Genomic DNA, 57,671 nt, shown 5'->3' on the forward strand with positions numbered 1-57,671 from the left:
GAACGAGACATTGACATCACGAAGGCTATTAAGGAAGACTTGGAAGACATCATGATGTCGTATATGATGCCATCGAAATTCCTCTATCGCGAGAGCCTGCCTTTGACCCCAAATGGCAAGATTGACATTAAGGGCTTAATCAGCGAGGTAAACAACCGATGATGGGCTTTGTCAACCAACTTCCGCATTTGGAACCTTACGGAGATCCGCAGTATTTTGTCTATCTGATTGCTGCGGTCTTGCCTATCTTTATCGGTCTCTTTTTTAAGAAGCGTTTTGCCTGGTATGAAGGGGGGGTCAGTCTAGCCTTTATCGTCTTGATGTTGACAGGGACGAGCCTAGCTCAACTTGTTGCCCTCTTGTTTTATGTTATGTGGCAAACTAGCTGGGTTTTCAGCTACAAATGGTATCGAGCGAAAAAAGATAACAAATGGGTTTTTTATCTTCATACGGCACTCGCTGTTTTTCCACTGTTTATGGTTAAGGTAACTCCAGCGATTTCAGGGCACCAATCGCTCTTTGGTTTCTTGGGAATTTCCTACCTGACCTTCCGATCAGTCGGGATGATCATTGAATTGCGAGATGGGGTATTGACAGAATTTACGCTGTGGCAATTCTTACGCTTTTTGCTCTTTATGCCAACCTTCTCAAGTGGGCCGATTGACCGTTTCAAGCGGTTTGAAGCGGATTATACTGCAATTCCAGACAAGGATGAGTTACTGGACATGCTAGAAGTTGCAGTGCGTTACATCATGCTTGGTTTTTTATACAAATTCATTTTAGCCCACATTTTTGGGTCCATGATTTTGCCACCGCTCAAGCAGTATGCCCTATCCCAAGGTGGCTGGTTTAACCTACCGACCTTAGGGGTCATGTATGCCTTTGGTCTTGACTTATTTTTTGACTTTGCAGGCTACTCTATGTTTGCTATTGCAATGTCTCATCTCATGGGGATTAAAAGTCCGAGAAACTTTGACAAGCCCTTTCTCTCTCGTGACCTCAAGGAATTTTGGAATCGCTGGCATATAAGCTTATCCTTTTGGTTCCGTGATTTTGTCTTTATGCGGTTGGTCATGGTTCTCATGCGCAATAAGGTTTTTAAAAATCGAAATACAACCTCAAGCGTGGCTTACTTGCTCAATATGCTAGTCATGGGCTTCTGGCATGGAGTGACCTGGTATTATATCGCTTATGGCCTTTTTCATGGTCTTGGTCTAGTAGTCAATGATGCTTGGCTTCGAAAGAAAAAAACGCTCAATAAAGAACGCAAAAAAGCAGGGCTTGCCCCTCTCCCAGAAAATCGCTTGCTTCAAGCCTTAGGGATTGTGGTGACCTTTCACGTTGTCATGTTGTCATTTTTAATCTTTTCTGGATTTTTAAATGACCTGTGGTTTAAGAAATAAAAGGAGTTTACAATGGATATTAAAGCAGAAGTCATCGAAATTATTGATGAATTATTTATGGAAGATGTGTCAGATATGATGGATGAGGACTTGTTTGATGCAGGTGTCTTGGATAGTATGGGAACCGTTGAATTGATTGTCGAGATTGAAGCTCGCTTTGATATTCGTGTCCCAGTATCTGAATTTGGCCGTGATGATTGGAATACGGCAAACAAGATTATCGACGGCATTACGGAGTTACGAAATGCTTAAACGCTTATGGCTCATTTTAGGCCCGGTCTTTTGTGCAGCCTTGCTGGTTGTCTTGTTATTGGTTTTTTATCCGACCCATCTTCGTCACAATTTTGAGCTTGAAAAACGCTCGGCAGTCACCCTAACGGCTCGGAGTTTCAAAGGACGGACCCAGAAAGTCCGTGCCTTGACGGATCCTGACCACCGCTTTGTTCCTTTTTTTGGCTCCAGCGAATGGCTGCGTTTTGATAGCATGCATCCGTCTGTTTTAGCTGAAAAATATGACCGTCCTTATCGTCCTTATTTGTTGGGACAACGTGGCGCGGCCTCTTTGAACCAATACTTTGGGATGCAACAAATGTTGCCAGAATTGGAAGGTAAGACGGTTGTCTATGTTATATCTCCTCAGTGGTTTACCAAGAAAGGCTATGACTCTAGTGCCTTTCAGCAGTATTTTAATAGCGACCAGTTGACGAGTTTTTTGAGCCAGCAAGCAGGAGATGAGGCGGCGCAACATGCGGCTGAACGCATCTTGCAGCTCTATCCCAATGTGACGATGGCAGATATTGTCAAAAAAGTAGTACAAAAAGAGACCTTATCGTCTTCAGAAAAACAGTTTATTAGTTTGATGGCACGCTTTCATAAACGTCAAGATTATTTCTTTAGTAGTTTAACTTCTGAAAATACTGGGAATTTTGAGCAAAAAGTGCTACCAGAGCTTAACCAACTGCCAGATCAATTTTCTTATGAAGAGTTGGAAAAGGTTGCCATTCAAGAGGCAAGAGGATGCACCAAGTCTAATGACTTAGGGATTGATGATCGTTTTTATAAACATCGATTAAAAAAAGATATCAAGAAATTAAAAGGATCACAAAAAAAATTATCCTATATCCAATCGCCAGAATACAATGACTTGCAGCTGGTCTTGCAACTCTTTGCTCAATCAAAAATGAAGGTCCTCTTTGTCATTCCGCCGGTCAATGAAAAGTGGATGGCTTACACGGGACTGCGTGAGGAGATGTACCAACAGACGGTTGCAAAAATCAAGTACCAACTGGAGAGTCAGGGGTTTACGAATATTGCTGATTTTTCAACAGATGGAGGAAAAACCTATTTCATGGAAGATACCATTCACATAGGTTGGCTTGGTTGGTTAGAATTTGACAAGGTAGTGGATCCTTTTATTACAAGTTCTGAACCTGCTCCCAGCTATCAGCTGAATCCAGCCTTCTTCAGTAAAGAATGGGCAGATTATGATGGAGATGTGACGAACTTTTCGACAAAATAATTATTCGCAAGAAGAAAAAATAAAAAATCAGTCAAGGTCAAGCAAGGCAGGGCCTTGATTTTTGGTAAGATGATAGGATGAAATTGGAGGAATCAGATGATTAAAGGTTCGTGTCTGTGTGGGAAAGTGAGTTATGAGGCGACAGAATTGACCGCTCCCATCGTGTTTTGCCATTGTTCCTTTTGTAGGAAGGCTTCTTCTACAGCCTTTTCGACTAATGCTTTGGTAGATTTGGCTAGTTTTCAACTGCTATCTGGCCAAGAAGCACTGGTAACCTACGAATCCTCACCAGGGAAGATTCGTTATTATTGCAAGCATTGCCATAGCCAAATCTATCACACAAAAACAGACGTGCCAGGCCAGCTGACCTTGAAGTTGGGAACGATTGATAGGTGTGACCAAGATTTAGATAAGTTGGAGCGCAAGCATATCCATCATGAGCAAAGGTTGCCCTGGTTGGCGGATGATAGCAAGCATACCTAACGGTATCTAATGCTCATAAAAAATTAAGATTTGACGTCGTTCACTCACCTTGCTTCGACAGTCTAGTGGACTGTTGAAGGTTGGGAATAAGGATTATGAATCCTCAGCGTAACCTCCCTTACCCCTGTGGTTTTTAGGACACAAGCTACGCTAGTTTTATCTATCACTTTCCACAATTCTCAATTGCAAGGGGCGAGCTGCACCCTTTCTATTTCCAGCCTTCCACAATTCTCAATTGTGGAAGCTAGTCAGATTTTGATTTTTATAGAGTCTTAGTTGACGAATAGATGTTTAGCTGAATGATGAAAAATAACGAGGTCAAATTCCTGACCTCGTTATTAGTTTAGTCCACATAAGCGGTTGATTGGTTGTTAAGCCAGCTATAAAGCAGTCCGATGACTAGTCCACCACCGACATAGTTTCCAAGACCTGAGAAGAGAAAATTAGAAAGGACAGAGAGAAGATTCATACCTTCCACCGTTCCACCTGTTGAGAAGAAGGCGAGAGAGAAGGTTGAGAAGTTGGCGATAACGTGTTCAAAGCCAAGGAAGGCAAAGATAAAGATAATGAAAATGACGGCAATCGCTTTTCCAGCATCATCCTTCATCTTTAGAAAGACAAAGACGGCGATATTGACCACCATATTGGCGAAAATTCCCTCGACAAATTGAGTGAGCGGTGTTTTGGCAAGCTTGGCAATGGTACCTTGCACTAGATAGCTATCCATAGCCACATGCCCAATGGAATATGGAGCAGTTTGCGCTAGTAAGAAGCAGACGATGACCGCACCAACAAAGTTAAAGAAGATACAGGTTGCTAGAATCTTTAGAGCGGTTTTGGTTGGAATGACCTTGCGATAAATAGCCACCGTCATATACATCATATTCGATGTGCCGAGCTCTGCATTCATATAAAGAATCATGAGGAGCCCCCAGCCAAACATGAGACCATAGCTAAATTTCCCGAGACCTGCTGCCACATGTTCTAGCTTGTCAGCTGTGTAAAGCGCAATGGCAATCCCAAGTGCCAGATAGACACTCGCAAAAATAGAGCGAAGGGCATATGCCCAATAGTTGCTTTCAATCAAGTCAGCTTTCTTCTTGATACTTTTATCAATTGTATACATCAATGTTTGACCTTGTCCTGCCACAATAAGTACCTACTTCTTTTTTATTTGATATATTTATCACAAATTATACTATACCAAAAAATTGGGCAAAATGTAAGGGTTTTTATAAAGAAAATACAGCTTGCAAATCACTCTGTTTTAGGTCTAATAAAAAACAAGTAATAATAGGAGGGATGATATGAAAAAAAGAGAAATTTTTGACCAAGTGGTCAAGATAATGCGGACTGATTCAGCGACTAAAAAGGATATCATTGGGGCAGATCCAGAAATGTATCGTCAGAAGATATCAGACGACATGTCAGAAGAGGAGTTTCTGTATCACATGCATTGTTACCTTGCAAGTTTTGGCATTCTTTCCCATGTGTCCTTCTTCAAGAAGAATCGCAAAGCACTCGCAGTTCGTCTTAAGCGCCAAGGAGATATGCTCTATGTAGTGGAAGCAGATCCTGCGACCAATCTTCAAAAAGGAGATAAGATTATTGCACTTGACGGTTGCGATATTTCAACTCTGTACCAAGAACATCGAGCCTATTTTACGAGTCCTACTGAGGAACGCCAAGCACAGGAATGGAAATATTTTGTCCATAAGGCTGACAGACTCACAGTAATAAGGGCAAATCGGAAAGAGGAGATTCAACTGCAAGAAGTGGAGCAGGCGACGGAAGACAGTTTTGAAGTGAAGCAGTTACAGCCTGATCTTGTCTACCTTAAAATGGAGAATTTTTGGAATGAGGAAAAAATAGGAGCCCTTTACCAAGAAGCAGCTCCCTTACTAGAACAAGCTACCTACCTCATCATTGATGTCCGTGTCAATCATGGAGGCTCAGATTCTCTCTACTTCCCCTTAATCAAATACGCTTTACCAGAAGGGACCAGTCTTGCAGAAATTGATTTATCAGGATCAGGTATGGAAGTTCTCTACACAGAGAGAAATGTTGATTTGCGTTTAGCTCTATTTCAAGAAGATTTGAAAGATGAGCATTTATCAGAAGAAAGTCGCCAGTTCTTGCTGGAGTTTATTGACGAATTACAGACTAATCGTGGCAAGGGTTATGTTGTTCATAAGGAGGATGACTCCGATAGAGAGTATTTTGCTGGGATTGTAGGTACTGCTAAGTCAGAGAAAATTTTTGTATTATCAGATGTAGAGTGTGGTTCCTCTGGAGATAATTTTGTTCAGATAATGAAAGAGTTGCCTAAGGTGATGGTACTTGGTAGACCGACTATGGGTATTTTGGATTACTCTAATTGCTGCTTCGTAGATTTTGATGACTACCAATTCATGTTTCCAACCTCACGTGATCTTGATCTTGATTTGGGAAAAGGCATGACAGATAAGGGGGTAGAACCAGATGTATTCGTTCCCTGGACTCCTGAACACTTAGAGCGTGATGTGGACTTGGAAGAATGTTTGAACTTGTGTGTAACATAATAAAAAGACTAAGAGTCTTGGTACCTTCAAGTTGCCAAGATTCTTAGTCTTTTGTAAATGGATTAAGTCTTGTTCCGATACTCACGCGCTGCCGGTGGTTGATAGCTTGCAATAAAGTGTTCGATTTGTTCTAAATCATCTGAGAAGAGTGTTTTTTCTCGATCTTCTAATGTCAAAAATCCTGCGCTAACCATGTTATCAAAGAATTGTTCCAAGGCCTGATAGTAGCCTGCAATAGTAAAGAGGATGCAGGGTTTGTCGTTTTTTCCAATCCTTGCCCATGAGATAACTTCGCTGATTTCTTCTAAAGTACCAGGGCCACCAGGCAGTGCGATAAACGCGTCCGCCTCTTGTATCAAGGCCAATTTACGTTCAGACATGGTTTCAACTGTCCGTAGTTCTGAGAGATGAGGATGGGCGAGTTCACGATCTTTGAGAAATTCTGGAATGATACCAATGACTTGCCCACCGTGTGCTAGGACCGTATCTGCAATCAAGCCCATGAGTCCAGTATTGCCACCGCCGTAGACCAACGTATGGCCACTTTCTGCAATCCATTTGCCAAGGGCAATCGTTCCTTCTTGATAGCTTGGATTTTCTCCTAAACTTGCTCCACAGTAAACGGTTATATTCATTGTCCTTTAAACCTTTCTTCTAACTTTTCCTTATGGCTTGTCATGATGCCCTCAAGCGAAATCTGGTAGATATCTGCGATAATAAACAGATTATCTAAGACATCGCCTAGTTCCTCACGGATGTGGAGGAGATTTTCTTTCTGGTTGCTAATGGGTTCATCGGGGCGATCCCGTCCAATCTCCATTTTCCGAATCGCCTGTGCTAGCTCTCCTACCTCTTCACAGAGAAAATTAGCCCGAATAAAAGGATTGTAGGCATACCAACCACGCTCTTTGTAAAAACGACTGACCCAATCTTGGTAGTTACGAATGTCCATGTTTGTCTCCTAATGATACTTTTTAGTATTATAGCAGTTTCTCGAAGGTTTGACTAGGATTGATAGTTTTTATAGTTTAAAGAAGCAAATAGAAAATAAGTTGAGAAAGGCTTATAGCAGTCAAAATAATCTGTTCAAAGTAAGAACCTATATTCACAAAAGATGTTAAACTAAAGGTATGACACGAAAAGCATATGGTACTGATTTAACCAATCAAGAATAGGGAAAACTTGAACCTTGTTTCTCAAATCACCGTACCTATAAATGGTCTAAACAAACTCGTGAATGCGACTTTGTACATCACCAAAACGAGCTGTCAATGGCGTATACTCTCCCATGACTTGCCTCCAATCTATGCCATCATTGATTCTCAAAGCGTGAAAACAACAGATGTCGCAAAGGAGCGTGGCATTGATGATGGTAAAAAAGTCAAAGGAAAAAAACGCATATCGTTATTGATACCATGGGGAATTTCCTGGATGTTGTGATTCGTGTAGCCAATCTTCATGGACCGACCTCAGGGATATTATAAAGTGATAGCTCAAGAGTTCCAATGTCCAGTAGATATTTTTGAAGAAATTAACGGAAGCTGGCACATCATTCCCCTACGCTAGGTTATTGGCGGACTTTCTCTTGGTTGAATTACTCTAGACGATTGGCTAAGGATGTTGAAAAATCAGTATCTTCAGAGGTCGCTTTTGTGTAATTATGACACATTAGTCGGATTTTAAGTATCTTATGATGTTGTGAATATAGGTTTTAATAGTCTGCAAGTTTCCGAAAAGGATGATTTTTGTTCATCATTTTGATGTGAGGTATTTTTTATACAATAGATTCAAAATGAAACACAATTTAATAATATATTAAAAATTGTTTTATTTTAAAAAAATCGTTCCAAATAAAAACAATCAAAATATTTAACATCTTAATATTATGATAGTCTCATGCTAATATAGATTTTGTAAAAACGTTTACAAAAAATAAAAACTGTCCTATATACAGGAACAAAAAGGAGAATACTATGACATTACAAATGATTCTTGCTCTCAGTATTTTGGTGTTGATGATTGTCATGATTATGTCTGACAAGTTTGCATTTGGAGCTCCGCCAATTTTTGCCTGCTTGCTATTGGTTGCGACAGGACTATCTACTGTTCAAGAAGCCTTTGCTGGTTTTATAAATCCTAGCGTTGTTATGGTTGCAGGGTTTATGGTAGTAATGGCAGCGTTGATGAAAACAAGTTTCATTGCTAAAGTGCAGACAACGATGACTAGCTTAGTAAATAAGGGTGGATATAAGAGTTATATTCTACTGCTCGTTGTTGTTATGCTTGGAGCGAGTCTAGCTGGTATGGGGTCGACAGGCTACTATGTTTTGATTCTATCTTTAGTATCAACAATTCCTTACAATAAGAATTTACCCACTTCTAAGTTGATGATGCCTCTTGGATTTGCGACTAACCATCCAATCGTGCCAATCAATGTAGCACTAACATATGGTCTGACAGTAGGTGTCCTTGAAACAGCAGGCTTTTTAGAAGGTGTTCCAATGGTGAGATTTGCGATTGTTCATTTTATTCTGTCGCTTGCTTTCCTAGCTTGGAGTATTATTGCTTACAAATTATTACCAGACCACGAGATTACTGACACAGACGAATCTATTAGTGGTCCAGAAATTGCTGTAACAATGATGAACCCAATTCAAGAAAAAATTACAATTGTAATGTTTGTTATCAGCGTTGTTGGTATGATGTTAATGAATCAATTAGGGAATTTGGCATATGTAATCCCTGGTCTTGCTGCTGCTGTTATTTTATTTGTAGGTGCATTGGATTTTCGTTCCGTACGAGATAATATGGGAGCACCTGTTATTCTGATGATGGCTGGAGTTATAGGTGTAGCAGATGCTTTAGGAAACACTGGTTTTACTGCTTTGGTTGGAGATTGGGTAGCGAATGCGATTGGTACAAGTCTCCCTCCGTTTCTTCTTATCTTGTTGTTTGTTTTCTTGACTAGTACAAGTGCTACCTTTACAGGTTCAAACATGGGGTCAGTATTTATCTTTGCTCCTATTGCTATTGCGACCTGTATGAGTCTTGGGCTCAGCCCTCTTGCCGCTGCTGTAGCGGTTACTATTTCAGGTTGGAATGGTGGTTATATGCCAGTTGATGGTATGCCAGCTATGATTCTAGGTATGGGAAATTATAAACTGCCTGAATTTTGGAAGTACTCGGTTCCAATGTATTTAATCCGAATTATTGCCCTTACCGCTGGCTCAGTAATCATGTTTCCACTTTAAAATATAAAAAGTTGTTGTTGCATTGTTCAAAAAATTGGACAGTAAATCATAAAAAGGATTCAGTTCTGTATTATGCAGGACCGAATCCTTTTTATGATTTATGTGCCTTTAAGCTAAGTATCGCTCCGTAAGGTGCGATGCAAATAAACCACCCGCTACGCGGGTGCGCATCAGATGTTATGCAAAAAATCTCTAAAGGCGATACTCATATGGCACTCAGGCACATAGTTTATCACATACAAAGTGGATGTGTTCTATCACATTGTGTTTACTCCTAAATATAGACAAAAAATAATATAGAAGTAGTTTAGAGGAGATATTTCGCTGATTATGCAGTTAAATTATAGAAGAATATCTGCTGCCAGATTATGTTCATATGCTAGTGAGCATTCCACTACGGGTAAGTGTATCAAGTTTCATGGGATATTTAACAGTTAAAAGTGCCTTAATGATGTTTGATAAACACGCCAATTTAAAATATAAATTTGAGAATCGTCATTTTACTAGAAAAATCAGACAAAAAATTAAAATATTTCCAGTTAATACCCAACGCCCTTTGACGGAGTCAGGGCGTTGGGTATACGCGTAAAACGCTCTATTAAAGAGGCAGTGAACTATTCTTCGCTAGCCTTATTTCTAAACTTTCACAATTCTCAATTGTGAAAGCTAGTCAATATGTGGGATATTAACAGTCCAGTAGACTGTTAATACTTGAGCCTAGAAATTAGAAAGCGAAATTAACAAAATTGATTTCTACGAAATCACGATTGAGTCCTACTCCCCATGATTTGCAGAATAAAAAAACGAAGATATTCAGATATATGGTGTAGGATTTCTTACTGATAAAGCGAGGATGTTATTTGCTTAATTATATTTTATATATCTCCATAATGTTGTTCTGCTGATGCCCAGTTGCTTAGCTGTTTTTGTTTGATTTCCCTTATTTTGCTCTAAAGTCGCAAGGATAATATCTCTACTATAGTCAAAAAGTGTCTTTTCTTCAATCAAATGAGGTATGATAGGTATCTCCGATTGAATCATAGTCAATGAATTGATATGACGGCGCTCTTCTTGTAAGAGTTCGGAAACTTGATGCTCAGAAATATAGTATGATTGAGTGCTAAGAACTAATTTTGTAATGACTCGTTCAAGTTGAGAGAGATTTTCAGACCAATGGAAATTTTGTAGACGTTCCAGCGCTTCAGGTTCTAATCCAATTACTTGAGAGTTACATTCAATTTTAATCTTATTTAGAAAAAGAGTTATGATGCTAGTGAATTCATTATGCCGTTCAGCTAGTGATGGTGAGTAAAGACTGGCACAATTAAGTTCACTTACAATGTGTTCAAAAATTCCGAACGGATCTCCTTTGATTTTGGTATTGTAGGTCATCAGAAGATTGTTGTGTCTAAGAAAATTGCTATCTTTAATAAATTGTATCAATTGCTGGCAGATAGGGATATTTAGCTTATCTATATGTGTTAAAAGTAAAGTGTTATCAGCTTCAAGTAATAAACCATTATTATTATTTGATAGATATTTCCAAAGACGTTCATTTAATTGGTGGCAGTCGATACTGATTAGATTCTGCTTATGCTGTTTCATTTGTAAAAAGGCGGAATAGGCTAGGCTGGTTTTTGCGGTTCCGCTTTCTCCAAAAATTAGCATTGTATTATAATGTTTTAGGAGATTCTTCGTCAACTCTCTATTTTTTTCTTGTATGAATGAGGTTGATAGTAATTTTTTTGAAATAGCTTCTTCGGCTTCTTTTTGAGAAATGAAATGAACACCGAATCGTTTCCCTGTGATAGGTGGTGTATTGACTTTGATATCACAGTGCCAATATGAATTATTATCGGTATAGAAACTATGTACTTTAATTTGATAAGTCTGTCCCTTATGTGTATGATAAAACTGGTTTTGTTTTTCTAGATTTTTTTTGCTGAGAAGTAGTTTGATAGATTTTTGCAGGCTTGCTTCTACATTTGAAATAATTACATCACCTTGTTGCGAAAGAATTAAAACTTGTTGCGATTGATTTTGTATAATCTGATGTAGTAGATAATTATCCTTTTTTATTGTATTGAGATATTTTACAAATGTAATTGCTTGTTGATAAGCATTTGTTATACTTTCGACACCAGAAGTAATAAGTAGGGTATTCATTGATTTTTTGAGTGCAGTCTGGTTAGTAATTGCATCACAGAGAACTAAATCAAAATGTTCTCGTTTAAGGTCGTCTAGTACTAAGTCAGCTTGTTCTGGACTTTCCAAGGTTATAATTTTGATATTATATTGCAAAACATCACAAATAAGGTGTGCGGTTTTAGTGATACTTGAGTAAGCAACAATGGCGATATGTTGAGTATAGTTATTTGCTAGTTTGATTGCACTCAAAATGTCATAAATAGAGATGGAAACATCAAAGACTGGGATACTAGCTACCTCTTGAATCATGCTCGCAGTCCCTCCTCTAGAAATAATGGCATCGTAATCCTTATGAGCAAGTGATTGAGCTAATTGCTGACCTTCCGATAAGTCGGCGGTATAGATGTCTATTGCAATCTCTTCAAAATCTTTTGCAGTAATAAACATTGAGTGGTTTAACTCTTCGTAGGGAGCGATTCCTAATAATCTAATTTGTTTCATTTGCATCCTCTTTGTTTCATTTATAGACAATTTTACAACATTTTGTTTTAGCTGTCCAATAAAAACAAAGTGTTTCAAAAAGAAACCGTTATTTTTGTTCTATTCTTTAGTAATGCAGCTAATTAGTATAGAATATGTATTATAAAAATATCTGGGAGGTACAAGGAATGGTAAGGTTATTGGTTTTAGCCGATGATTTTACAGGGGCCCTAGATACAGGAGTTCAGTTTTCGAACTTGGGTGTTACGACCCAAGTGACTACAGACATTCAAATTGATTTAGAACAGGTTGATGTAGATGTATTAGTTATTGATACTGAAAGCCGTCATTTATCATTTGAGGCTTCCTATCAGGTGGTTACAAGAATTGCTACTAGAGTAAAAGAACTAGAGATTCCGTACTTCTATAAGAAAGTTGATTCGGCATTGCGTGGGAATATTAGCAGCGAAATTCAAGCAATTTTAGATGTTTATACAGATAGAACAATTGCGTTTGTTCCAGCATATCCGGCTATTGGTAGAACTGTTTCATCTGGTTGTTTATACATTGATGGAATTCCAGTTTCTGAGAGCATTTTTGCTGATGATCCGTATGAGCCAGTGATTGAAAGTAATATCAGAAAACGACTGCAAATAGAGGCTAATATTCACGCTACATTATTTACTGGTAGAAATAGTCAACTTGGAAGTCGGTTAATCATTTTTGATGCGAAAACTGAAGAAGATATGTCTGAAATTGGCCTAAAATTAGCCAAATTCAAGCAATTATCCGTCACGGTAGGCTGTGCCGGTTTTGCTAAAGTATTGGCGGAGACTATTTTTGAAACGAATGAAAGACCAAATGTGTCTCTAACAAAGCCACTAGTTGTGATATGTGGGTCGGTTAATCAGGTTACACAAAATCAAGTACTATTTGCCCAGCAAAAGGGATTCAAGCGATATTCCCTAGTTCGTGAACAATTATTAAATGATGATTATTGGACTACATCTAAGGGTATATCAGATATTAGCGGTTATCTGCGAGAACTAGAAGCAGATAAGCTGGCTATATTTGAAACATTTGGCGCAGTAAATACCTTTTATGATACTGATAAAGCCGCTGATATAAGATTTAAAATAGGGCAGTCTTTGGGTCAGTTAACGGAGAGGTTGTTGGAGAATGGAGTAGAGAGAACTTTTCTATTTACAGGAGGAGATACGCTTTACCAGTCAATGCAAGTGCTGGGAATATCACACGTTATTCCGCTTATAGAAATTAGTCCAGGTATCGTTTTATCTGAGTTGGTCTGGAAGGAATGTAGGGTTCCTGTCATCACTAAGTCTGGTGGATTTGGTTATAAAGAATTATTTGTAGATATTGTCGAGACAGTTCAAGTCGAGAAGGAGAAAAGATGTTAGTAGATTATAGTTTAAAAATGCCTAAAAATGTTTTTGCAGGAGAGAATGCCTTGGAACAACTTGAGACACTTATTCCTCAAAATGTAAAAAAAGTAGCTATTTTTACAGATAAGGGAATATTAAGTGTTGGATTAGTTGATAGAGTAGCGGAAATGTTGGATAAAAGACAATTGTCTTATTGTATTTTATCGGAGATACCTGCTGAACCGAGTTGTCAGCAAGCACAAGATGTTGTTGATATATTTAAAAAAACAGAGTCAAATTTTATTATTGCCGTAGGTGGTGGAAGCGTTATGGATGTTGCTAAGTTAGCATCTGTCTTAGCAACAGATGTCTATACGGTGAAAGACTTACTTATAGATCCTCTTATCGCTACAAAACAAGTGCCTTCTCTAATGATTCCGACAACTGCCGGTACAGGTTCAGAAGCCACTCCCAATAGTATTGTAGGTGTTCCTGAAAAAGGTTTAAAGGTTGGTATTGTAAATCCAGAGATGATTGCAGATTATGTGATTTTAGATGCTCGATTGATTAAGAATCTACCCATTAAAATTGCAGCTGCAACAGGTGTTGATGCCATGTGTCATGCTATTGAATGTTTTACATCTAATAAGCGTAATCCATTTAGTAATACCTTTGCCCTAGAAGCTTTTGATCTTATTTTTAATAATATTATTGAAGCTTGCACCAATCCGGAAGCGCTAGAGGCGAAGTCAAAGATGTTACTGGGTTCTTTTTATGCAGGTGTGGCAATAACAGCGTCAGGTACTACAGGAATTCATGCTTTGTCATATCCTTTGGGGGGAAAATATCACATTGCTCACGGGGTATCGAATGCAATTTTATTGATGCCTGTTATGCGTTTCAATGAGCCGGTTATTAAACCGTATTTTGCACAAGCTTATGATCGAGTGGTAAGAGATAGGGAAACTAATCTATCTATAGAAGAAAAATCTGAATATATTTTGAATGAACTTGGGCGTATTGTAAAAGTACTAGATATTCCGACAAGTCTAAAGGAATTTAATGTTCCAATAGAGGACTTAGATGACTTGGTAGAAGCTGGTATGCAGGTTGAACGCCTCCTAGTTAATAATATGCGTAAAATTACAGCAGAGGATGCTAGAGCGATTTATAAAGAAGTGTTATGAGGAGTGTATAAATGTTAGAAGTGAAAGGAATTATTGCCCCTATCATCACCCCTATGTATGATGATGAAAGTATTAATTTTGATGAATTTCGTAATCAGATTGATCGTTTAATTGCTAGTGGTATTCACGGAATTTTTGTTTTTGGTACAAATGGGGAGTCATATATTTTATCAGAAAATGAAAAATTACAAGTTATACAGGTAGCTGTTGAACATACAGCAGGACGTGTACCTGTGTATGTTGGTACAGGCTTGAATGGGACTAGAGGGACTATTCGTTTTTCGAAGAAAGTTGAAGAACTAGGAGTAGATGCGCTCTCCATTATTACTCCTTCATTTGCTGTAGCATCTCAAGATGAGTTGTATGAACATTTTAAATTGGTAGCAGAAGCTGTTGATTTACCAATCATTCTGTATAATATTCCAGCTCGAACTGGAAATATGCTTGCTCCGGAAACAGTAGGAAAACTGAGTGAGATTTCAAATATTGTAGGTATTAAAGATTCAAGTGGAAATTTTGATACAATTCTTCAGTATATTGAGCATACCCGAAACAATGAACAATTTGTGGTTCTCTCAGGAAATGATTCGCTGATTTTGTGGACATTACTGGCAGGTGGAGCAGGAGCTATTGCTGCATGTTCTAATGTATATCCTCTAACAATGGTACAGATATATGAACAGTTCATTGCTGGAGATATTCAAACGTCTCGCCAATATCAAGATAGTATCCGCTCTTTTAGAAATTGTTTCCGATTTGGCAATCCTAACACGATAGTCAAATATGCTGTAGCGGAGTTAGGCTATCCAGTTGGTAAGGCGAGAGCGCCTTTTAATCATCTATCAGAAGAAGGTTTTGAGGCACTACGTGAAGTTATTGCTGAAAATAAGAATCAAGGAATGCAGTAGGGAGATGTCACATGAAAAAAATTATTGGAATTACTTTGGGGGATCCTGCAGGTATTGGTCCTGAGATTTCTTTAAAGGCTTTTGCAAAAAAGGAACTCTATAATCATTGTCGACCGCTTCTCGTAGGCGATAAATCAGTCGTGGAATATTATCTAGATAGACACCCTGAAATTGGGTTGCATCTTAATGTTATTGATTTAGCCGCAGATGGCAAATATACTCATGGAATAGTTGATATGATTGATTTGGGAATAGTTGACATGAACCATTTTGAGATTGGGAAAGTTTCTTCAGTTGGGGGAGATGCAGCTTTCCAATATGTCAAAAAAGTGATTGAACTAGCAATGAGTCAAGAAATCGATGCTACTGTTACGAATCCTTTAAATAAGGAGGCGATGAATAGTGCTGGTCATCATTATGCAGGCCATACGGAGATTTATGCGGATTTAACAGGGACGGATAAGTATACTATGATGCTTGCTGATGGGAATCTTCGAGTTGTTCATGTATCGACCCACGTTTCTCTACGTGAAGCATGTGACCGTGCTACGAAAGAAAGAGTATTAGATGTTATTCGTATTGCAAATACCGCATGTAAAAATCTTGGAATTGGAAATCCACGGATTGCTGTAGCTGGACTTAATCCTCATTGTGGAGAGAATGGACTTTTTGGCACAGAGGAGATTGAACAGATTAATCCAGCAGTTGAAGCTGCTAAATTAGAAGGGATTAATGTGTGCGGTTCTTTACCTGCTGATACGCTATTTTCAAAAGCTAATGGTGGCATGTATGATATTGTTGTTGCTATGTATCATGATCAAGGGCACATTCCGCTTAAACTTCTAGGGTTTGTGTATGATCAAGCGATTGGTTCATGGAAAGCGGTTCAAGGTGTCAATATCACCCTTGGTTTACCAATTATTCGAACATCTGTTGATCATGGTACAGCCTTTGACCAAGCAGGTCATTGGACTGCTAGTGAAATTAGTCTTGAAAATGCTATTGATTATGCAATTCGATTAGCTGAGCATTCGCCGAAGAAGGTAGAGAAGCGATGATTATTGAACGCATAGACTGTTTAGTAAAATACCAAGCACTTCTAAAAAACATAGAAGCTGCATTAGCAGAGCTTGATTTAAGAAAGAATCATTTTGAAGAAGGAGTGCGTTATTCTTTTAATGGTGGTTTTATCTTTTTTCAAACAGGTATAACCAAATTCAGAAAGGAAGCGAAATTTGAGACACATCGGAAGTATATTGATGTTCAAGTGATTTTAGAAGGTTCGGAGTACTTAGCTCTAGCAGACCCCTCTCAATTGAATACAATAATATCATACGATGCTAACAAAGATGTTGAAAAATATGAGGGGGAAATCCGAAACTATATAAGAATTGATAAAGGAATGGCTTATGTATGCTTTCCATGGGATGCGCATCAAGCAGTCTTCCATTTGCAGGAACCCAGTTATTTTAAAAAAGCAGTTATTAAATTAGAAATTTGACAAAGAGAGGTAGAAAAAATGGTAAAACTTCCTAGTGTACGTATCTCAGAACCGAATGGTATTGTTTATCGGGATGAGTTTTTGGGTGTGGATTTCGGTTTAATCCCAACAGGAGGTAAAGCTACTGCTCATGCCCCAGCGTTAATTGAGACAATAGATGGTGGTTTGCTCTGTGCTTGGTTTGCAGGAACTTTTGAAGGAAGTGGAGATATCTCCATTGCAGTTTCAAAACTAGATCCTAGAACACAGATATGGTCAGTCCCTAAAATTGTTTCAAAAGGTCAGAATCGAAGTGAGCAAAATCCAGCCTTCTTTCGTGCTCCAGATAATCAAATATGGCTTATTTATACATCACAGTTAAGTAGGCAGGAGGGAAAAGATAATATGCAATTCACTTCTGTTATTATGGTACAAAAATCTTCGGATGAAGGAATTAGCTGGAATGAGCCTGAAGTATTATTCCCAGAAGAGGGAACATTTTCTCGGCAAGCTATACAGGTTTTAAGCAATGGTCGCTGGATTTTTGCAACATGGATTTGTGAGGATTCTCCAGAAGGTTTGACGAACGATCCAACGGAATTTAGAGTGTCCGATGATGCAGGGAAAACATGGGGAATTGTCCGTATGCCTAATAGTAATGGACGAGTACATGCAAACTTAATTGAGGTAGAGTCAGGACATTTAGTAGCATTTATGAGAAGTCGCTTTGCAGACAATGTATATATTAGTGAATCGTATGATTTTGGGGATACTTGGACAGAACCTGTGAGATCTTCATTGCCAAATAATAATGCAAGTATCAGTGCTATCAGACTTCAATCTGGAGAAATCGCATTGGCATACAATGATAATGCAGCGCGCAATCCAGAATTTGGTAAAGTATCATGGCCAGGTCTTCGTAATCCAGTGGCTGTTTCTGTTACAGAAGATTTTGGAAAAACATGGCCGATAGGCAGAATTTTTGAGACTGCAGAAGGCTTTATTGGAGTTGAAAATAAGACAAACAATTCCCAATATGAGTATCCAACGCTCTATCAAACGAAAGATGGATTATTACATTTGGTATATGCTTATAAAAATCGTTTATGTGTAAAATATGTTCGTTTCTCAGTATCTGATCTTTTTGGTGCAAAGCGTGAAACTGAAGGGATTTATAATCCAACCTCAGGAGCTGGTATCGAAAAGTAGTTCCAATGTAAGTTAGTGATTGGTAAATTTTTATTACAATGTACAAAGAAACTAGAAATACAAGAAGCCTAAAAATATCATTTCACAGGGTTTATATTGAAAAAGTTTATGTTGAATATCTTTAAACTTAGAACCTGTATTCACAACATTATAAAGGTTCTTAAAATCCGACCAATATGTGATAATTAAACAAAAGTGACCTCTGAAGATACGGACTTTTCAACATCCTTGGTTAATCGTCGTCTAGAGTGGTTCAACCAAGAGAAAGTCCGACTGACAACCTCGCGATTGGGAATGATTTTCCAGCGTTCGTTGATTTTTTCAGAAATATCGACTGGACATTGGAGCTCCCCAGTCATCATCTCCTCAAAACTTTTGCGATAACCAGTATCTGTCAAAAAGCCTTGATTGTTGGAAGTTGCGCTATCACTTGATAAGTGACCAAAATCCTTGATTTTGTATCATGAAGCTTGGCTGTATGCACCGCCACATCAAGAAGATTACACATCATGTCAACAACGATGGGCGCTTTCTCTCTTTGATTTTTTACCACCATCAATCCCACATTCTTCTGTAGCATTCGTTGTTTTCATGCTTTGAGAATCAATGATGGCGTAGGCTTGAGAGATGCTCTACCAGCTTTTCATATATCCACTACAGTTGACAAAGGACCTGAAACTATTAAAAATAGGAGCCTCACGACGAAGCTCCTATTGCTTTTAACTTTCTGAATCAAAGTTTTGTTTTGGAATAGAAACTAATCCTCCAATCGATTTCAATTGGTATATCGTGAAAATTCACAAACAAAAACCCAGGAATAGTAGTTCCATGGGTTTTTAGTGTCTTATTTAACCTCAGTGAAAATCACGTGTTTACGCAATTTTGGTGAGTATTTTTTCAATTGAAGACGGTCTGGAGTGTTACGTTTGTTTTTAGAAGTAAGGTACAAGCGTTCACCAGATTCTTTGTGTTCAAGTGTAATATTTACGCGCATGGTATCTCCCTTCTATTATTCAGCTGCAGCAGCTTTAGCAATCTTACGTCCTTTGTAGTATCCTTTCAAAGATACACGGTGAGAACGTGAGTAATCTCCAGTAGTTTCGTCAAATTTAACAGATGGAGCTGTCAATTTGTAGTGTGTACGACGTTTGTTTTTCTTCGCTTTTGATGTGCGACGTGCAGGTACTGCCATTTCTTTTTTCCTCCGTTGTCATTGACGAGCGAGGCTCGTTTTAGTTTCATAGTCCGTCTATTTTCACTTATTACATTGTTAATGCATCTTGCCTAACTCCAGTTATGCCTGCGATGCATTGCCTCGTACTAAATGAAAATAGAAAGGCTATCCTATTCATTTGGCTTTTGCCAACTGTAATAGAATATCATATTTTTTTTGTAAAGTAAAGTTACTTGACAGATTTTTTTGAAAAAATCTTTAACACATAGGAAAATGCTCTGAAATATGCTAAAATAGTAGGAAAGTAGAGAAAGGAATCGTCTGCTCTGTTTAGGGCAGTCAGTCTGATAGTATGAAATTACAAAAACCTAAAGGAACCCAAGATATTTTGCCAAAAGAATCTGCTAAGTGGCAGTATGTGGAGGCATTTGCCCGCAAAACCTTTGGCAAGTACAATTACCAAGAAATTCGCACGCCGATTTTCGAGCATTATGAGGTGATTAGCCGTTCGGTCGGAGATACGACGGACATCGTCAGCAAGGAAATGTATGATTTCTATGACAAGGGTGACCGCCATATCACGCTTCGGCCAGAAGGAACAGCCCCAGTCGTCCGGTCGTATGTGGAAAATAAGCTTTTTGCACCAGAAGTCCAAAAACCGGTGAAATTGTACTACATGGGCTCTATGTTTCGCTATGAGCGTCCACAGGCAGGACGCTTGCGTGAATTTCACCAGATTGGGGTGGAGTGCTTTGGCTCTAGCAACCCTGCGACAGATGTGGAAACCATTGCCATGGCGGCACAATTCTTCAAGGAAATCGGCATTCAAAACATTACACTGCACTTGAATACCTTGGGAAGTAGTGCTAGCCGTGCTGCGTACCGCAAGGCCTTGATTGATTACTTAACGCCGTTGAAGGAGACCTTATCAAAAGATAGCCAACGCCGTTTGGAGGAAAATCCGCTGCGTGTGTTAGATAGCAAGGAAAAAGAGGACAAGGCAGCGGTTGAGAATGCGCCGTCAATCTTGGATTATTTGGATGAGGAAAGTCAGGCACATTTTGATAGCGTGCGTGCCATGCTTGACAGCCTTGGAATTGCCTACGTTATTGATACCAATATGGTTCGTGGTTTGGACTACTACAACCACACTATTTTTGAATTTATCACGGAGGTATCCGGCAGTGAGTTGACCATCTGTGCGGGCGGTCGCTATGATGGCTTGGTCGAGTATTTTGACGGCCCGGCAACACCAGGTTTTGGCTTTGGCATGGGGATGGAGCGTTTGCTCCTCGTTCTTGACAAGCAGGGAGTTGAGCTACCTGTGGCAGAAGGACTGGATGTGTATATCGCTGTCTTGGGGCAAGAAGTGAATGGTAAGGCTCTGGAAATCACCCAAGCTCTCCGCAATCAAGGCTTTAAGGTGGAACGAGATTACTTGGGTCGAAAACTCAAGGCCCAGTTCAAGTCAGCTGATCAGCTCAATGCGAAGACAGTTATCGCCCTTGGCGACAGCGAGGTCGAGCAAGGTCAAGTGACGGTTAAAAACAATCAGACACGCGAAGAAATCACGGTGAGCCTGGCTGAGCTAACAGAGAATTTTAAAGAAATCTTTGAAAAAATGAACCAGTAAGGAATTGAAAGGTTGGTGTCGAGCACTGGCCTTTTGCTTTTCTTGGACTATCAGAGGGAAGTGGTCTTGGACAGTGGATTAGACTTGTTTGAAAACAGTCAATTTTGAAACACAAGCAGTTCAAAAACTCATCTATACTGCTCGGTTTAAAATTACCTCATCGAATTTATTGATAAAAATTTTTTAAGAGGATATTGAGATTATATATTGTACAAAATCTCTAATTATTGATATGATAGACCAATATTATTTTTAAAAGGAGCGAGATATGAAGAAAAAAGTGTTAACGGGCATCCTATCTGCAGTGGCTGTATTGGCCTTGGCAGCATGCGGAGCAAGTAAGTCGTCTCAGGAAACACGTTCATCGTCAGCGGACAGTACAACTTTTACTTATGCTATTGACGGGGACCCGAGTTCAACTAATCCAATCAATACGAGTGACCGTTGGGGATTGACCTTGACAAACTTTATTTATTCGCCATTGGTACGTGTAGAAGCTGATGGTTCTTATGTGAATGAATTGGCGGAGAAGTACGAGGTTGCTGCAGACGGTCTGAGCATTACGGTGAAATTACGACAAGATGTGAAATGGTCAGATGGGGAAGCCTTTACTGCTGATGACGTTCTCTTTACCTATGCACAAAAGGTGAAAAAGGAAAATGGGAATGCAGATAGTTTGTATATCAATGGCCAACCAGTTAGCTTAGAAAAGGTTGATGATTATACAGTGAAGTTTAATCTTCCAGCTGTTAGTGCGGCAGCCTTGGATAATATCGTAACCGAGACTTATATTATTCCAGAGCATGCCTACAACGATGAGCCAGATTTCTCTGTGAACGAATTGACCAATGTTCCAGTTGGGACTGGTCCATACAAATTTGTCGAATACAAGCATGGGCAGTATATCAAATTGGCGGCAAACGAGAACTACTATAAAGGAAAGCCAGCAGTTGAGAATCTCGTGCTACGGATCATTACTAGTGCTGATACTCGGAAAGTTGCCCTACAGACAGGCGAGGTGGACGCATCTTTTGTTTTGCCGACAGATATTGCGGATTTAGACCAAAAGATGCTGACAACTTACGCTTATACTGAAAATCGTGTCGGCTACCTAGGTCTCAATACGTCTACACCCGAACTAAAGGACGTGCGGGTACGTCAAGCCCTCCTCTATGCTCTTAATAAAGAGGACATGGACCAAGCAGCTTACCTAGACAAAGAATATTATGAAACACCGTATTCATTCTTACCAGTTGCGAATCCATATGCGACTGAAAAAGTAGAGAAATATGAGCAAAATCTAGAAAAAGCGAAGTCTCTATTAACTGAAGCTGGCGTGACGAATTTGAAAGTGAATTTAGGCTATAATACATCAGATGCAGCCCAAACCTTGCAAGCGACTCTTATCCAAGAGCAATTGTCACAAATCGGAGTGACAGTCGAATTGGCTGGAGGTGATTCAACTGCCCTCTTTGCAGAATTGCGCAAAGAAGGATCGACAGCGTATGATTTATTCTTGGGTGGCTACATCATGGGCAATGACCCAGACCAATATGCACGTCTGTTTAAATCAGGCGGTGGTTCCAATTACTTTAAATTACGTTCGGATAAGGTAGATGCTCTCTTTGAAAAAGGGGCTGTTGAGCTAGATAAGAGCAAGCGAGAGGCGATTTATGATGACTTGCAAGTGGCTCTTGCTGAGGAAGCGGCTATCTATCCAATCGTTGACAATAAGAAAATCTTGGCAGTGAATAATCGTATCGAAGGGGTGAAAGAAGCTGGTTTAGTTCCAATCTATACCTTTGAAGATCCATCTCACTTAAAGATTAAACAATAAGGAATAGGGAGTGGGCCAAGCGTCCAGTCCCTCAATTCTTTTTCATACTCGTTAGAAATAGGAGGTCCGATTTTCTTATAATGAGTTTCGGTTTCCGTTTGACAAAGACGTATTGCAAAGAAACGGCCTTGGTCTACTAAGTGCTTTCGAGTTTATAGGAGGAATATGGTTAGATATATATTGAAGAGGATTGCGCAGGCGATTCCCTTGTTATTATTGATTTCATTTATCGTTTTTTCGTTGATTCAGCTAGCTCCGTTTGATGTCATTGATTCATTGACAACGCCAAATATGACACCGGAGCAAATCGAATTATTGAAGGAAAAAAATGGCTTAAATCAACCGTTTTTTGTTCAATATGGTATTTGGTTGAAAAATATTGTGACAGGAAATTTTGGCAATTCGCTTTTAACCCATCACAGTATTGCGGCAGATTTGGCGGAGAAGATTCCAAATACGATTTCGCTGGTATTGCCAGCTTATGTAACAGCCTTGATTGTTGCAATAATTTTAGGGCTTTGGTCGGCTGCTAACAAAGGGAAGTGGCTAGATCGAGCAATTGATGCCTTTGCTTCTTTAGGGATTGCGATGCCGACCTTTTGGTTTGCCATGATTTTAATTTATATTTTCGGCTATCGTTTGAATCTATTTCCATTTATTGGGATGCACACCTTGGGGAAAGAAGGAGATATTGGCGATTTTCTAGCCCATTTTACCCTACCTTATCTTACCTTGGTGATGGCCTTTATGCCGGATTTGATCCGTTACATTCGGGCGTCGGCAATCGTGGAAGTGGACCAAGATTATGTGACGGTACAAGAAGCATTTCAGGCTAGTAAATGGGAAATTTTTGGAAAGCATATCGCGCGGAATGTTTTGATTCCAATTGTGACTCAGATTGGGATGGCTCTGCCCATGTTAGTCACGGGTGCCTTGATTACGGAGACAATCTATGCTTGGCCAGGCGTTGGCCCTTATTTGACAGCAGCCACACGGGCCTTGGACTACCCAGTAATCATGGCTGTCATGCTGTTTTCTGCTAGCTTGGTTATTTTTGGCAACCTCTTGTCTGATATTCTGTATTCGATTGTTGATCCACGGATTACTAGAGGAGGTGAATCGTAATGGTTTTTAAACAAGTAAAAGAGGAAATTCTTGCCTCTCCTCTCTATCTTTTTTCGGTTCTTTTCTTACTTATTTTAACGATTCTCTCCATAACGGCTCCGTTATTACCTTTGGATCCCAATTCGACAAATGTGAGTCAGATGAATCAAGCACCGAGCCTAGCCCATTTATTTGGGACAGATAATGTCGGAAGGGATTATTTTGCCCGTGTCTTATATGGTGGGCGGATTTCTCTCTTGGTAGGCGTGCTGTCGATGTTAGCTTCCGTTTTGATTGGCAGTATTATTGGAGTTGTAGCGGGGTATTTTGGTGGCATTTTAGATACGATTCTTATGCGGCTGGTGGATGTGCTGTCCTCGATTCCATGGTTGGTCTTGGTAATCGTTTTGAGTGTCTTTTTGAAACCGGGACTAACAACGATTATCATTGTTATTGGCGGCTTTTCTTGGATGCGGATTGCCCGCTTGATTCGAGCAGAGACCTTGTCGGCTAAAACGCATGATTATGTGGGCTATGCCCGCTTTATTGCTGTTAAGCCCTCAACCATTATCAGGCGACACATTTTGCCATCTATTCTACCGACTTTGATTGTGGCGGCTTCTGGCAGTATTTCTTCGGCTATTATGACAGAGTCGGCCTTGAGTTTTTTGGGAATCGGGATTCAACAACCGTTGGCATCTTGGGGAGCTTGCTGCAAAATGCTCAGTCTACCTTGCAAAGTTTGCCCCACATGGCTATTTTGCCGGGTTTGTTTATCTTGCTAACCATTTATTCGTTCAATAATATAGGTGATTTGATTCGTGATAGCTTGCAGAAGGAGACAGAAGGATGACAGATAGTATTCATTTAGAAAATTTGACGATTCAGACTCAGAAAGGCAAGCAGTTGCAGACTTTGGTCAAGAAAGTTTCTCTCACAGTACCCAAGGGGAAAATTCTTGGTATTGTCGGAGAGTCTGGTAGCGGAAAAAGCTTAACAGTCAAGTCGATGATGGGGATTCAGCCCAAGGATTTGCTGGTGCAATATGACCGCTTGGAATTTGAAGGCAAAGCGGTAGCGGACTATCAGCATTTGCCGATGGCCATGATTTTTCAAGACCCGATGACCTCTCTCAATCCACTGAGAAAAATCGGTTACCATTTAGACGAAATCATCAAACGTTTTAGTCCAACTGAATCAGCAGAGGGACGCAAGAAAAAGATGGTAGATATGCTAACTAAGGTCGGTATTTCTAACCCTGAGCAGCGTCTAAAGCAGTTTCCGTTTGAGTTTTCAGGTGGGATGCGGCAGCGGATTTTGATTGCGATGGCTTTGCTAGCTGAGCCGAAAGTCCTAATCGCTGATGAGCCGACGACAGCCCTAGATGTGACCATACAGGCGCAAATTTTGGCCCTGATTAAGCAGTTGCAAGAGAGTCTTGATTTGACAGTCATTATCGTGAGTCATGATTTTAGCGTGATTGCTGGCCTATGTGACCAGGTTAAGGTGATGCGGGAAGGCCAGATTGTGGAGGCTGGGACGGTGGACGATATTTTTGATAACCCTCTCCACCCCTACACCCAAGAGCTATTGCAGGCAGCACGGTTAGAGACAGGACCAACCAGTGATTTTCTCTCTCAGGAAAAAATCGATGGGCCACTAGTTGCGGTATCAGGGACACACTTTGTGAGACAAGGAGGATACTAAATGGGACAAGAAGCATTGATTGAGGTTCGGGATGTTCAAAAAGTCTATAGCAAGAAGAATTTACTCGGTAAAGAAACACGACAAGTTGCAGTAGATGGTGTGACCCTGACCTTATACAAGGGAGAAACTCTCGGTCTAGTGGGGGAATCTGGAAGTGGCAAATCTACCTTGTCTAAATTGATTTTAGGGTTAGAAAACCCAAGCAAGGGAGAGGTGGATTATGTGGGACTCAATCCAGATGATTTAGCCAATCAGGCGCTCCAGATTATCTACCAAGATCCATTTTCAGCCTTGAATCCCTACTTATCTGCCTTGGAATTGGTTAAGGAACCACTTTATAAACTTCCTAAAAAGGAAGCAGATGAACTAGCGCGTGCCATCCTAGAGAGAGTTGGAATTACTGGGGAGGCTATTCACAAACGACCAAAAGCTTTTAGTGGTGGTCAGCGTCAGCGGATCGGAATTGCTCGAGCGGTGGTGAATCGGCCCCAGTTTGTTGTCTGTGATGAGCCCACATCAGCCCTGGACGTCTCGATTCAAGCGCAGATTTTACAACTATTATCCGAATTGCAGGAAGAGTTTCACTTATCCTATCTTTTTATCTCGCATGATTTGAACGTCGTTCGGCATTTTGCCCAACGCATTGCTGTTCTTTATAAAGGTGTCTTGGTCGAACTAGCTCCTGCCGAACAATTATTTACCAATCCTCAACATCCGTATACGCAGTATTTATTGTCAGCCAATCTCCCTCTATCACCTAGTGAAGCAAGGAAGCAACTGCATCAGATTGCAAATAACATTCAGGATGTTGAGCTAGCATCAAGTGCCAAGTGGATAGAAATAGAAGCGAATCACTTTGTACGGAAGTAATAGATTAGTAAAATTTCATGATAAAATCAGGAAATAGACTATGAAAATCAGGAAAATGCAGCAAACATTTCCTGTTTTTTCATTTGTGAAACAAAAAAAGTTTTGAAAAACATTCACAATATCACCTTTGAAATCCTTAAATGATGGGATTTTTGACGGAGTATCACAAGGTTTATAAATTAATTTGTGAAATTTTTAACAAACTATTTACAAGAGGTATTTTTTAGTGTAGAATATATTTGTGAAAAAGTTAACAAACAAAAGTTAACAGAAAACAATTTGGAGGAATCATAGATGGTTGAGAAAACAGTATCACCAGAAGAAAGATTAGTAGAAGCTCGTGCACATGTTGATGGCCTTGTACAAAAAGGGTTGGCTGCCCTTGAGGAGTTTCGCAAATTGAATCAAGATCAAGTTGACTACATTGTTGCAAAAGCCTCTGTTGCAGCGCTGGATGCCCACGGAGAATTAGCGCTTCATGCCTTTGAAGAAACAGGGCGTGGTGTCTTTGAAGATAAGGCAACAAAAAACTTGTTTGCTTGTGAGCACGTTGTCAACAACATGCGCCATACAAAAACAGTTGGAATCATTGAAGAAGATGATGTCAATGGTTTGACCTTGATTGCAGAACCAGTGGGTGTCGTTTGTGGAATTACTCCAACAACGAATCCAACTTCAACAGCTATCTTTAAATCATTGATTGCTCTTAAAACTCGTAATCCAATCATTTTTGCCTTTCATCCATCTGCGCAAGAATCTTCAGCACATGCAGCTCAAATTGTTCGTGATGCAGCCATTGCAGCAGGTGCTCCTGAGAACTGTGTTCAATGGATTACTCTACCATCTATGGAAGCAACATCTGAGTTGATGAATCATGACGGCATTGCAACGATTCTTGCAACAGGTGGGAATGCCATGGTGCGCGCAGCCTACTCATGTGGAAAACCAGCTCTTGGGGTAGGTGCGGGGAATGTTCCTGCATACGTTGAAAAGACAGCTAATATTCGCCAGGCAGCTCATGACATTGTTATGTCTAAATCATTTGATAATGGAATGGTCTGTGCCTCTGAGCAAGCCGTGATTATTGACAAAGAAATCTACGATGAATTTGTCGCAGAATTCAAATCCTACCATACGTATTTTGTAAATAAAAAAGAAAAAGCCTTGCTAGAAGAGTTCTGTTTTGGGGCAAAAGCTAATAGTAAAAACTGTGCAGACGCAAAATTGAATGCGGATATTGTTGGAAAATCAGCAGTCTGGATTGCGGAGCAAGCAGGATTTAGCGTACCAGAAGGAACCAATATCCTCGCAGCAGAGTGTAAAGAAGTCGGAGAAAAAGAACCGCTAACACGCGAAAAATTATCTCCAGTTATCGCTGTTTTGAAATCAGAATCTCGTGAAGATGGAATTAACAAAGCACGCCAAATGGTAGAATTCCATGGACTTGGCCACTCTGCAGCGATCCACACAGCAGACGAAGAATTGACCAAAGAATTTGGGAAAGCCGTACGTGCTATTCGTGTTATCTGCAATTCTCCATCTACCTTCGGTGGAATCGGGGATGTTTACAATGCCTTCTTGCCATCCTTGACACTTGGTTGTGGTTCTTACGGACGCAACTCAGTCGGTGACAACGTAAGTGCTGTTAATCTCTTGAACATCAAAAAAGTAGGAAGACGTAGAAATAATATGCAATGGGTTAAAGTTCCTTCAAAAACATACTTCGAGCGCGATTCTATTCAGTACCTTCAAAAATGTCGCGATGTAGAACGAGTGATGATTATCACAGACCATGCCATGGTTGAACTTGGATTCTTGGACAGAATTCTCGAGCAACTTGAACTTCGTCGCAATAAGGTTGTGTACCAAATCTTTGCAGAGGTAGAACCTGATCCTGATATTTCAACAGTATACAAGGGTACAGAGTTGATGCGTAGCTTCAAACCAGATACCATTATCGCCCTTGGGGGAGGTTCTCCGATGGACGCTGCCAAGGTAATGTGGCTTTTCTATGAGCAACCAACGGTTGACTTCCATGACTTGGTTCAAAAATTCATGGATATTCGCAAACGCGCCTTCAAATTCCCAGAATTAGGCAAGAAAACCAAATTTGTCGCTATTCCAACGACATCTGGTACAGGTTCAGAAGTCACACCATTTGCGGTTATTTCTGATAAGGCTAATAATCGTAAGTACCCAATTGCAGACTATTCATTGACACCGACTGTAGCGATTGTAGATCCAGCGCTTGTCATGACAGTTCCAGGCTTTATTGCAGCCGATACAGGTATGGACGTCTTGACGCATGCGACAGAAGCCTACGTATCACAGATGGCTAATGACTACACAGATGGACTTGCGTTACAAGCGATAAAACTGGTCTTCCAAAATCTTGAAAGTTCTGTGAAGAATGCTGATTTTGAATCTCGTGAGAAGATGCACAATGCTTCTACCATTGCAGGGATGGCCTTTGCTAATGCCTTCCTAGGAATTTCTCACTCTATGGCCCATAAGATTGGTGGTAAATTCCACACTATCCATGGACGCACTAATGCTATTCTCTTGCCGTATGTCATTCGTTACAATGGTACTCGTCCAGCCAAGACTGCGACCTGGCCGAAGTACAATTACTACCGTGCAGACGAGAAATACCAAGATATTGCCAAAATGCTTGGCCTTCCAGCTTCTACACCAGAAGAAGGGGTAGCTTCTTATGCCAAAGCGGTTTATGAACTCGGTGAACGCATTGGTATCAAGATGAACTTCAAAGATCAAGGTATCGATGAAAAAGAATGGAAAGAAGCAGCGCGTGATTTGGCCTTCCTTGCTTATGAGGACCAATGTTCTCCTGCAAACCCACGTTTGCCAATGGTTGACCACATGCAAGAAATCATTGAAGACGCCTATTATGGCTACAAAGAACGCCCAGGACGTCTCAAATAATTCCATAGGATTCCCCAATAAAATACAGTAGCAGAGCGAAAAAATCTTTCGCTCTGCTATTTTTCTTCATGAAGAAAGTAGTTTCAAAATAACTACCTGTTTGGTGAAAAAAGGGGTTTTAAAAAGTATTTTCGGAACTACTTTCTTTTTGGCGTAAAAATATTGAAAATATTTAAAGAAGTGGTATACTAAATGTAAAGGCTTACATAAAACATAGAAAGGGATTAAAAAGATGAGAGATCCCCTAATAATGGAAGAAATGAAGACCTATCGTGGTCGTGATGAGGCTCCTGCGGATTTTGACGAATTTTGGAATCGTGCCATTGCAGAGTTGAAACTTCCTGTGGACTATCGACTGATTGAGAAAGATTTCGGCCTTCCGACAGTTGATTGCTACGAAATTCAATTTGACGGGACCAATGGTGGTAAGGTGTATGCTCGGATGGTTTTGCCAAAGGGAGCTGACCAATCTCCTGTGATTTTCCATTTTCATGGCTACATGGGTAGAGGATATGACTGGGCAGATATGTTGTCTTATACGACAGCAGGTTATGGGATTGTCTCCATGGATGTGCGTGGTCAGTCTGGTTACTCTCTTGATGGACCTCGAGATGTTCGAGGAAATACAGTCAAGGGGCAGATTATCCGCGGTGTAGTGGATGGTCCAGAACATCTTTTCTACAAGGATGTGTATTTGGATATTTATAGTTTGGTAGAGCTGGTGGCTGGTTTTGAGCGAGTTGATGAAACTCGTCTATCGAGCTATGGTGGTTCCCAAGGGGGTGCCTTAGCCCTTGTTGCGGCGGCTCTCAATCCACGGATTACAAATACCGTTGCGATTTATCCTTTCCTCTGTGATTTCAGACGGGTCTTGGAGATTGGCAATACCAGCGAGGCCTATGATGAGTTATTCCGCTATTTCAAATTCCATGATCCATTCCATGAGACAGAAGAAGAAGTCTTTGCAACGCTAGGCTATATTGATGTGAAAAATCTGGCACATCGGATTAAAGGCTCTGTCAAGATGATTACAGGTCTTGATGATGACGTCTGCTACCCAATCACGCAATTTGCCATGTATAACCGCTTGGAATGTGAAAAAGAATACCACCTCATGCCAGAATATGCTCACGAAGGAATGTTTGTTTATACGAATAACAAAGTATTTAACTGGCTCTGTGGCACACATTTTGAAAGCAAATCATTACTAACGGAATTTAAATAAAAGTGTTTCTTTTGGGGCAAATAAGGCTACGATAGCCTTGTTTTTACCAGCAAAAAGAAAGCGCTTTAAATCAAAAAGAAAAGGAGGAAGATATGGCAATACGATCAAAAGATGAACTGATAGCCCAGATAAAAGACGGAATCATTGTCTCCTGCCAAGCCCTTCCGCACGAACCTCTTTATACAGAAGAGGGAGGAGTCATGCCACTGCTCGCAAAAGCAGCAGAAGAAGGAGGCGCAGTTGGTATTCGTGCCAATAGCGTACGTGATATTAAGCAGATTCAGCAGGTAACCGATTTACCGATTATCGGTATTATCAAGCGAGACTATCCGCCGCAAGAACCTTTCATCACTGCTACGATGAAAGAAGTTGATGAGCTAGCAGTTCTTGGAATTGCGGTGATTGCACTTGATTGTACGAAACGGGAGCGTTACGATGGTTTGACTGTGGCAGAGTTCATTAGACGGGTCAAGGAAAAATACCCAGCTCAATTATTGATGGCAGATATTAGCACTTATGAAGAAGGCATGGCTGCTGTTGAGGCTGGTGTGGATTTCGTCGGAACAACCTTGTCAGGCTATACTGCTTATAGTCGACAAGAGGATGGTCCAGACCTTGAATTGATTCAGAAACTCTGCGACGCAGGAGTGGATGTGATTGCAGAAGGGAAAATTTATTACCCAGAAGAAGCAAAAATCATTCATGATTTCGGGGTGAGAGGTATTGTAGTTGGGGGCGCAATTACACGTCCAAAGGAAATTACCAAACGCTTTGTAGCTGCGGTGGTTCCTTCTAAATAAGTTAGGAAGGTTATGGATTAGCTAAGGTATTCATAACTACGATGAAAAAATAAAAAAGGGAGTTGACAGTATAGGGAGAAAAAACAATAGAGGTAGTTGTCGTATCACTTGTCCATAATAGGACCCAATGAAAAGGAGAAAAAGAATGAAATTCAACAAATTAGTTTGTTCATTATTGGCAGGAGCTTCTGTTTTGTCATTAGCAGCATGTGGCAATTCTGGCGGAAGTGCTGATAAGAAAGAAATGTCTGATAGCTCAGGTAAAACAGAAATCACTTGGTGGGCTTTCCCAGTATTTACGCAAGAAAATGCAAGCGACGCTGTTGGAACATACGAAAAATCAATCATTGAAGCATTTGAAAAAGCAAATCCAGATGTGAAAGTAAAATTGGAAACCATCGACTTCAAGTCTGGTCCAGAAAAGATTGTAACAGCTATTGAAGCAGGAACAGCACCAGATGTACTCTTTGATGCACCAGGACGGATTATCCAATATGGTAAAAATGGTAAATTGGCTGATTTGAATGACCTCTTTACAGATGAGTATGTGAAAGATGTTGCCAATGAGAATGTTATCAATGCCAGCAAGGCAGGTGATAAAGCTTACATGTATCCAATCAGTTCAGCACCATTCTATATGGCGATGAACAAGAAAATGCTTGAAGATGCGGGTGTTCTTGACCTTGTAAAAGAAGGATGGACAACTGCTGATTTTGAAAAAGTATTGAAAGCATTGAAAGATAAAGGCTATACACCAGGTTCACTCTTTGCGAATGGTCAAGGGGGAGACCAAGGAACTCGTGCCTTTATCGCTAACCTTTATGGTGGCTCAGTAACAGATGGGGCTGTTACCAAGTATACAACAGACGATCCAAAATTTGTAAAAGGTCTTGAAATGGCTTCTAGCTGGATTAAAGATGGTCTTCTTTCTAACGGTTCTCAATTTGACGGTGGGGCAGATATCCAAAACTTTGCAAACGGTCAAACTTCTTACACTATCCTTTGGGCACCATCACAAAATGGTATTCAAGGTAAACTCTTGGAAGCAAGTAAGGTAGAAGTCGTTGAAGTACCATTCCCATCAGATAGCGGTAAACCTGCTTTGGAATACCTTATCAATGGATTCTGTGTCTTCAACAACAAAGATGACAAGAAAATTGAAGCTTCTAAGAAATTCATCCAATTTATCGCTGATGATAAAGAATGGGGTCCAAAAGACGTGAAACGTACAGGAGCATTCCCAGTTCGTACTTCATTTGGTAAATTGTATGATGACAAACGCATGGAAACTCTAAGCTCTTGGACTCAATACTACTCACCATACTACAACACAATTGATGGCTTCGCTGAAATGAGAACACTTTGGTTCCCAATGTTGCAAGCTGTATCAAATGGAGATGAGAAAGCTGATGCTGCTTTGAAGACATTTACTGAAAAAGCAAATGAAACTATTCAAAAAGCAATGAAATAATCAAGTAGATGAGGCATACGCCTATCGAGATAATGTTGAAGGATGGGCTAGTTGCTATGGTTAGATAGCATTTGGTTCTTTCTAGACAATGTATAATCTTCCCCCTTTTCTCGTCCATTTTCCTTGAATGAAAAAGGGGGATTATTTTTATCAAAGTAAGGCGGAAATACCATGAATATCGGTTTTTATGCCTTCTCATATCTTACATAAGGAGAGGTGTTTAGTGTGAAAGTTAATAAAATAAGAATGAGAGAAACGATTGTTTCCTATGCATTTCTAGCACCGGTTTTAGTCTTCTTTGCCATATTTGTATTAGCTCCGATGATCATGGGATTTATCACTAGTTTCTTTGATTATTCGATGACGGCTTTTCAATTCGTTGGCTTGGAGAATTATAAACGGATGTTCCAAGATCCTGTATTTATCAAATCCTTGATCAATACGGTGATTATCGTAATCGGCTCTGTACCAGTTGTTGTATTTTTCTCTTTGTTTGTGGCATCTCAGACCTACAGTCAAAATGCGATTGCCCGTTCTTTCTACCGTTTTGTCTTCTTCCTACCTGTTGTTACAGGGAGTGTTGCCGTAACGGTTGTTTGGAAATGGATTTATGACCCACTATCAGGGATTTTAAACTTTGTCCTTAAATCTGGTCACTTTATCGAGCAAAATATTAGCTGGTTAGGGGATAAACATTGGGCCTTGCTCGCTATCATTGTGATTCTCTTGACAACATCTGTCGGTCAACCGATTATTCTTTATATTGCTGCAATGGGAAATATTGACAATTCTCTTGTCGAGGCGGCGCGTGTGGACGGTGCGACAGAATTGCAAGTCTTTTGGAAAATCAAATGGCCAAGTTTATTGCCAACAACACTCTATATTGCGATTATTACAACGATTAACTCTTTCCAATGTTTCGCGCTCATTCAGCTCTTAACATCTGGAGGACCAAACTACTCAACTAGTACCTTGATGTACTACCTATACGAAAAAGCCTTCAAGCTCTCTGAATATGGCTATGCAAATACCATGGGTGTCTTCCTTGCGGTCATGATTGCCCTTATCAGCTTTGCCCAATTCAAGATTCTTGGAAATGATGTGGAATACTAGGAGGACAAGCATGAAAAAGAAAAAATTAACTCCATTTACAGTGATTTCAACAATCATTTTGCTTTTGTTGACGGTACTCTTTATTTTCCCATTTTACTGGATTTTGACAGGGGCCTTTAAATCTCAACCAGATACAATTGTGATCCCACCTCAGTGGTGGCCAAAAATGCCAACCATGGAAAACTTTGAGCGGTTGGTTGTGCAAAATCCTGCCCTTCAATGGATGTGGAATAGTGTCTTCATTTCGCTAGCAACCATGCTTTTAGTGTGTCTTACCTCTTCTCTAGCAGGCTATGTTCTTGCTAAGAAACGCTTCTATGGTCAACGGATTCTCTTTGCGATTTTCATTGCCGCTATGGCCCTTCCAAAACAAGTTGTCTTGGTACCACTTGTACGGATTGTCAATTTCTTGGGAATTCACGATACACTTGCTGCAGTTATTTTACCGCTTGTTGGCTGGCCATTTGGGGTGTTCCTCATGAAACAATTCAGTGAAAACATTCCAACAGAATTGCTGGAATCAGCCAAGATTGACGGTTGTGGCGAAGTTCGGACCTTCTGGGATGTAGCCTTCCCAATCGTTAAACCAGGGTTTGCAGCTCTTGCGATTTTCACCTTTATCAATTCTTGGAATGACTATTTTATGCAGTTGGTTATGTTGACATCCCGTCAAAACTTGACCATCTCACTAGGGGTTGCAACCATGCAGGCCGAAATGGCAACTGACTACGGACTTATCATGGCCGGAGCAGCCATGGCAGCCGTCCCAATCGTAGCCGTCTTCCTCATGTTCCAAAAATCATTCACACAAGGAATTACCATGGGAGCTGTGAAAGGTTGAAACAATCCAGTGGATAGTTTCAAGTTGGAAATAGGCAAAACGCAGTTTTGCTTTCCACACAGTGCAGTGCACCATTCTAAGTTGGAAATTCGACAAAACCCTGTTTTGCTTTCCTCTCAGGCTAGGAGCTATTTTAGGTTGGAAATTCGGTAAAACGCAGTTTTGCTTTCCACACAGTGCAGTGCACCATTCTAAGTTGGAAATAGGCAAAGCGAAGCTTTGTGTTCAGCTTCGTCCAGTGGATTTTCAATCGGTGGGTGTTGCAAAGTAGAGTTTTCACTGTTTGCTCGGTGGGGTTTATCACCCTAAGCCAGCAATAAAAACGAGCCCTGTTTCCAACACTCCCAAATTTATTTCAAGGAATTGTAGAAAATGAGGAAATCGGATGATTTTTGATCAATTACAACAAATAGGTCGTTATCGTGGTTTGCATCCCCATCTGGATCAAGCGATTGATTATTTGTTAACACATGATATGGCGAGTTTTGCTTTAGGGCGCTATGCCATCAATGAAGACAAGGTGTTCTTCTTTATACAGGATAATCAGCTTAATCAAGAGCTAGATGATTGTTTTGAATACCATGAACGTTTTGCAGATTTCCACTTTTTACTAGAAGGTCGAGAATTGATGCATTACGGTCAGCAGGTGAAAGAAGTTATCAAGGATTACGAAGAAGAGAGCGATATTGGCTTTGTTTCTTGTAACCTAGCGACTCCTCTTCATCTGACAGAAGAGAATATTGCCATTTTCCTACCAAATGAGCCGCACCAGCCTAATCTGTATGATCGGGCAGGTGAACGAGTTAAAAAGTGCGTAGTGAAAGTGCTTATTGACTAAAAGAGGGAGACGAGAAATGAGAAATAGGAGTACCCAGTTGTTATCATCTATTTTTAATACCGATAATTGGCTGATGAGAGTCTGTGAAAAAATCTTGGATTTGGTCACACTCAATCTCTTGTTTCTGATTTCTTGTTTACCGATTGTGACGATTGGCATTGCTAAAATTAGCCTGTATCGAAGCTTGCAAGAAGTGCGAGAAAGTCGAGGGGTTCGAGTGATTCGCCTCTATATCCATAGCTTTAAAGCAGAATGGAAGCACGGTCTGGCTTTAGGGGGAATCGAGATTTTGGTCAGTATCATTTGCTTGATGAACTTCCTACTTTTTAGAGGTCAGACAGCGATGGTATTTCAAGGAATGAAAATGCTGGCGTTTGGGATTTTTTTCCTGATGATCATGGTGATGCTCTATGCCTATCCTTTGGCGGCACGCTTTGAACAAAGCTTGCAAGAACTCTTGCAAACCGCCTTCGTGCTGGCAGGTCTGCATTTCCTGTGGACTTTTGGGATGTTAGGTTTTGTTGCCTTGCTTGCCTTTTTGCTCATAGGTTCAAGCTGGACCATTGTCTTTGGCGGCATGTTCTTTTTGTTAGCAGGATTTTCAAGTTTAGTTTATCTACAACTTGGAATTCTGGAGCCGATTTTTAGAAAATATGACAATTCCCCTCAATAAGGGAATTACGAATACCAATTAGATGAAAAATTCCTTCGCAAGATGGGTCAGATGAGGTTTTCATAACCCAGAAAAGACCCTCTCTTGGGTTGGACTTTTACGTAATAGAAAGACAAAGAAAGCAAATGCTCTTTCTTTTGTAGTGGAGAAAACAAATGAAAAATTTAGAAAAATACCATGGAATTATCCCTGCATTTTATGCATGTTATGATGAAAATGGGGAGATTAGCCGAGAAGGCGTTCGTAGCCTAGCAGAATACTTTATCGAAAAAGGCGTGCAAGGCTTGTATGTCAATGGTTCTTCTGGCGAATGTATCTACCAAAGTGTGGCCGACCGTAAAGTCGTGTTAGAAGAAGTCATGGCTGTTGCCAAAGGGAAATTAACCATTATTGCCCATGTTGCTTGCAATAATACAAAAGATAGCGTCGAATTGGCACGTCATGCAGAAAGTCTTGGAGTGGATGCGATTGCGGCAATTCCACCGATTTATTTCCGCTTGCCAGAATACTCTGTTGCCCAATACTGGAATGACATGAGTGCAGCAGCTCCAAATACGGATTTTGTGATTTACAATATTCCTCAGTTGGCAGGTGTAGCTCTCACTCCTAGTCTTTACAAAGAAATGCTCAAAAATGAACGGGTTATCGGGGTGAAAAATTCTTCTATGCCAGTTCAGGATATCCAAACCTTTGCTAGTCTTGGTGGCGATGACCATGTAGTCTTTAATGGTCCAGATGAGCAATTCCTAGGCGGTCGTCTCATGGGTGCTGCTGCCGGTATCGGAGGAACTTACGGTGCCATGCCAGAACTCTTCTTGAAACTCAACCAATTGATTGCAGACAAGGATTTGGAAACAGCTAAAGAATTGCAATTTGCGATTAACGATATTATCAAGCATTTAGTAGCTGCACATGGCAATATGTATGCGGTGATCAAAGAAGTATTGCGTATCAACGAAGGATTAAATCTAGGAAGCGTACGTGCACCTTTAACTCCAGTATGTGAGTCTGATAAAGCCGTTGTCGAAGGAGCTGCCCGCTTAATTCGTGAAACCAAAGAGCGTTTCTTGGGAGTGTAATCAACAGCACGATTTCAACGAATGCGATGTTGGTGTCTCCTGCATAGTTGGGTGGGGTGCGAACGGTGAGTAGTACCCGTTCAACTACGGTGTCTGTTACACTAAGCTCGTTTTACTAGAGGAAGAGGAGAAGAGGTGACTCATGAAAAAATATGTTGCCATTGATATTGGTGGGACTAGTATCAAGTACGGTTTGATTGATGAGGAAGCTCATTTGTTGGTCAGCCAAGAAATGCCGACAGAGGCTCATAAAGGCGGTCCAGAGATTTTGAAAAAGGTGGCGACGATTGTCTCGACTTACTTGGAAGAAGTTAGTTTGTCTGGCATTTGCATTTCCTCAGCGGGGATGGTCGATCCAGATAAGGGAGAGATTTTCTACGCTGGACCACAAATTCCAAACTATGCTGGTACGCAGTTTAAAAAAGATTTAGAAGCCCAGTTTGGCATTCCATGTGAGATTGAAAATGATGTTAATTGCGCAGGGCTTGCTGAGGTTGTCTCAGGAAGTGGGAAAGGAGCAAAGGTAGCTGTTTGCTTGACAGTCGGTACAGGTATTGGGGGCTGTCTCTTGATTGACTCCCATGTTTTCCACGGTTTTAGCAATTCGGCCTGTGAAGTGGGCTATCTTCACTTACCAGACGGCGATTTTCAAGATTTGGCGTCAACAACTGCCTTGGTTCGCTATGTGGCAGAAGCCCATGGTGACGATGTCAAAGATTGGAATGGACGGCGGATTTTCCAAGAAATTCAAAAAGGCAATCCGCTCTGCGTGCAGGGAGTGGATCGTATGGTGCATTATTTGGCAAAAGGAATTGCCAATATCTGCTATGTGGCTAATCCAGAAGTGGTGATTTTAGGCGGTGGCATCATGGGGCAAGAAGCGATTTTAAAACCAAAAATCGAAGCGGCTGTGAAAGCCAATCTTGTATCCAGTATCGCCGAAAAAACCAAGATTGTTTTTGCCCAACACCAAAATACAGCAGGTATGTTTGGAGCTTACTATCATTTCAAACAAAAACAGGCTAGTCGTCCGTAAGAAATAGAATGAGGAGAAAGGGATATGGTGTCATTAGAGAAAAATGTGCTTCCGATGATTGAAGCAGCTTATAGCGATTTCACACATATCGAACGGAAGATTGCGGATTATTTTCTTTCAGATGCTGCAGAAAATGATCACTTGTCCGCAAAAGCTGTTTCTGAAAGGCTATATGTTTCTTTGCCCTCATTGACGCGTTTTGCTCAAAAATGTGGTTTTTCCGGCTATCGACAGTTTGTCTATGCCTTTCGAGAAGTCAATCTGACGACTGAACCTAGCCATGTGAACCGTGATCTTACTAGACATGTTCTGTCTGACTATGGCGAATTATTGAATAAGACCTACTCGCTCATTGATGAAGAGCAGTTTGTCCGAGTAGGACACTTGCTAAACAATGCTAAGCGTGTCTATATCTATGGACAAGGTAGCTCGGGACTAGTCGCACGGGAAATTGAATTTCGTTTCATGCGGTTAGGAATGGCCTGTAAGGCTGTTACAGATGACCATATGATTCGGATGAATCGTGTCACCTTAAATGATGAGTGCTTAGTTATTGGAATATCTGTGTCAGGTGAGTCAACGAGCATTATCAATGCTGTTCGGGATGCACGAGAAGTTGGTGCGAGTACGGTTTTGCTGACCTCGAAGAATCGTCAAGAATTGCGGGATAGTTGCGATGAATTGGTACTTGTGGCTATTAAGAAAAATCTTGCTCAGGGGAACATCATTTCACCCCAGTTCCCTGTTCTAGTTGTGATTGACATTTTTTATGCCTACTATATTGATTTAGACCGAGATGCTCGGAATGAATTATTTACCAATACGCTTTCAGCCTTACAAGTGAAGGAAGAAGTAGACGAAAATGAGATGTAGAGTGCTTCTACTCTCATTTTTTGTGCTATAATAATAAGAAAGCGATTACAAGAAGAGGAATAGCATGATAGAAGCGATTATATTTGATATGGACGGGGTGATTGTTGATACAGAGTATCTAGATTTTCAAGTTCAAAAGGATTTTGTACGTAGTATTGGTAAGGAAGGGTGTGCCGAAAAGGAGCAAGAATTTCAGAAGTTAATTGGGCGTTCTTATGCTTATTTAGCACAAGCGATTAAGGATCTATCTGGTAGCAGCCTTTCGTTAGCTGAGATTAGTGAACAGCTAGAAGAATATGCGAAAGAGCGGTATCAAGATATCGATTATCTATCCTTGTTTCGGACAGATATGATTGATATTTTGGATTATGCCAAAGAAAAAGGTATCAAACTAGCTGTTGCCTCATCCTCACGAAAGAACCACATCGAGGAAGTTTTAGAGAGTTGTGGTATCTTGTCTTATTTTGATACCGTGGTCAGTGGTGAAGCATTTACGGAAAGCAAGCCTAATCCAGCCATTTATTTGGCGACTTTGACAAAATTAGGGGTAGATGCCCAACATGCCATCGCAATCGAGGATTCTGCGTATGGTATTGCAGCTGCTAAGGCGGCAGGTGTACGGGTGATTGCCTATCAAGAAACAAGAATGCCGATTGATCAAAGGCAGGCAGATTTTCTTTGTCAAGACATGGCTACTATTTTTGAGTTGATTCAATCTCTCGTTTAGCCACTTTTGTTCAGTAGACGCAAAGAGTCCGATATGATATACTAGGGCTGATTCATCAAATTCTGATAGAGAATGTATGAAATGGAGAAAATAGTATGGTAAACTGGATTTACAGACACCAGAAAGAAGTGCTGGTTGGTTTGTTTCTTTTGCTCGCAGTAGTGTCATTTTTTGTTTTGGCAGACTCTCAGTTGGTTTTAAACATGAATGCCCAATCAATTCTTGCTTTGGATGAGAAAAAAGAAACGGTTTTAACCTTAACAGCCTTGACGGGAACAACGTCTACCGCTATCACCTTAATTCCAGGAGATGTTGGTGGCCCCTTAGCGGAAAATATAGCCGATTTGGCAGATTATTTACTAGTGGTGTATGCTGGAATCTGGTTGCAAAAATATCTTCTGTCAATTACAGGTCTAGTGGTCTTTAAATGGCTTGTCCCAGGGGCACTTGTCCTTTTTGCTGGGAATATCTACTTAAAAAACAAGAAGGTCAAGCAGTTAGCAATCCGTCTCTCGCTTTTTTCAGCTGTTATACTATTTATTATTCCTACAAGTATCTTTGTGTCGAATAAGATTGAGTCGACCTATAATAGTTCCATCGCAAAGACCATTGAAGCCGCTCAGCAAGTATCTGAAACAACTAAAGAACAAAGTGAGGCCTCTATTTGGGAAAAGGTGACAGGGGCAGCAAAAGGACTGCTCGAGAAGTTTGAGACTGCTTTTGGAAATATGGTGGATGCTGTAGCGGTATTAGTTGTGACCACTTGTGTGATTCCTCTGCTTGTATTTGCCTTCTTTATTTGGCTATGTAATGTGATTTTTGGCTTAAGTTGGTCGCCTGCCATCCCTAAAAAAAGAGTGATAGGAAAGATTGTTCGAGGTCGTTCCTATCGTTGAATTAGTATATGATTGAGAAGAAAACCGGATTTTCATCTGGTTTTTTCTTAGATTCTTTCAATTTTCTGATAAATTGTGATAAAATAGAAAAAAAGATTTTGAGGATGCAGCATGACACTAGTATATCAATCAACACGAGATAGCCACAATACCGTAACTGCCAGTCAGGCTATTTTGCAAGGCTTGGCAACAGATGGAGGCCTCTTTACCCCGCTGACCTATCCTAAAGTAGAATTGGACTTTGAACGTTTGAAAGACCTGTCTTATCAGGAAGTAGCAAAGGTCATTTTAGGAGCATTTCTGGATGATTTTACAGAAGCTGAATTAGATTATTGCATTACCAATGCCTATGATAGCAAGTTTGATGATCAGCACATTGCACCATTGGTGAAGCTAGATGGACAATACAATCTCGAGTTATTCCACGGCTCAACGATTGCCTTTAAGGATATGGCCTTGTCTATCTTGCCTTACTTGATGACAACGGCAGCTAAAAAGCATGGTTTGGAAAATAAAATCGTCATTTTAACAGCAACTTCTGGCGATACTGGAAAGGCTGCGATGGCTGGTTTTGCGGATGTTCCAGGGACTGAAATTATTGTCTTTTATCCCAAAGATGGTGTCAGCAAAGTTCAAGAATTGCAAATGACCACTCAAACAGGCAACAATACCCATGTGGTTGCTATTGACGGAAATTTTGATGATGCGCAGACCAATGTCAAGGAAATGTTTAACGATGAAACCTTGCGTGCGAAATTAGCAGAACAGAAGATGCAATTTTCATCTGCTAATTCAATGAATATTGGTCGTCTTGTGCCACAGATTGTTTATTATGTCTATGCCTATGCGCAATTGGTTAAGGCAGGTGAAATTGTAGCAGGACAGGAGGTCAATTTCACAGTTCCAACAGGCAATTTTGGGAATATTCTTGCGGCTTTTTATGCCAAACAAATTGGCTTACCAGTTGGAAAATTGATTTGTGCTTCGAATGAAAACAATGTCTTGACCGACTTTTTTAAGACCAAGGTGTATGATAAGAAACGTGCCTTTAAGGTAACGACTAGTCCGTCTATGGACATCCTTGTTTCATCAAACTTGGAACGCCTGATTTTCCACCTGTTAGGAAATGATGCGGCAAAAACAGCTCAATTGATGACAGCCTTATCAAGAGAGGGTCAGTACCAATTAGACCCAGTAGATCCAGAGATATTGGACCTCTTTGTAGCAGAATGGGCGACGGAAGAAGAGACCGCTCAAGAAATTAAGCGTGTGTATGATATGTCTCGCTACATCGAAGATCCGCATACAGCAGTTGCTTCTAGCGTCTACCAAAAATATGCCATAGCCAGTCAAGACAGCAGAAAAACAGTGATTGCTTCAACGGCTAGTCCTTATAAATTCCCCGTTGTTGCAGTAGAAGCTATCACAGGAGAAACAGGCTTGAGTGATTTTGAGGCTCTTGCGACCTTACAGGATTTATCAGGAGTAGCTCTTCCACCAGCAGTAGACGGTTTAGAAACAGCTCCTGTTCGGCATAAGACAGTTGTTGCAGCAGCTGATATGCAAAAAGAAGTCGAACGCTACCTAGGAGTTTAGTCAGAAATCATTGTTAAAAAATAATAGAAAGTGGAGGCAGGAGCAAGCTCTTTGCCTCTTTGCGATATGGTAGAATACAAAAAAATAATGCAGATAGCCTTGCCAGCTATGGCAGAAAATGTCCTGCAAATGCTCATGGGGATGGTGGATAGTTACTTGGTGGCTAGTTTAGGCTTAGTCGCTATCTCAGGCGTATCTGTCGCAGGAAATATCATTGCGATTTATCAGGCCATTTTTATTGCCTTAGGAGCAGCTATTTCAAGTGTGTTAGCACGTAGTATGGGTTCAGGAGACCAAGAATCACAAGCCAATCATGCAACGGGAGCACTGACAATGACTTTATTGATGAGTCTCATCTTGGGCTTGATTTCCCTTTTCTTTGGACAAGAGATTATCAGTTTATTAGGAACTGAAAAACTTGTGGCAGAAGCAGGAGGCATCTTTCTAGCCATTGTCGGTGGTACGATTGTCTTTTTAGGTTTAATGACCAGTCTGGGGGCCTTGGTGCGCACGACAGGCAATCCTCGGTTACCCATGTATGTTAGCTTGCTAACCAATGGTTTAAATGCTCTTTTCTCTAGTGTTTTTATTTTCATCCTCGACTGGGGGATTGTAGGTGTTGCTCTGGGAACCGTTTTGGCTCGCCTAGTGGGGGTTGTGGTCTTGTGGAAATCCCTCACGATTTCCTTTGCTAAGCCTAGCTGGAGCTTAGATAGGGAGTTGCTTCGTCTATCCTTACCAGCGGCAGGAGAGCGTCTCATGATGCGGGCAGGTGATGTCGTCATTATCGCCCTTGTCGTACGCTTTGGAACGCAGGCTGTCGCAGGGAATGCGATTGGCGAGGTACTCACCCAGTTCAATTATATGCCAGCCTTTGGGATTGCAACAGCGACCGTCCTCTTGGTAGCACGTAGCTTGGGTCAGGGAGATAGAGAGGAGATTAGCCAGATAGCAAGGAAAAGCTATTGGTTAACCCTTGGTTTCATGCTGCCCTTGGCGTTTCTGATTTACGCCTTTGGAACTCCCTTAACGCAGTTGTATACACAGGATAAGGAAGCAGTCGCTGCCAGTCTCTTGGTTATTCTCTTCTCGCTTTTAGGGACACCATTTACAATAGGAACTGTCATCTACACGGCGGTATGGCAGGGCTTAGGCAATGGCAAACTCCCTTTTTATGCGACAACGATTGGTATGTGGGGAATTCGAATTGGCACAGGCTACCTGCTTGGCGTGACCTTGGGTCTTGGCTTACCCGGTATCTGGGCTGGAACGCTTTTAGACAATGCCTTTCGCTGGCTATTTTTGGGACTGCTTTATAAAAAACAAAGGAGGACGACATGACGAGCTTTATTTGGGATTTAGACGGGACCTTGCTGGATTCCTATGATGCGATTTTGGCAGGTATTGAGGAAACCTATGCTCATTATGACTTGGAGTTTAATCGTGATGCGATTCGGAGCTTTATTTTACAGCATTCAGTCTGGGAATTGCTAGAAAAGGTAGCGGCAGAAAATGATTTGAACGCACATGAGCTAAATGCTTACAGAGGCAGTAGCTTGCAGGAGAAAAATGCGCAGATTCATCTAATGCCAGGGACCAAAGAAGTGTTGACTTGGGCAGAAGACGCAGGAATTGCTAACTTTGTCTACACCCACAAGGGAGCCAATGCCCATCAGGTTTTAGCTGATTTGGGGCTTGCCCAGTATTTCACGGAAATTGTGACCAGTGCAGATGGCTTTGCGAGAAAACCTCATCCAGATGCCATTGATTATCTAGTGGAGAAGTATGATTTAGACAAGGCTAGCACCTACTACATCGGGGATCGTCGGCTAGATGTGGAAGTGGCGATCCATGCTGGTATTCAAAGTATTAATTTTCAAGCCTACCCATCGCCTGTCAATCAGGAAATACAGCAACTCTTGGATATCAAGGAGAAAATCTTTTACAAATTTTAAGTTTTTTCAGAAAATTTCAAGCAAATAGCTTGATTTTTTCTTTTCGGCGGTTTATAATTGACTAGTCAATGATTGACAAGTCAATTATAAAAAGGAAATAGCATGACAGCCATCCATCACATTCTCTACCAGCTTCATGTAACGGATCAAGCGGTGACTCAGTTGTTTGAAAAAGGCTTGGGCATCAGTTTGACACGCTACGAGCTATTGCAGGTCTTGTTAAAAGAGGCGCCCTGTAACCAGATTCAGGTTCAGAACGCTCTAAAAATCGATCAGGCAGCCCTGACTCGGCATTTTAAGATTTTAGAAGAAAAGGGTTATGTGACCAGGACTCGCAATCCCAAAAATCAGCGTGAAATTCTGGTTGATGTGACGGATTTTGCCAAAGAACAGCTCATCGCTGCACCGCCCAGTCATCACTTGGCCGTAAAAGAGCAAATGGAAGGGGTTCTCTCCGAGGAGGAAAGTATCACCCTTCAAACCTTGCTGGATAAGCTGGTTGTTGGTTTGGAAAATCTTGCTATTGAAAAAGATTAGAAAGAAGGAAATCCTATGTCCCTGATTACGACTATTTTAGCAACTCTTGTTGCCCTTGAGCACCTCTATATTTTTTATTTAGAAACCATCGCTACTACATCTGACAAGACTAGTCAGACCTTCAATATGGCTAAAGATGAGCTAGCTCGCCCCTCTGTGACGGTTCTCTTTAAAAATCAAGGCATTTACAATGGCTTGTTAGCAATTTTTCTTCTCTACGGGATTTTCATTTCACACAGCTTGGAAATCGTTACGATTTTTGTCCTGTATGTGATTGGCGCTGCCCTTTATGGAGCTGCAACCTCTAATAAGTCTATTCTCCTCAAACAAGGTGGCCCAGCTATTTTAGCTCTTTTGAGTATTTTGCTATTGAGATGAGACGAAGATTTTTTCTTCGTTTTTTTTTTTTTTTTTTTGCTGAACGAAGGTAGGTTCAGATAACATACTGATGAAATCCTTGTCTATCGGTATAGAGATAGAAGTAGAGGAGAAGAATGTTATGAAAGTAAATCATAAAACAGTAAAGACAGTATCAATGGTAGCTTTGGCAAAGTGTGTATCTTACCAGCTTATTCGTCATCAAAAAAGCGATGGTTACTCTCGCTCATCTATGGTTAAATCATTTGTATCTAGTAGCCAATCCAAGTCAACTACAAGTAGCACTGCTTCTGTCAGTGAGACGAAAGATAGTACTCAACCAGTAGTATTTAGGCAGTTGCCTTAGGCGGTGTATATGGTGGTGATGCAGGGGGTACTTGAATTTATTCCGGTAGGTATGACTAGCCAGAGTAACAAGCTGTTTACAGATACACCTGGTAGCAGCAAAGATCAAAGTTGGAATCACTCCCTTTGTGGAACAAAGGGAGTCTTGCTAGCGAATAGAGGAATAATAATCCGATAAGGCTTATAAAATATTTTATCCATTCAATCTTTTCTATATTGCTAGTGAAAGCATTGTAGCAATTAGTAACTCAACTGTGTGTATCAACAGTCAGGAGAGTAACTGTTAAAACTTGAGCTTAGAAATAAGAGAGTGAAGTCCCTTGTTTAATCATTCTAGTGCTTTCCTACCCTCGTTTCCAAGTTCAAATAGTTTCCACTATCTGTGGTTTCGTTGTCTAATCAGATGTTGGTTTTATATAGTACTAGCAGCCTCTCAATCAAATGATTGGGTGGTTTTCCTTGTGTTGATTTGTTCAAAGGAATAATTGTTTCTGTCATGTGGTGCAGCTGTCGAATCTTTTAAGGTGTTATAATATTGTAAAAGTAACTGATTACGGAGATTTCAAAGAGAGGAAATTAGTTTGTTAAAGCATGGTTTGATGATATGCTAGACTATGCAAAATTTATTACGTAAAAGAAATCTGTGGATTTACTATGACTATGTTTAAAATGGACTTGTTCGGCAATTCAAAAGTGATATACTAAAGCCATGGGAACAACATGCGAAAAAAGCCATAAAACTAAGAACTTGGATCAGCAAAATCATTTTTTTTTAAGATTTTATGGTGGTGTGAATACCAGTTATGGTATAACCTTATCGTAATCGTGGGAATCCGTTTAAATTAAGAACGGAGTTGATTTGCGGCAGCACTGTTTGTAAGTTGATGTAAGTTCCAAACAAAGCTAATAAGTTGTCGTTTTCCATGCAAAGGTATTTCTATATCACTTGTAGTAAGTATTCATGGAAAATGGTAGAAATGCTAGTATAATAAAAATAGAGAAAGGAGAGAATCATGACTAAACGACAGTTATTGTACTTGCTCAGTGAAGAAAAATATTTAACTGCGATATCACTCTCCCAAAAATTACAGAAAAGCACTCGTACCATTCAAAATATGATGAGAAACTTGAATGAGGAATTAAAAGGGGTAGTTCATATTTATTCTAAACCAGGATCTGGCTATAAATTAGAGATTCAAGATAATAACCGTTTTATGCAATTTTTAGTACAACAAAATCAGAATGATGAGATTGTTAGACGACAAAATATTATCATCAAGTCGTTTTTAGTGAATGAATACGTCAAGATTTCAGTACTTGCTGATATGTGCTACGTTAATCAACGTACGATTTCAACGGATATTAAATTATTGAAAAAAGAGTTAAAGGAATTTGATTTACAGATAAATAGCAGACCGCATTATGGTCTTCATCTGGTCGGAGAGGAAGTTGGATTACGTAAATTTTTATTGTATAAAAAGTGGGAAGAAAAATATTACTTTAATAAAGAAGAAGAGAGTAGTATCAATAGGTATTTACATTCGTATGAAATTAGCACAGTCAGCGTGCAGAATATAAAAGATTTGATTGCTATTAGTATTTCTCGAAATTATAAACTGCGTCAACTAGATGAAATCTATTTACCAGATAAAGAATTAGTAGATTTAAATTATAAGTTTCAGTGGCAATTATCATCACTTGATTTAGTATTTATTACCAATTATATCTATCATTGCAAAAAGAATTCTGGGGAAAGTCGTTTTATTGTGCAAGTGTTAGACGGCTTAAGAATCTTAGAGGAAACATTTGGATTAGATTTTCTAGAAGATTCTCATCTAACAACCAAAATTACAAATCATCTTACTGCTTTAAAGATTCGACTGGATAATCGTGTTATGGTAAAGAATCCCTTGCTTTCAGATATTCAGAAAAATCTAACGTTAGAATATAATATGGCTCGTTTTTTTGCAACATGGCTTTTTGACCCACTGCAATTATCATTGACAGAAGATGAGCTAGGTTTTTTAGCAATTACCTTTGCTTTAATTACTTCAAGACTTGAAAAAATGAAGAAGAATGTGTTAATTCTGTCTGATATTGGCTCAAGTAGTCATCAATACTTAGAGTTAACCTACCAGCATTTATTTGGGAAGTTTGTTGAAAAAATGACAATTTGCCATCCTTACGATATAGACAAATTAAACTTGCAAGGGTATGACTATATCTTTACAACTGGTTCATTTGACTTCTCTACGCAAGTTGATGAGGATAAGATTAGATTTGTTCCCTATTTCTTGAAGCCAAATGATGAACAACTCATCCGTAATATTCTGGAAGCGGAGGAAGAGCTATCATTTTCCCAACTCTTGAATCAAAAATTATTTTTTAGAATAACAGATAGACTGACTCCCGAGGAAGTAATAATAAAAATATGTAGCAATATTCAAGAATTGACAGGAGATACTATTACTGAAAAAGTTCTGAATAGGTATCAGATGGGGTCGACACAATTAGGGAATCACGTTGCATTTCTTCATCCTGCAGGTAGAAAGGAAAGCTCAAGTGTAGGCAATCACTATCTAGCAGTAACTGTGCTTTCTTCTCCAATCAAGTGGGATTTTTCAGAAATTCAATTAATTATAATTGCTTCTCTACCTTCGATTTCTAAATCGAATATGCTTATTTATGATAGCTTATCTACTTTGTTTTTGGAAGATAGCTTATTAGAAAAATTCTTAGAAAATGCAGACTTTAAAACGTTTGAATCACTCTTACTCAAGATAGAAAGGAGTAAACGGAATGGATGAAAAATACTTAGCAACAATTATGGACATTATCATGCATTCAGGAGAAGCTAGAGGATATTATCTACAGGCAATATCTGTTGCTCAAGAAGGAAAGATTGAGGAGGCTCTTGAATTGGCAAAACTCGGGAAAGGGGAATTAGTACTTGCCCATAATGCGCAGACGGACATGATGGTAAAAGAAAGTGTGGGGGAGTATACAACTTTTAGTCTACTATTGATTCATTCTCAAGATCATTTGATGACGACACTGACTATTAAGGATTTATTTGGCGCATTTTTAGAAATTGGTAAAAAATTAACATATTTAGGAGGTAAATTATGACAAATATTTTACTATGTTGTTCAGCTGGCATGTCTACAAGTTTGTTAGTAACGAAGATGCAACATGCTGCTACTGAAAGAAATATTGATTCAAAGATATGGGCTGTTTCTGTTGATGAGGTAGAACAGCACATTAATGCTGCCGACGTCCTACTGCTGGGTCCACAAATTAAATTTTTAAGAGGAGAGATTGAGCCACTCGCAAATGGTATACCGCTAGGTGTCATTCCTATGAGAGATTACGGAACTCTAAATGGGGGGAAGGTTTTGGAGTTTGCATTATCATTGTTAGATAAGTAAGGAGGAGATTTATCATGACCTTTGTTGAAAAAATGGAAGAATTAGCTTACAAAGTAGGTAAGCAGAAACATTTACTAGCCATTCGAGATGGAATGGTACTATCGATGCCCCTTATTTTAATTGGAAGTATCTTTGTCATCATCCAAAGCTTTCCAGTGCCGGCATGGGAATCCTATCTTACGTCTGTGGGAGCAATGGGCTATTTAGGAACCGTTATCAATGCGACATTTGGGATTATGGCATTGGTTGCTGTTTTTGGTATAGCTAAAAAATTGGCAGATATATATAAAACAGATGGGACAAGTGCAGGAATTATTGCCTTAGCAGCTTATTTGATGTTGATACCAAGTAGTGAGGGAATGATTAGTTTTGGTTATTTTGGTAGTAGGGGGTTATTTGTTGCTATTGTCGTAGGATTATTGACGGGCGAAATTTTCCGGATTCTTATTCAAAGAAATATTGTTATTAAAATGCCTGAATCTGTTCCCCAGCAGTTGCGCGTTCATTTACCTCTCTCATCCCAGGTTTTATTGTCATTTTGTTTTTCATTGGATTAGATTTAATGATAAAAGCAGCAGGATTTAGTGATGTGTTTCAAGTGATGCTCACTCTTTTAGCAGAACCTTTGAAGTATGCGAGTAATAGTTTTGTTGGCGCACTCATGGCAATTTTGTTTAATTCGGTAGTGTGGTTGTTTGGGGTACATGGTGGTCAATTGGTGAGCAGCATTATGGATCCGATTTGGTTTATCAATACTGATGCTAATCGTGTTGCTTGGCAGGCAGGAGAAGAATTACCATTTATTGTAACAAAACCATTTTTAGATAATTTTGCCTGGGTAGGTGGTAGCGGTGCAACACTGGGGTTGGCAATTTTCTTATTTTTCTTTGCTAAAAGTAAGCAAAATAAAGCACTTGGGAAGATGGCTTTTGTGCCAGACTGGTTCTCTGTTAATGAACCAATGCTCTTTGGTTTTCCGATTGTTCTTAGTCTTGATTTGGCTATTCCTTTCATAGTAGCACCGTTGATAACAGGAAGTATTTCTTATATAGCCATGGCTACGGGACTTGTGCATAAAACAGTAGGTGTATTAATTCCATGGGCGACTCCGCCGATTATTAGTGGCTATTTGTCTACAGGCGGTCATATTAGCGGTTCGATTTTACAAATCGTTAATATCTTAATAGCTTTCTTAATCTACTACCCATTTATCAAGCGGCTTGATAATCGGATGAAGAAAGAAGAGGATTTACTAGAGGGAGTGAATAAATGAAACGTTTATTAAATTGTACTGCCTCGGATTTTATGCAAATGTCCAGAGAGGAGTTAATTGCAGCGATCCGAGCCAGTGAGGGGCGCGTGATTGTATCAGAGACTGTGGTATCTTGTATGCCAGCAATACCGGCAATTACGAATGCCGAAATTTCTAGAGCTGCGGGTGCAGATTTAATTCTATTAAATACTTTTGATGCTTTTCATCCGGTGATTAATGGACTGGATAATATGGAGCAACCTATTCAGCGTCTGAAAGAACTAATAGGTAGGCCAATTGGAGTGAATCTAGAACCTGTAGATAGTCGGGCGAAAATGCTTGAAGAAAGAATAGACATAGTAAAAGGTCGACAAGTTAGTATAGAAACTTTAAATAGTTTAAATAATCTAGGAGTTGATTTTGTTTGCATTACGGGAAACCCTGGAACAGGAGTGACAAACCAGTCTATTATCGATGCAATTCAACTAGCGAAAGATAGTTTTCGTGGAATGATTATTGCTGGGAAAATGCATGGTGCAGGTTCTAAGGATCCGATATATGATATCGATGCGCTTGAATCTTTTGCAAAAGCGGGAGCGGATGTCATTCTGCTACCTTCACCAGGAACAGTTCCTGGTAGTACCGTTGATGTCTGCTATAATATTATTAGAAGATTAAAAAAATATGATGTTTTAACAATGGGAGGATTAGGAACTAGTCAAGAGACATCCGATGTTGAAACTATTAGACAAATTGGTTTATATAATAAAATGGTGGGATTTGATATTCATCATATTGGAGATGCAGGCGAAGGTGGTGTCTCACCGTTTGAAAATATATTTGAATTGTCCAAAGTGGTTCGTGGAAGAAAGCATACTCTTAAAATGATTTGTACATCAAATGCTCGTTAGAGCATAAAAACATAGAAGTACGGCAGTGCTTAGAAGAGAAATTTGAATGGATTACATTTCTTCATTTAAAGATTAAGCTAGAATGCTCAGTGCTTGTCTTGGAAGGTAGGGATGTGCTTACGGTTAGATAAGCTGGTCAGGTGCTAGCAAATCTTATTCTTCATTATGATAACATTATCACTGCTTATCTTAAATTTATTTTGAATAAATCTACATGATTTAGGAACTGCTTATATGAAGCTAACTGCTAGGATATTTGGATAGCTATTTCTCTCAATCGAGGCTGGGCAAAAACTAGCTGCTCATATATAAAAAACGAGCCATTCCAATTAGGAGTTGCTCGTTTTCCATTTCATGCTTTATAATTATAATAACCACAAAACAACTAGAAAGGCATGAAAATGTATAAACAGTATAACACAAATCAGCTTAGTTTGGAATTAAATATCGCTTGGGACTTACCTGCTACACATGAGGCACGTCTGATTAGTCAGTTTGTGGATACTATTCCTCAATCCGTTCTCCTAGAAGAAACTTCCCACACAGGTCGTCCTGCCTTTCATCCAGCGATGTTGCTCAAAATGACCCTGTTCGCCTATGCTCGCCAAGTTTTCTCTGGTAGAAAAATTGTCCAAATGAATGAGGAAGTCATTCCTATGAAATGGCTGAGTCAAGATACCTACGTCTGTTATCGAACCATAAATAGTTTTCGGGCCTCTACACACGCCAACCAGCTTATCAAAACTGCTTTCATCTACTTTACTCTCCTCCTCAGAGAGAATGGATTGATTGAAGATAAAGCTCTCTTCATTGACGGGACTAAGGTAGAAGCTGATGCCAACAAGTATTCTTTCACGTGGAAAAAGGCCGTTGAGCGCTATGAAGATGCCTTGAATGGAAACATTTCTGCCCTCTATGACAAGCTAGTCCAAGAAGGGGTGGATACTGCCTTGTCCAAGGAAGAATGTCTCACTAGCGAAGGACTAAACCAACTCCTACAAGAGACCGAACAAGTACTAGATGAGTTGGAAAATGCTATCTCACAAGAGCCTAAAGTCAGTAAAGGTGGATCGGCTAACAGACAGAAACGAAGAAGAATTAAGAAACTCAAGAGAAAGTTGAAAGAGGATTTTCTTGTTCGGAAACAAAAGTACGAACGAGATAAACAGATTTTACAAGAGCGAAATTCCTATTCTAAAACAGATCCTGATGCGACGTTTATGAGGATGAAAGAGGATCATATGAGGAATGGTCAGCTCAAACCTGGTTACAACCTTCAACTTGGTACAAATAGCCAGTTTGCCTTAGCTTACGGATTGTATCCGAATCCAACTGACACTCGTACACTCAAACCTTTTCTTCAATCCATCCAAACCTTAGAACTCTTTCAACACATTGTTGCGGATGCAGGTTATGGTAGTGAAGAAAATTACAGCTTTATCGTTGATGTTCTGGAGAAAACGCCTCTAATTCCCTACGGAACATATCAGAAAGAGCAGAAGAAAAGCTACAAGAAGAGTGATGCCAATCCTGAAAACTGGACTTACCTAGAAGATTCTGACCAGTGGATAAAACCAGATGGAGTTGTCTACTCGTTTAAGAATTATTCACGAAGAACGGAAAAGTATGGATTTGAGAAAGATAGTAAGATTTACGAAGCTGATCCTGTACAAGCTAGTGAAGAGTTAGACCAATTAGCACGGACAGAGAAAGGAAACCTCAAACAAATTCAGTATAATCCTACGTGGAACTATTTCAAGAACTTAGCCAAAGAGGAATTGACAAGTAAAGAGGGAGCCCGCATTTATGCCAAACGCAAGGTGGATGTCGAACCTGTATTTGGTAGGATGAAGGGTGTTTTTGGCGTACGCAGAGTGCATGTCAGAGGTCAAAAAGTGGTTGAAACTGAGATAGGATTCCTCCTAATGAGCATGAATCTCACGAAATTGGCTAAGAAATTAGTCCAATATAATAGAGACAAAAATAAAAACACAAATAGTTCGGCAGGATTTCATCAAAATCAGCTTGAATCTATATGTGTTTTTTATTTACTGGCTAGTTTTTGCCCAGCCTCGATTTTTTATATGGTGCCAAAAAGGAATCGTTCAGATTTTACAAACTATTGCAGCATTTTTCGGCTCTTTGTCAACTGTAGTGGGTAGATGAAAAGCTAACACCTAGAGAGGACCAAATTGGTCTTCTCTCGTTTTATGTTTAAAGCAATGAAAATCCGCTTTTTAAAGTTTTCAAAGTTTCGAAAGCCAAAGGCATTGCGTTTGATGACTTTGATGAGATTATTCGTCGCCTCAAGTTTGGCATTTGAGTAAGGCAATTCCATGGCGTTGAGAATCTTATCCTTGTCCTTCAAAAAGGTATTAAATACGGTCTGGAAAATCGGGTCGACAGTCTGCCGAGCGTCTTGGATAAGTCCAAAAAACTGGTCAGCTTGCTTCTCCTGGAAGTGAAAAAGCAGTAGTTGATAGAGCTCGTAGTGTTCTCTCAGTTCTTGAGAATAGCCTATCAGTTTAGCGACAATCTCCTGGTTGGTTAAGTGCATGCGAAATGTAGGGCGGTAAAACCGCTTGTCACTGAGTTTACGGCTATCTTGTTGTACCAGTTTCCAGTATCGTTTGAGCGTTTTGTATTCATGCGATTTTCTGTCGAATTGCTTCATGATTTGTATGCTGAGACGGTTCATAGCACGGCTGAGATGTTGCAAAATGTGGAAGCGATCAAGCACTATTTTGGCATTCGGAAAAAGCTTCTTAGCGAGGACATAATAGGGGCTAAACATGTCCATAATGATGATTTTAACGCGGTTTCTGACCTGTCTAGGGTATCTCAGAAAGTGATTTCGGATGGTTGCTTGCGTTCTTCCATCAAGGATAGCGATGATGTTATTTGTGTCAAAATCTTGAGCGATAAAGCTCATTTTCCCTTTCTTGAAGGCATACTCATCCCAGGACATGACTTCTGGAAGCTTATCCCAATCCGTTTCAAATTTAAACTCATTGAGTTTTCGAATAACTGTAGATGTAGAAATGGAGAGTCTGTGTGCGATATGTGTCATTGCTTGCTTTTCGATGAGTAATTGTGCGATTTTCTGGTTGACATCGACAGAGATTTGATGGTTTTTCTTAACAATAGGAGTTTCAGCGACCGCCATTTTCCCACATTCCTTGCACTTGAAACGACGCTTTCGAAGGCGGATAAGTAGCGGGTAGCCAGCAGTTTCTAAGTAGGGGATTTTAGAGGCTTTCTGGAAGTCGTACTTAGCCATTTGTCCCTTGCAGGAAGGGCATTTAGGGGCTGTGTAATCCAAGCGACCGTGGAGTTCTAAGTGTGTTCCCATGTCGCATTCATTAGTGATAGTGATATTTTTGTCTTTCATTTTGAGAAAATTTGTGATAAGATTTAGTTGTTCCATATGAGTCTTTCTAAATGATATTTTTGTCGCTTTTCATTATAGGTCATATGGGACTTTTTTTCTACACTCTAAAAGGCTCCATAATCTCTGTGGCGGGCGTACCCACTACAGATATTATAGAGCCCATTTTTCAAGATGATAATCGACCTTTCACGGACAATACTGGGTCGAATCTTGAAAAAATCGTTAAAATCGGCTATAATGAATTGTAAGAGAAACTAGCAGGTGAGAGTCCTGCCGTGCGTGAAGAAAGGAAGCAGAGCTTTCTCTGCTGTAAATAAGTAAAGATATGACATCAGTTGTTGTTGTAGGAACCCAGTGGGGGGACGAAGGTAAAGGAAAAATCACCGACTTCTTGTCTGCTAATGCAGAAGTGATTGCACGCTACCAAGGTGGTGACAATGCAGGTCATACTATCGTGATTGACGGTAAAAAATACAAATTGCACTTGATTCCATCAGGTATTTTCTTCCCAGAAAAAATCTCTGTAATCGGAAACGGTATGGTGGTCAATCCAAAATCCTTAGTCAAGGAATTGAACTACTTGCATGAAGAGGGCGTGACAACAGATAATCTTCGGATTTCAGACCGTGCCCATGTTATCTTGCCTTATCATATCAAGTTGGACCAATTGCAGGAAGAAGCCAAAGGTGACAATAAAATCGGAACAACCATTAAAGGGATTGGTCCTGCCTATATGGACAAGGCTGCGCGTGTGGGAATCCGCATTGCAGACCTCTTAGACCGTGAGATTTTTAGAGAGCGTTTGGAGCGTAATTTGGCAGAAAAAAATCGCTTGTTTGAGAAATTGTATGATAGCACAGCGATTGCATTTGACGAAATTTTTGAAGAATACTACGAATACGGTCAGCAAATCAAGCAATATGTGACGGATACTTCGGTGATTTTGAATGATGCCCTCGACCAAGGTAAACGGGTTCTCTTTGAGGGAGCACAAGGTGTTATGCTTGATATTGACCAAGGAACCTATCCGTTTGTAACCTCATCAAACCCAGTTGCAGGTGGTGTAACCATTGGTTCAGGTGTTGGTCCAAGCAAGATTGATAAGGTAGTTGGGGTATGTAAAGCTTATACTAGCCGTGTAGGTGACGGACCATTCCCAACGGAATTATTCGATGAAATTGGAGACCGCATTCGTGAAGTGGGGCATGAGTATGGTACAACTACAGGTCGTCCACGCCGTGTCGGTTGGTTTGACTCAGTCGTTATGCGCCATAGCCGTCGTGTATCAGGTATTACAAACCTTTCTTTAAATTCAATCGATGTTCTTTCAGGTCTTGAAACGGTAAAAATCTGTGTCGCCTATGATTTAGACGGACAACGGATTGACCACTATCCAGCAAGTCTAGAAGAACTCAAACGTTGCAAACCAATTTATGAAGAATTACCAGGTTGGTCTGAGGATATTACAGGGGCACGCAGCCTAGAAGAACTCCCAGAAAATGCACGGAACTATGTCCGTCGCGTCAGCGAACTCGTTGGCGTTCGCATCTCAACCTTCTCAGTCGGCCCAGGCCGCGAACAAACCAATATCTTGGAAAGCGTATGGGGCTAAAACAACCCTGACGGGTTGTTTTAGGTTGAAGATAGAAATTCGCGGAGGCGAATTTTCTTCTTAACAAGGTGCAGTGCACCTTTTTAGGTTGGAAATAAGGATTTGTGGTAACAAATCCTCCGCTTGATAAGGTCCGGGGGACTATTTCAATCGGGAGATAGGAACTACTGACAGGTAGTTTCAGAATGTAGACAAATCTCATAATTCAGAAAAACATTACAATGATATTTCATTTTCTGTAGTTTTAAGGTTAGAAAATTTGCGAGCGTAGCGAGCACAATACCGCCACCACCGCCGTGCTAAAAGTGGGAGTGAGACAGAAGTCGTGATTTCGTTGAAATCGATTATCCTCGCTCCTTTGTTTCTGGGATCGGGCTAAAATAATCCACTAGATTATTTTAGCCCGAAGGAAGTCGCTGATGTCCGAAAGCACATAAGGATGGTGGCAATAAAAAGACTTTTTCTTCAAGCTGGGATTTTGCATCATGCTCTTGACAATATAAAAAATAGAAGTTCATTTTTAAATGGACTTCTATTTTTCGTTATTCTTCTGTTCGTATGCCGTATTGATAAGGCACACCGAGGAGGTCGCGAAGAGTGGAGCTTTCATAGTCTTTATGGAAGAGGCCTCGTTTTTGAAGGATGGGTACGACTTGTTCGACAAAGGCACGCACGCCATCATGAGCTAAATCGGGTACAATGGAAAATCCGTCTGTTGCTCCTGCTTCAAACCATTCTTGCAAGAAGTCAGCTACATCTTTGGCAGTTCCGACAACGACTGGGTGGTAGTTGATGACTCCGTGTGCCAGTGTATCGACTGGAGAATAGCCTTCTTTTAGCACCGCTAAGGCACGTGGAGAACGAGGATCGTGTGGATTAGTCCGAGCGAGCTTTAACCAACTGTCAGGAAGAGGTTGATAGGGATCGATGCCTTGGAAATTCAAGCCGACCATGGCTCCGAGATAGGATAGACGATGTACTAATTCTTCCTTGTCAAATTCTAACACTCTTCTACGCCGAGCAAGTGCTTCTTCCTTACTATCTGCAATGGTAAACATAAAGCCTGTAAAGACATTGATGTCGTCTGCAGAACGCCCATGAGCGATGGCACTTTCTCTCAGTATATTTCGGTATTTACGAGATTCTTCAATAGTGAAAGGATTGGCATAGACACCAGAAGCAAATCGTCCTGCTAGCCGAATGCCTTCTGGACTAGGTCCTGCTTGGAAAATGGGTGGTTGTCCCTGTTCAGATGGTGGAATAGGAAGGGGACCCTTGGTCTGAATGTAGTCACCTTGGTAGTTAAGAGGTTTAATTCGCCCCATATCAGCAAATTGCCCAGCTTGTTTATCGTGGATGTAGGCTCCTTTTTCCCAAGAACCCCAAAGTCCTTGAACAGCTTCAATCATCTCGTG

At 40.2% G+C, this 57,671-nt stretch carries 53 protein-coding genes and 3 pseudogenes (2 of these 56 cut by a window edge); 46 read left to right on the forward strand and 10 right to left on the reverse strand.

The features are described 5' to 3' along the window. The 5 genes from dltA to A4H00_RS05385 form a co-directional block, all read left to right on the forward strand. Positions 1–162: the final stretch of a D-alanine--poly(phosphoribitol) ligase subunit DltA gene (gene dltA, locus A4H00_RS05365; RefSeq protein ID WP_067091498.1), read on the forward strand. 1,374 nt of this gene lie to the left of the window's left edge; the window shows 162 of its 1,536 coding nt (coding positions 1,375–1,536); its start codon lies beyond the left edge, outside the window; the stop codon is at positions 160–162. Next, the gene (gene dltB, locus A4H00_RS05370; RefSeq protein ID WP_067087967.1) at positions 159–1,403 is read left to right on the forward strand and encodes a D-alanyl-lipoteichoic acid biosynthesis protein DltB; all 1,245 of its coding nucleotides are present in this window, start codon (positions 159–161) and stop codon (positions 1,401–1,403) included. Before dltA ends, dltB begins: the two co-directional genes overlap by 4 nt. Positions 1,404–1,415: 12 nt before the next feature. Continuing rightward, positions 1,416–1,655: a D-alanine--poly(phosphoribitol) ligase subunit DltC gene (gene dltC / locus A4H00_RS05375; RefSeq protein ID WP_067087969.1), complete on the forward strand. Its 240-nt coding sequence runs from the start codon at positions 1,416–1,418 to the stop codon at positions 1,653–1,655. Next, on the forward strand, positions 1,648–2,922 hold the full coding sequence (gene dltD / locus A4H00_RS05380; RefSeq protein ID WP_067087971.1) for a D-alanyl-lipoteichoic acid biosynthesis protein DltD: 1,275 nt from the start codon (positions 1,648–1,650) through the stop codon (positions 2,920–2,922). Before dltC ends, dltD begins: the two co-directional genes overlap by 8 nt. Positions 2,923–3,018: 96 nt before the next feature. Beyond that, the gene (locus A4H00_RS05385) at positions 3,019–3,405 is read left to right on the forward strand and encodes a GFA family protein (protein WP_067087973.1); all 387 of its coding nucleotides are present in this window, start codon (positions 3,019–3,021) and stop codon (positions 3,403–3,405) included. Positions 3,406–3,748: 343 nt separating this feature from the next. On the opposite strand, the gene A4H00_RS05390 is transcribed toward A4H00_RS05385, so the two are convergent. Beyond that, the gene (locus A4H00_RS05390; protein ID WP_067091503.1) at positions 3,749–4,531 is read right to left on the reverse strand and encodes a formate/nitrite transporter family protein; all 783 of its coding nucleotides are present in this window, start codon (positions 4,529–4,531) and stop codon (positions 3,749–3,751) included. 181 nt (positions 4,532–4,712) lie between these two features. On the opposite strand from A4H00_RS05390, the gene A4H00_RS05395 reads away from it, so the two are divergent. After that, entirely contained in the window at positions 4,713–5,966 is a 1,254-nt protein-coding gene (locus tag A4H00_RS05395) for a S41 family peptidase (RefSeq protein WP_067087975.1), read from the forward strand. Between the two features lie 62 nt (positions 5,967–6,028). Here A4H00_RS05395 and A4H00_RS05400 read toward each other — a convergent pair whose 3' ends face one another. Further along, entirely contained in the window at positions 6,029–6,601 is a 573-nt protein-coding gene (locus tag A4H00_RS05400; RefSeq protein WP_067087977.1) for an LOG family protein, read from the reverse strand. After that, positions 6,598–6,918 (reverse strand): MazG nucleotide pyrophosphohydrolase domain-containing protein, encoded by a 321-nt coding sequence (locus A4H00_RS05405; RefSeq protein ID WP_067087979.1) that lies wholly within the window; start codon positions 6,916–6,918, stop codon positions 6,598–6,600. Before A4H00_RS05405 ends, A4H00_RS05400 begins: the two co-directional genes overlap by 4 nt. A 1,021-nt stretch (positions 6,919–7,939) precedes the next feature. On the opposite strand from A4H00_RS05405, the gene A4H00_RS05410 reads away from it, so the two are divergent. Both A4H00_RS05410 and tnpA read left to right on the forward strand, forming a co-directional pair. Continuing rightward, the gene (locus A4H00_RS05410) at positions 7,940–9,217 is read left to right on the forward strand and encodes an SLC13 family permease (protein ID WP_067087980.1); all 1,278 of its coding nucleotides are present in this window, start codon (positions 7,940–7,942) and stop codon (positions 9,215–9,217) included. 247 nt (positions 9,218–9,464) lie between these two features. Then, positions 9,465–9,719 (forward strand): annotated as a pseudogene (tnpA, locus tag A4H00_RS11460) (IS200/IS605 family transposase); the annotation flags it as partial. 362 nt (positions 9,720–10,081) lie between these two features. Here the strand turns inward: tnpA and A4H00_RS05415 are convergent. Continuing rightward, the gene (locus A4H00_RS05415; protein WP_067087982.1) at positions 10,082–11,866 is read right to left on the reverse strand and encodes a sigma-54-dependent Fis family transcriptional regulator; all 1,785 of its coding nucleotides are present in this window, start codon (positions 11,864–11,866) and stop codon (positions 10,082–10,084) included. 167 nt (positions 11,867–12,033) lie between these two features. Here A4H00_RS05415 and A4H00_RS05420 point away from each other — a divergent pair, with 167 nt between their 5' ends. From A4H00_RS05420 to A4H00_RS05445, 6 genes are read left to right on the forward strand one after another with little or no spacing between them, the layout of a single operon-like run. Next, positions 12,034–13,263: a four-carbon acid sugar kinase family protein gene (locus A4H00_RS05420; RefSeq protein WP_067087984.1), complete on the forward strand. Its 1,230-nt coding sequence runs from the start codon at positions 12,034–12,036 to the stop codon at positions 13,261–13,263. Continuing rightward, positions 13,257–14,414, forward strand: a complete 1,158-nt coding sequence (locus A4H00_RS05425) for an iron-containing alcohol dehydrogenase (RefSeq protein ID WP_067087986.1) — start codon at positions 13,257–13,259, stop codon at positions 14,412–14,414. The genes A4H00_RS05420 and A4H00_RS05425 overlap by 7 nt, the downstream gene beginning before the upstream one ends. Before the next feature lie 11 nt (positions 14,415–14,425). Next, positions 14,426–15,322, forward strand: coding sequence for a 4-hydroxy-tetrahydrodipicolinate synthase (dapA, locus tag A4H00_RS05430; RefSeq protein ID WP_067087988.1), 897 nt, complete (start codon positions 14,426–14,428; stop codon positions 15,320–15,322). Between the two features lie 11 nt (positions 15,323–15,333). Further along, entirely contained in the window at positions 15,334–16,380 is a 1,047-nt protein-coding gene (gene pdxA, locus A4H00_RS05435) for a 4-hydroxythreonine-4-phosphate dehydrogenase PdxA (RefSeq protein ID WP_067087990.1), read from the forward strand. Then, the gene (locus A4H00_RS05440) at positions 16,377–16,823 is read left to right on the forward strand and encodes a NanQ anomerase/TabA/YiaL family protein (RefSeq protein WP_067087992.1); all 447 of its coding nucleotides are present in this window, start codon (positions 16,377–16,379) and stop codon (positions 16,821–16,823) included. The genes pdxA and A4H00_RS05440 overlap by 4 nt, the downstream gene beginning before the upstream one ends. 18 nt (positions 16,824–16,841) lie before the next feature. Then, complete coding sequence (locus tag A4H00_RS05445; RefSeq protein WP_067087994.1) at positions 16,842–18,011, forward strand: sialidase family protein; 1,170 nt, start codon at positions 16,842–16,844, stop codon at positions 18,009–18,011. Positions 18,012–18,196: 185 nt separating this feature from the next. On the opposite strand, the gene A4H00_RS12015 is transcribed toward A4H00_RS05445, so the two are convergent. From A4H00_RS12015 to rpmF, 4 genes are all read right to left on the reverse strand, one after another. After that, on the reverse strand, positions 18,197–18,409 hold the full coding sequence (locus tag A4H00_RS12015) for a hypothetical protein (RefSeq protein WP_067087996.1): 213 nt from the start codon (positions 18,407–18,409) through the stop codon (positions 18,197–18,199). Then, complete coding sequence (locus tag A4H00_RS12020; protein WP_067087998.1) at positions 18,406–18,591, reverse strand: hypothetical protein; 186 nt, start codon at positions 18,589–18,591, stop codon at positions 18,406–18,408. Before A4H00_RS12020 ends, A4H00_RS12015 begins: the two co-directional genes overlap by 4 nt. 264 nt (positions 18,592–18,855) lie before the next feature. Further along, positions 18,856–19,005 carry a 50S ribosomal protein L33 gene (gene rpmG / locus A4H00_RS05460; protein WP_002262412.1) on the reverse strand — a complete coding sequence of 50 codons (150 nt, stop codon included), beginning with the start codon at positions 19,003–19,005 and terminating at the stop codon, positions 18,856–18,858. Positions 19,006–19,020: 15 nt separating this feature from the next. Then, entirely contained in the window at positions 19,021–19,203 is a 183-nt protein-coding gene (gene rpmF, locus A4H00_RS05465; RefSeq protein ID WP_067088000.1) for a 50S ribosomal protein L32, read from the reverse strand. 334 nt (positions 19,204–19,537) lie between these two features. Between rpmF and hisS the strand changes: the two genes are divergently transcribed. From hisS to A4H00_RS05625, 31 genes and pseudogenes are all read left to right on the forward strand, one after another. After that, on the forward strand, positions 19,538–20,818 hold the full coding sequence (gene hisS / locus A4H00_RS05470) for a histidine--tRNA ligase (protein WP_067088002.1): 1,281 nt from the start codon (positions 19,538–19,540) through the stop codon (positions 20,816–20,818). A gap of 268 nt (positions 20,819–21,086) precedes the next feature. Beyond that, positions 21,087–22,655: an ABC transporter substrate-binding protein gene (locus A4H00_RS05475; RefSeq protein ID WP_067088004.1), complete on the forward strand. Its 1,569-nt coding sequence runs from the start codon at positions 21,087–21,089 to the stop codon at positions 22,653–22,655. A gap of 165 nt (positions 22,656–22,820) precedes the next feature. Further along, on the forward strand, positions 22,821–23,780 hold the full coding sequence (locus A4H00_RS05480) for an ABC transporter permease (RefSeq protein WP_067088006.1): 960 nt from the start codon (positions 22,821–22,823) through the stop codon (positions 23,778–23,780). After that, positions 23,780–24,612: pseudogene (locus A4H00_RS05485) on the forward strand (ABC transporter permease). The gene A4H00_RS05480 and the pseudogene A4H00_RS05485 overlap by 1 nt, the downstream one beginning before the upstream one ends. Then, positions 24,609–25,466, forward strand: a complete 858-nt coding sequence (locus A4H00_RS05490) for an ABC transporter ATP-binding protein (RefSeq protein WP_067088008.1) — start codon at positions 24,609–24,611, stop codon at positions 25,464–25,466. Before A4H00_RS05485 ends, A4H00_RS05490 begins: the two are co-directional and overlap by 4 nt. After that, positions 25,467–26,336, forward strand: coding sequence for an ATP-binding cassette domain-containing protein (locus A4H00_RS05495; protein WP_067088010.1), 870 nt, complete (start codon positions 25,467–25,469; stop codon positions 26,334–26,336). 294 nt (positions 26,337–26,630) lie between these two features. Next, entirely contained in the window at positions 26,631–29,279 is a 2,649-nt protein-coding gene (adhE, locus tag A4H00_RS05500) for a bifunctional acetaldehyde-CoA/alcohol dehydrogenase (RefSeq protein WP_067088012.1), read from the forward strand. 232 nt (positions 29,280–29,511) lie between these two features. Continuing rightward, positions 29,512–30,504 (forward strand): acetylxylan esterase, encoded by a 993-nt coding sequence (locus A4H00_RS05505; protein ID WP_067088014.1) that lies wholly within the window; start codon positions 29,512–29,514, stop codon positions 30,502–30,504. Positions 30,505–30,596: 92 nt separating this feature from the next. Next, a complete protein-coding gene (locus A4H00_RS05510; RefSeq protein ID WP_067088016.1) occupies positions 30,597–31,304 on the forward strand; it encodes an N-acetylmannosamine-6-phosphate 2-epimerase in 708 nt (235 codons plus the stop codon). 145 nt (positions 31,305–31,449) lie between these two features. Next, entirely contained in the window at positions 31,450–32,775 is a 1,326-nt protein-coding gene (locus A4H00_RS05515) for an ABC transporter substrate-binding protein (RefSeq protein WP_067088017.1), read from the forward strand. A gap of 225 nt (positions 32,776–33,000) precedes the next feature. Beyond that, a complete protein-coding gene (locus A4H00_RS05520) occupies positions 33,001–33,888 on the forward strand; it encodes a carbohydrate ABC transporter permease (RefSeq protein WP_067088019.1) in 888 nt (295 codons plus the stop codon). A gap of 10 nt (positions 33,889–33,898) precedes the next feature. After that, entirely contained in the window at positions 33,899–34,729 is an 831-nt protein-coding gene (locus tag A4H00_RS05525) for a carbohydrate ABC transporter permease (protein WP_067088021.1), read from the forward strand. Between the two features lie 385 nt (positions 34,730–35,114). Next, a complete protein-coding gene (locus tag A4H00_RS05530) occupies positions 35,115–35,567 on the forward strand; it encodes a NanQ anomerase/TabA/YiaL family protein (RefSeq protein WP_067088022.1) in 453 nt (150 codons plus the stop codon). A 16-nt stretch (positions 35,568–35,583) separates the two neighbouring features. Next, positions 35,584–36,240 (forward strand): YesL family protein, encoded by a 657-nt coding sequence (locus A4H00_RS05535; RefSeq protein ID WP_082815593.1) that lies wholly within the window; start codon positions 35,584–35,586, stop codon positions 36,238–36,240. Positions 36,241–36,395: 155 nt separating this feature from the next. After that, positions 36,396–37,319, forward strand: coding sequence for a dihydrodipicolinate synthase family protein (locus tag A4H00_RS05540; RefSeq protein WP_067088026.1), 924 nt, complete (start codon positions 36,396–36,398; stop codon positions 37,317–37,319). A 142-nt stretch (positions 37,320–37,461) separates the two neighbouring features. After that, positions 37,462–38,355 (forward strand): ROK family protein, encoded by an 894-nt coding sequence (locus A4H00_RS05545; RefSeq protein WP_067088027.1) that lies wholly within the window; start codon positions 37,462–37,464, stop codon positions 38,353–38,355. A gap of 24 nt (positions 38,356–38,379) precedes the next feature. Beyond that, a complete protein-coding gene (locus A4H00_RS05550) occupies positions 38,380–39,228 on the forward strand; it encodes a MurR/RpiR family transcriptional regulator (protein ID WP_067088029.1) in 849 nt (282 codons plus the stop codon). Positions 39,229–39,292: 64 nt separating this feature from the next. After that, positions 39,293–39,955 (forward strand): HAD family hydrolase, encoded by a 663-nt coding sequence (locus A4H00_RS05555; RefSeq protein WP_067088031.1) that lies wholly within the window; start codon positions 39,293–39,295, stop codon positions 39,953–39,955. A 95-nt stretch (positions 39,956–40,050) separates the two neighbouring features. Further along, positions 40,051–40,851, forward strand: a complete 801-nt coding sequence (locus A4H00_RS05560; protein ID WP_067088033.1) for a hypothetical protein — start codon at positions 40,051–40,053, stop codon at positions 40,849–40,851. 111 nt (positions 40,852–40,962) lie between these two features. Further along, the gene (gene thrC / locus A4H00_RS05565; protein WP_067088035.1) at positions 40,963–42,447 is read left to right on the forward strand and encodes a threonine synthase; all 1,485 of its coding nucleotides are present in this window, start codon (positions 40,963–40,965) and stop codon (positions 42,445–42,447) included. Between the two features lie 66 nt (positions 42,448–42,513). Beyond that, complete coding sequence (locus A4H00_RS05570; RefSeq protein ID WP_067088037.1) at positions 42,514–43,788, forward strand: MATE family efflux transporter; 1,275 nt, start codon at positions 42,514–42,516, stop codon at positions 43,786–43,788. Next, the gene (locus A4H00_RS05575) at positions 43,785–44,402 is read left to right on the forward strand and encodes an HAD-IA family hydrolase (RefSeq protein ID WP_067088039.1); all 618 of its coding nucleotides are present in this window, start codon (positions 43,785–43,787) and stop codon (positions 44,400–44,402) included. Before A4H00_RS05570 ends, A4H00_RS05575 begins: the two co-directional genes overlap by 4 nt. Positions 44,403–44,504: 102 nt before the next feature. Continuing rightward, the gene (locus tag A4H00_RS05580) at positions 44,505–44,939 is read left to right on the forward strand and encodes a MarR family winged helix-turn-helix transcriptional regulator (RefSeq protein WP_067088041.1); all 435 of its coding nucleotides are present in this window, start codon (positions 44,505–44,507) and stop codon (positions 44,937–44,939) included. Positions 44,940–44,954: 15 nt separating this feature from the next. Beyond that, positions 44,955–45,317 (forward strand): DUF1304 domain-containing protein, encoded by a 363-nt coding sequence (locus A4H00_RS05585; protein ID WP_067088042.1) that lies wholly within the window; start codon positions 44,955–44,957, stop codon positions 45,315–45,317. Between the two features lie 121 nt (positions 45,318–45,438). Next, positions 45,439–45,663: a hypothetical protein gene (locus A4H00_RS05590; protein ID WP_067088044.1), complete on the forward strand. Its 225-nt coding sequence runs from the start codon at positions 45,439–45,441 to the stop codon at positions 45,661–45,663. Positions 45,664–46,675: 1,012 nt separating this feature from the next. Further along, positions 46,676–48,469 carry a BglG family transcription antiterminator gene (locus A4H00_RS05595; protein WP_067088045.1) on the forward strand — a complete coding sequence of 598 codons (1,794 nt, stop codon included), beginning with the start codon at positions 46,676–46,678 and terminating at the stop codon, positions 48,467–48,469. Beyond that, the gene (locus A4H00_RS05600) at positions 48,462–48,791 is read left to right on the forward strand and encodes a PTS sugar transporter subunit IIA (protein ID WP_067088047.1); all 330 of its coding nucleotides are present in this window, start codon (positions 48,462–48,464) and stop codon (positions 48,789–48,791) included. The genes A4H00_RS05595 and A4H00_RS05600 overlap by 8 nt, the downstream gene beginning before the upstream one ends. Beyond that, on the forward strand, positions 48,788–49,090 hold the full coding sequence (locus A4H00_RS05605; RefSeq protein ID WP_067088048.1) for a PTS sugar transporter subunit IIB: 303 nt from the start codon (positions 48,788–48,790) through the stop codon (positions 49,088–49,090). The genes A4H00_RS05600 and A4H00_RS05605 overlap by 4 nt, the downstream gene beginning before the upstream one ends. Before the next feature lie 104 nt (positions 49,091–49,194). Further along, positions 49,195–50,363: pseudogene (locus tag A4H00_RS12100) on the forward strand (PTS sugar transporter subunit IIC). Next, entirely contained in the window at positions 50,360–51,253 is an 894-nt protein-coding gene (locus A4H00_RS05620) for a DUF7916 family protein (protein WP_067088052.1), read from the forward strand. The pseudogene A4H00_RS12100 and the gene A4H00_RS05620 overlap by 4 nt, the downstream one beginning before the upstream one ends. Positions 51,254–51,654: 401 nt before the next feature. Next, the gene (locus A4H00_RS05625; protein ID WP_082815594.1) at positions 51,655–53,415 is read left to right on the forward strand and encodes an IS1182 family transposase; all 1,761 of its coding nucleotides are present in this window, start codon (positions 51,655–51,657) and stop codon (positions 53,413–53,415) included. Positions 53,416–53,423: 8 nt separating this feature from the next. On the opposite strand, the gene A4H00_RS05630 is transcribed toward A4H00_RS05625, so the two are convergent. Beyond that, the gene (locus tag A4H00_RS05630; protein ID WP_067087650.1) at positions 53,424–54,680 is read right to left on the reverse strand and encodes an ISL3 family transposase; all 1,257 of its coding nucleotides are present in this window, start codon (positions 54,678–54,680) and stop codon (positions 53,424–53,426) included. 289 nt (positions 54,681–54,969) lie between these two features. Between A4H00_RS05630 and A4H00_RS05640 the strand changes: the two genes are divergently transcribed. Next, a complete protein-coding gene (locus A4H00_RS05640; RefSeq protein ID WP_067088056.1) occupies positions 54,970–56,256 on the forward strand; it encodes an adenylosuccinate synthase in 1,287 nt (428 codons plus the stop codon). A 542-nt stretch (positions 56,257–56,798) separates the two neighbouring features. On the opposite strand, the gene A4H00_RS05645 is transcribed toward A4H00_RS05640, so the two are convergent. Next, on the reverse strand, positions 56,799–57,671 hold the 3' portion of the coding sequence (locus A4H00_RS05645) for an NtaA/DmoA family FMN-dependent monooxygenase (RefSeq protein WP_206281838.1). Its footprint extends 459 nt past the window's final position; only the last 873 of its 1,332 coding nucleotides appear in the window; its start codon lies off the right edge, out of view — the gene reads right to left on this strand; it ends in the stop codon at positions 56,799–56,801.

Source organism: Streptococcus marmotae, assembly GCF_001623565.1.
GTDB classification, from domain to species: Bacteria; Bacillota; Bacilli; order Lactobacillales; family Streptococcaceae; genus Streptococcus; species Streptococcus marmotae.

Excerpts from the sequence above, each read along its gene's own strand:
- A4H00_RS05540 (WP_067088026.1), top strand. The coding sequence starts at position 36,396 with ATGAAAAATTTAGAAAAATACCATGGAATTATCCCTGCATTTTATGCA.
- A4H00_RS05420 (WP_067087984.1), top strand. The coding sequence starts at position 12,034 with ATGGTAAGGTTATTGGTTTTAGCCGATGATTTTACAGGGGCCCTAGAT.
- A4H00_RS05545 (WP_067088027.1), top strand. The coding sequence starts at position 37,462 with ATGAAAAAATATGTTGCCATTGATATTGGTGGGACTAGTATCAAGTAC.
- dltD (WP_067087971.1), top strand. The coding sequence starts at position 1,648 with ATGCTTAAACGCTTATGGCTCATTTTAGGCCCGGTCTTTTGTGCAGCC.
- A4H00_RS05560 (WP_067088033.1), top strand. The coding sequence starts at position 40,051 with ATGGTAAACTGGATTTACAGACACCAGAAAGAAGTGCTGGTTGGTTTG.
- thrC (WP_067088035.1), top strand. The coding sequence starts at position 40,963 with ATGACACTAGTATATCAATCAACACGAGATAGCCACAATACCGTAACT.
- A4H00_RS05395 (WP_067087975.1), top strand. The coding sequence starts at position 4,713 with ATGAAAAAAAGAGAAATTTTTGACCAAGTGGTCAAGATAATGCGGACT.
- A4H00_RS05630 (WP_067087650.1), bottom strand. The coding sequence starts at position 54,680 with ATGGAACAACTAAATCTTATCACAAATTTTCTCAAAATGAAAGACAAA.
- dapA (WP_067087988.1), top strand. The coding sequence starts at position 14,426 with ATGTTAGAAGTGAAAGGAATTATTGCCCCTATCATCACCCCTATGTAT.
- A4H00_RS05595 (WP_067088045.1), top strand. The coding sequence starts at position 46,676 with ATGACTAAACGACAGTTATTGTACTTGCTCAGTGAAGAAAAATATTTA.
- A4H00_RS05575 (WP_067088039.1), top strand. The coding sequence starts at position 43,785 with ATGACGAGCTTTATTTGGGATTTAGACGGGACCTTGCTGGATTCCTAT.
- A4H00_RS05620 (WP_067088052.1), top strand. The coding sequence starts at position 50,360 with ATGAAACGTTTATTAAATTGTACTGCCTCGGATTTTATGCAAATGTCC.
- rpmG (WP_002262412.1), bottom strand. The coding sequence starts at position 19,005 with ATGCGCGTAAATATTACACTTGAACACAAAGAATCTGGTGAACGCTTG.
- A4H00_RS05480 (WP_067088006.1), top strand. The coding sequence starts at position 22,821 with ATGGTTAGATATATATTGAAGAGGATTGCGCAGGCGATTCCCTTGTTA.
- A4H00_RS05605 (WP_067088048.1), top strand. The coding sequence starts at position 48,788 with ATGACAAATATTTTACTATGTTGTTCAGCTGGCATGTCTACAAGTTTG.
- dltB (WP_067087967.1), top strand. The coding sequence starts at position 159 with ATGATGGGCTTTGTCAACCAACTTCCGCATTTGGAACCTTACGGAGAT.
- A4H00_RS05475 (WP_067088004.1), top strand. The coding sequence starts at position 21,087 with ATGAAGAAAAAAGTGTTAACGGGCATCCTATCTGCAGTGGCTGTATTG.
- A4H00_RS05640 (WP_067088056.1), top strand. The coding sequence starts at position 54,970 with ATGACATCAGTTGTTGTTGTAGGAACCCAGTGGGGGGACGAAGGTAAA.
- A4H00_RS05555 (WP_067088031.1), top strand. The coding sequence starts at position 39,293 with ATGATAGAAGCGATTATATTTGATATGGACGGGGTGATTGTTGATACA.
- A4H00_RS05535 (WP_082815593.1), top strand. The coding sequence starts at position 35,584 with ATGAGAAATAGGAGTACCCAGTTGTTATCATCTATTTTTAATACCGAT.
- A4H00_RS05625 (WP_082815594.1), top strand. The coding sequence starts at position 51,655 with ATGTATAAACAGTATAACACAAATCAGCTTAGTTTGGAATTAAATATC.
- A4H00_RS12020 (WP_067087998.1), bottom strand. The coding sequence starts at position 18,591 with ATGCTACAGAAGAATGTGGGATTGATGGTGGTAAAAAATCAAAGAGAG.
- A4H00_RS05440 (WP_067087992.1), top strand. The coding sequence starts at position 16,377 with ATGATTATTGAACGCATAGACTGTTTAGTAAAATACCAAGCACTTCTA.
- A4H00_RS05425 (WP_067087986.1), top strand. The coding sequence starts at position 13,257 with ATGTTAGTAGATTATAGTTTAAAAATGCCTAAAAATGTTTTTGCAGGA.
- A4H00_RS05550 (WP_067088029.1), top strand. The coding sequence starts at position 38,380 with ATGGTGTCATTAGAGAAAAATGTGCTTCCGATGATTGAAGCAGCTTAT.
- A4H00_RS05405 (WP_067087979.1), bottom strand. The coding sequence starts at position 6,918 with ATGGACATTCGTAACTACCAAGATTGGGTCAGTCGTTTTTACAAAGAG.
- A4H00_RS05415 (WP_067087982.1), bottom strand. The coding sequence starts at position 11,866 with ATGAAACAAATTAGATTATTAGGAATCGCTCCCTACGAAGAGTTAAAC.
- adhE (WP_067088012.1), top strand. The coding sequence starts at position 26,631 with ATGGTTGAGAAAACAGTATCACCAGAAGAAAGATTAGTAGAAGCTCGT.
- A4H00_RS05505 (WP_067088014.1), top strand. The coding sequence starts at position 29,512 with ATGAGAGATCCCCTAATAATGGAAGAAATGAAGACCTATCGTGGTCGT.
- A4H00_RS05590 (WP_067088044.1), top strand. The coding sequence starts at position 45,439 with ATGAAAGTAAATCATAAAACAGTAAAGACAGTATCAATGGTAGCTTTG.
- A4H00_RS05585 (WP_067088042.1), top strand. The coding sequence starts at position 44,955 with ATGTCCCTGATTACGACTATTTTAGCAACTCTTGTTGCCCTTGAGCAC.
- A4H00_RS05510 (WP_067088016.1), top strand. The coding sequence starts at position 30,597 with ATGGCAATACGATCAAAAGATGAACTGATAGCCCAGATAAAAGACGGA.
- A4H00_RS05390 (WP_067091503.1), bottom strand. The coding sequence starts at position 4,531 with ATGTATACAATTGATAAAAGTATCAAGAAGAAAGCTGACTTGATTGAA.
- hisS (WP_067088002.1), top strand. The coding sequence starts at position 19,538 with ATGAAATTACAAAAACCTAAAGGAACCCAAGATATTTTGCCAAAAGAA.
- A4H00_RS05570 (WP_067088037.1), top strand. The coding sequence starts at position 42,514 with ATGGTAGAATACAAAAAAATAATGCAGATAGCCTTGCCAGCTATGGCA.
- rpmF (WP_067088000.1), bottom strand. The coding sequence starts at position 19,203 with ATGGCAGTACCTGCACGTCGCACATCAAAAGCGAAGAAAAACAAACGT.
- A4H00_RS05400 (WP_067087977.1), bottom strand. The coding sequence starts at position 6,601 with ATGAATATAACCGTTTACTGTGGAGCAAGTTTAGGAGAAAATCCAAGC.
- A4H00_RS05580 (WP_067088041.1), top strand. The coding sequence starts at position 44,505 with ATGACAGCCATCCATCACATTCTCTACCAGCTTCATGTAACGGATCAA.
- A4H00_RS05410 (WP_067087980.1), top strand. The coding sequence starts at position 7,940 with ATGACATTACAAATGATTCTTGCTCTCAGTATTTTGGTGTTGATGATT.
- pdxA (WP_067087990.1), top strand. The coding sequence starts at position 15,334 with ATGAAAAAAATTATTGGAATTACTTTGGGGGATCCTGCAGGTATTGGT.
- A4H00_RS05495 (WP_067088010.1), top strand. The coding sequence starts at position 25,467 with ATGGGACAAGAAGCATTGATTGAGGTTCGGGATGTTCAAAAAGTCTAT.
- A4H00_RS05445 (WP_067087994.1), top strand. The coding sequence starts at position 16,842 with ATGGTAAAACTTCCTAGTGTACGTATCTCAGAACCGAATGGTATTGTT.
- A4H00_RS05385 (WP_067087973.1), top strand. The coding sequence starts at position 3,019 with ATGATTAAAGGTTCGTGTCTGTGTGGGAAAGTGAGTTATGAGGCGACA.
- A4H00_RS05525 (WP_067088021.1), top strand. The coding sequence starts at position 33,899 with ATGAAAAAGAAAAAATTAACTCCATTTACAGTGATTTCAACAATCATT.
- A4H00_RS05600 (WP_067088047.1), top strand. The coding sequence starts at position 48,462 with ATGGATGAAAAATACTTAGCAACAATTATGGACATTATCATGCATTCA.
- A4H00_RS05490 (WP_067088008.1), top strand. The coding sequence starts at position 24,609 with ATGACAGATAGTATTCATTTAGAAAATTTGACGATTCAGACTCAGAAA.
- A4H00_RS05515 (WP_067088017.1), top strand. The coding sequence starts at position 31,450 with ATGAAATTCAACAAATTAGTTTGTTCATTATTGGCAGGAGCTTCTGTT.
- dltC (WP_067087969.1), top strand. The coding sequence starts at position 1,416 with ATGGATATTAAAGCAGAAGTCATCGAAATTATTGATGAATTATTTATG.
- A4H00_RS05530 (WP_067088022.1), top strand. The coding sequence starts at position 35,115 with ATGATTTTTGATCAATTACAACAAATAGGTCGTTATCGTGGTTTGCAT.